General features: G+C 60.7%; 58 protein-coding genes (2 of these 58 only partly in view). 21 read left to right on the forward strand and 37 right to left on the reverse strand.

Annotated elements, in window-relative coordinates; translation table 11 throughout:
- Window positions 1–105 carry the start of a c-type cytochrome gene (locus tag ACYSTU_RS07445; RefSeq protein WP_136493263.1) on the reverse strand. 201 nt of this gene lie to the left of the window's left edge, so the window shows 105 of its 306 coding nt (coding positions 1–105); the start codon lies at window positions 103–105; the stop codon falls past the left edge of the window.
- Window positions 106–296: 191 nt separating this feature from the next.
- On the opposite strand from ACYSTU_RS07445, the gene yihA reads away from it, so the two are divergent.
- The gene (yihA, locus tag ACYSTU_RS07450; protein ID WP_039757139.1) at window positions 297–941 is read left to right on the forward strand and encodes a ribosome biogenesis GTP-binding protein YihA/YsxC; all 645 of its coding nucleotides are present in this window, start codon (window positions 297–299) and stop codon (window positions 939–941) included.
- 404 nt (window positions 942–1345) lie between these two features.
- On the opposite strand, the gene polA is transcribed toward yihA, so the two are convergent.
- Window positions 1346–4150 carry a DNA polymerase I gene (gene polA, locus ACYSTU_RS07455; protein ID WP_281891641.1) on the reverse strand — a complete coding sequence of 935 codons (2805 nt, stop codon included), beginning with the start codon at window positions 4148–4150 and terminating at the stop codon, window positions 1346–1348.
- A 74-nt stretch (window positions 4151–4224) separates the two neighbouring features.
- On the opposite strand from polA, the gene ACYSTU_RS07460 reads away from it, so the two are divergent.
- Window positions 4225–4515: a DUF2782 domain-containing protein gene (locus ACYSTU_RS07460; RefSeq protein ID WP_122603564.1), complete on the forward strand. Its 291-nt coding sequence runs from the start codon at window positions 4225–4227 to the stop codon at window positions 4513–4515.
- Between the two features lie 58 nt (window positions 4516–4573).
- A complete protein-coding gene (locus ACYSTU_RS07465; protein WP_016772344.1) occupies window positions 4574–5527 on the forward strand; it encodes a homoserine kinase in 954 nt (317 codons plus the stop codon).
- Window positions 5528–5655: 128 nt separating this feature from the next.
- Here the strand turns inward: ACYSTU_RS07465 and ACYSTU_RS07470 are convergent, their stop codons facing one another.
- The gene (locus tag ACYSTU_RS07470) at window positions 5656–6576 is read right to left on the reverse strand and encodes a zinc ABC transporter substrate-binding protein (RefSeq protein WP_498997129.1); all 921 of its coding nucleotides are present in this window, start codon (window positions 6574–6576) and stop codon (window positions 5656–5658) included.
- A 66-nt stretch (window positions 6577–6642) separates the two neighbouring features.
- Between ACYSTU_RS07470 and ACYSTU_RS07475 the strand changes: the two genes are divergently transcribed.
- From ACYSTU_RS07475 to ACYSTU_RS07490, 4 genes are read left to right on the forward strand one after another with little or no spacing between them, the layout of a single operon-like run.
- The gene (locus ACYSTU_RS07475) at window positions 6643–7125 is read left to right on the forward strand and encodes a Fur family transcriptional regulator (RefSeq protein WP_016772342.1); all 483 of its coding nucleotides are present in this window, start codon (window positions 6643–6645) and stop codon (window positions 7123–7125) included.
- Window positions 7125–7910, forward strand: a complete 786-nt coding sequence (gene znuC, locus ACYSTU_RS07480; protein ID WP_024014991.1) for a zinc ABC transporter ATP-binding protein ZnuC — start codon at window positions 7125–7127, stop codon at window positions 7908–7910. Before ACYSTU_RS07475 ends, znuC begins: the two co-directional genes overlap by 1 nt.
- Entirely contained in the window at window positions 7903–8691 is a 789-nt protein-coding gene (gene znuB / locus ACYSTU_RS07485; protein ID WP_016772340.1) for a zinc ABC transporter permease subunit ZnuB, read from the forward strand. The genes znuC and znuB overlap by 8 nt, the downstream gene beginning before the upstream one ends.
- A gap of 37 nt (window positions 8692–8728) precedes the next feature.
- On the forward strand, window positions 8729–9442 hold the full coding sequence (locus tag ACYSTU_RS07490; RefSeq protein WP_016772339.1) for a PA5502 family lipoprotein: 714 nt from the start codon (window positions 8729–8731) through the stop codon (window positions 9440–9442).
- Between the two features lie 108 nt (window positions 9443–9550).
- Here the strand turns inward: ACYSTU_RS07490 and katE are convergent, their stop codons facing one another.
- A complete protein-coding gene (katE, locus tag ACYSTU_RS07495; protein ID WP_498997136.1) occupies window positions 9551–11692 on the reverse strand; it encodes a catalase HPII in 2142 nt (713 codons plus the stop codon).
- A 262-nt stretch (window positions 11693–11954) separates the two neighbouring features.
- On the opposite strand from katE, the gene ACYSTU_RS07500 reads away from it, so the two are divergent.
- The 3 genes from ACYSTU_RS07500 (at window position 11955) to ACYSTU_RS07510 (ending at window position 14471) form a co-directional block, all read left to right on the forward strand.
- Window positions 11955–12962: a methionine ABC transporter ATP-binding protein gene (locus ACYSTU_RS07500; protein WP_016772338.1), complete on the forward strand. Its 1008-nt coding sequence runs from the start codon at window positions 11955–11957 to the stop codon at window positions 12960–12962.
- On the forward strand, window positions 12962–13636 hold the full coding sequence (locus ACYSTU_RS07505; protein WP_016772337.1) for a methionine ABC transporter permease: 675 nt from the start codon (window positions 12962–12964) through the stop codon (window positions 13634–13636). Before ACYSTU_RS07500 ends, ACYSTU_RS07505 begins: the two co-directional genes overlap by 1 nt.
- Window positions 13637–13700: 64 nt before the next feature.
- Window positions 13701–14471, forward strand: a complete 771-nt coding sequence (locus ACYSTU_RS07510) for a MetQ/NlpA family ABC transporter substrate-binding protein (RefSeq protein ID WP_016772336.1) — start codon at window positions 13701–13703, stop codon at window positions 14469–14471.
- 253 nt (window positions 14472–14724) lie between these two features.
- Here the strand turns inward: ACYSTU_RS07510 and ACYSTU_RS07515 are convergent, their stop codons facing one another.
- The 5 genes from ACYSTU_RS07515 to ACYSTU_RS07535 are packed head-to-tail and all read right to left on the reverse strand — an operon-like array spanning window position 14725 to window position 18633.
- Window positions 14725–15360 carry an SCO family protein gene (locus ACYSTU_RS07515; protein WP_498997141.1) on the reverse strand — a complete coding sequence of 212 codons (636 nt, stop codon included), beginning with the start codon at window positions 15358–15360 and terminating at the stop codon, window positions 14725–14727.
- Window positions 15357–16256 carry a heme o synthase gene (cyoE, locus tag ACYSTU_RS07520; RefSeq protein ID WP_122880227.1) on the reverse strand — a complete coding sequence of 300 codons (900 nt, stop codon included), beginning with the start codon at window positions 16254–16256 and terminating at the stop codon, window positions 15357–15359. Before cyoE ends, ACYSTU_RS07515 begins: the two co-directional genes overlap by 4 nt.
- Complete coding sequence (locus tag ACYSTU_RS07525) at window positions 16244–17323, reverse strand: COX15/CtaA family protein (RefSeq protein WP_137214556.1); 1080 nt, start codon at window positions 17321–17323, stop codon at window positions 16244–16246. Before ACYSTU_RS07525 ends, cyoE begins: the two co-directional genes overlap by 13 nt.
- Before the next feature lie 10 nt (window positions 17324–17333).
- Window positions 17334–17927: a PA_0111/PP_0108 family redox-active disulfide protein gene (locus ACYSTU_RS07530; RefSeq protein ID WP_133335408.1), complete on the reverse strand. Its 594-nt coding sequence runs from the start codon at window positions 17925–17927 to the stop codon at window positions 17334–17336.
- Window positions 17893–18633, reverse strand: coding sequence for an SURF1 family protein (locus ACYSTU_RS07535; RefSeq protein WP_136493271.1), 741 nt, complete (start codon window positions 18631–18633; stop codon window positions 17893–17895). The genes ACYSTU_RS07530 and ACYSTU_RS07535 overlap by 35 nt, the downstream gene beginning before the upstream one ends.
- A 70-nt stretch (window positions 18634–18703) precedes the next feature.
- On the opposite strand from ACYSTU_RS07535, the gene ACYSTU_RS07540 reads away from it, so the two are divergent.
- Entirely contained in the window at window positions 18704–18907 is a 204-nt protein-coding gene (locus ACYSTU_RS07540) for a twin transmembrane helix small protein (protein WP_024015001.1), read from the forward strand.
- Between the two features lie 83 nt (window positions 18908–18990).
- Here ACYSTU_RS07540 and ACYSTU_RS07545 read toward each other — a convergent pair whose 3' ends face one another.
- The 4 genes from ACYSTU_RS07545 to coxB all read right to left on the reverse strand — a co-directional run bounded on the left by ACYSTU_RS07545 (window position 18991) and on the right by coxB (window position 23410).
- The gene (locus ACYSTU_RS07545; RefSeq protein ID WP_258710785.1) at window positions 18991–19878 is read right to left on the reverse strand and encodes a cytochrome c oxidase subunit 3; all 888 of its coding nucleotides are present in this window, start codon (window positions 19876–19878) and stop codon (window positions 18991–18993) included.
- Window positions 19879–19903: 25 nt separating this feature from the next.
- Window positions 19904–20455 carry a cytochrome c oxidase assembly protein gene (locus ACYSTU_RS07550; RefSeq protein ID WP_016772328.1) on the reverse strand — a complete coding sequence of 184 codons (552 nt, stop codon included), beginning with the start codon at window positions 20453–20455 and terminating at the stop codon, window positions 19904–19906.
- 158 nt (window positions 20456–20613) lie between these two features.
- Window positions 20614–22200 (reverse strand): cytochrome c oxidase subunit I, encoded by a 1587-nt coding sequence (gene ctaD / locus ACYSTU_RS07555; protein WP_016772327.1) that lies wholly within the window; start codon window positions 22198–22200, stop codon window positions 20614–20616.
- An 82-nt stretch (window positions 22201–22282) separates the two neighbouring features.
- A complete protein-coding gene (coxB, locus tag ACYSTU_RS07560) occupies window positions 22283–23410 on the reverse strand; it encodes a cytochrome c oxidase subunit II (RefSeq protein ID WP_016772326.1) in 1128 nt (375 codons plus the stop codon).
- Between the two features lie 369 nt (window positions 23411–23779).
- Between coxB and ACYSTU_RS07565 the strand changes: the two genes are divergently transcribed.
- Window positions 23780–24430 (forward strand): hypothetical protein, encoded by a 651-nt coding sequence (locus ACYSTU_RS07565; RefSeq protein WP_016772325.1) that lies wholly within the window; start codon window positions 23780–23782, stop codon window positions 24428–24430.
- Between the two features lie 136 nt (window positions 24431–24566).
- Here ACYSTU_RS07565 and ACYSTU_RS07570 read toward each other — a convergent pair whose 3' ends face one another.
- The 6 genes from ACYSTU_RS07570 to ACYSTU_RS07595 all read right to left on the reverse strand — a co-directional run bounded on the left by ACYSTU_RS07570 (window position 24567) and on the right by ACYSTU_RS07595 (window position 32130).
- A complete protein-coding gene (locus ACYSTU_RS07570) occupies window positions 24567–26093 on the reverse strand; it encodes a SulP family inorganic anion transporter (RefSeq protein WP_498997150.1) in 1527 nt (508 codons plus the stop codon).
- Window positions 26094–26183: 90 nt separating this feature from the next.
- Entirely contained in the window at window positions 26184–26912 is a 729-nt protein-coding gene (locus ACYSTU_RS07575) for a carbonic anhydrase (protein ID WP_016772323.1), read from the reverse strand.
- Between the two features lie 237 nt (window positions 26913–27149).
- Window positions 27150–28208, reverse strand: a complete 1059-nt coding sequence (locus tag ACYSTU_RS07580) for a PA0069 family radical SAM protein (protein ID WP_498997154.1) — start codon at window positions 28206–28208, stop codon at window positions 27150–27152.
- 74 nt (window positions 28209–28282) lie between these two features.
- Complete coding sequence (locus ACYSTU_RS07585) at window positions 28283–29584, reverse strand: c-type cytochrome (protein ID WP_498997156.1); 1302 nt, start codon at window positions 29582–29584, stop codon at window positions 28283–28285.
- A gap of 12 nt (window positions 29585–29596) precedes the next feature.
- Window positions 29597–31381, reverse strand: coding sequence for a GMC family oxidoreductase (locus tag ACYSTU_RS07590; protein WP_498997159.1), 1785 nt, complete (start codon window positions 31379–31381; stop codon window positions 29597–29599).
- Window positions 31382–31383: 2 nt separating this feature from the next.
- Window positions 31384–32130 carry a gluconate 2-dehydrogenase subunit 3 family protein gene (locus tag ACYSTU_RS07595; protein ID WP_130899515.1) on the reverse strand — a complete coding sequence of 249 codons (747 nt, stop codon included), beginning with the start codon at window positions 32128–32130 and terminating at the stop codon, window positions 31384–31386.
- A 280-nt stretch (window positions 32131–32410) separates the two neighbouring features.
- Between ACYSTU_RS07595 and ACYSTU_RS07600 the strand changes: the two genes are divergently transcribed.
- On the forward strand, window positions 32411–33058 hold the full coding sequence (locus tag ACYSTU_RS07600; RefSeq protein WP_498997164.1) for a phosphatase domain-containing protein: 648 nt from the start codon (window positions 32411–32413) through the stop codon (window positions 33056–33058).
- A 5-nt stretch (window positions 33059–33063) separates the two neighbouring features.
- Here the strand turns inward: ACYSTU_RS07600 and ACYSTU_RS07605 are convergent, their stop codons facing one another.
- The 3 genes from ACYSTU_RS07605 to prlC all read right to left on the reverse strand — a co-directional run bounded on the left by ACYSTU_RS07605 (window position 33064) and on the right by prlC (window position 37540).
- The gene (locus ACYSTU_RS07605; RefSeq protein ID WP_498997167.1) at window positions 33064–35088 is read right to left on the reverse strand and encodes a M3 family metallopeptidase; all 2025 of its coding nucleotides are present in this window, start codon (window positions 35086–35088) and stop codon (window positions 33064–33066) included.
- Between the two features lie 113 nt (window positions 35089–35201).
- A complete protein-coding gene (locus tag ACYSTU_RS07610; protein ID WP_016772316.1) occupies window positions 35202–35492 on the reverse strand; it encodes a YheV family putative zinc ribbon protein in 291 nt (96 codons plus the stop codon).
- Window positions 35489–37540 carry an oligopeptidase A gene (gene prlC, locus ACYSTU_RS07615; protein WP_123441974.1) on the reverse strand — a complete coding sequence of 684 codons (2052 nt, stop codon included), beginning with the start codon at window positions 37538–37540 and terminating at the stop codon, window positions 35489–35491. The genes ACYSTU_RS07610 and prlC overlap by 4 nt, the downstream gene beginning before the upstream one ends.
- Before the next feature lie 89 nt (window positions 37541–37629).
- Here prlC and ACYSTU_RS07620 point away from each other — a divergent pair, with 89 nt between their 5' ends.
- Both ACYSTU_RS07620 and ACYSTU_RS07625 read left to right on the forward strand, forming a co-directional pair.
- Window positions 37630–38175, forward strand: a complete 546-nt coding sequence (locus ACYSTU_RS07620) for a gamma carbonic anhydrase family protein (RefSeq protein ID WP_498997170.1) — start codon at window positions 37630–37632, stop codon at window positions 38173–38175.
- 28 nt (window positions 38176–38203) lie between these two features.
- Entirely contained in the window at window positions 38204–38854 is a 651-nt protein-coding gene (locus ACYSTU_RS07625) for an HAD family hydrolase (RefSeq protein WP_024015022.1), read from the forward strand.
- A gap of 99 nt (window positions 38855–38953) precedes the next feature.
- Here the strand turns inward: ACYSTU_RS07625 and ACYSTU_RS07630 are convergent, their stop codons facing one another.
- Entirely contained in the window at window positions 38954–40045 is a 1092-nt protein-coding gene (locus tag ACYSTU_RS07630; RefSeq protein ID WP_498997175.1) for an aminopeptidase, read from the reverse strand.
- 58 nt (window positions 40046–40103) lie between these two features.
- On the opposite strand from ACYSTU_RS07630, the gene ACYSTU_RS07635 reads away from it, so the two are divergent.
- Complete coding sequence (locus tag ACYSTU_RS07635) at window positions 40104–40526, forward strand: PA0061/PA0062 family lipoprotein (protein WP_016772311.1); 423 nt, start codon at window positions 40104–40106, stop codon at window positions 40524–40526.
- A 39-nt stretch (window positions 40527–40565) separates the two neighbouring features.
- Window positions 40566–40985: a PA0061/PA0062 family lipoprotein gene (locus ACYSTU_RS07640; RefSeq protein WP_498997178.1), complete on the forward strand. Its 420-nt coding sequence runs from the start codon at window positions 40566–40568 to the stop codon at window positions 40983–40985.
- Between the two features lie 7 nt (window positions 40986–40992).
- Here the strand turns inward: ACYSTU_RS07640 and ACYSTU_RS07645 are convergent, their stop codons facing one another.
- Both ACYSTU_RS07645 and ACYSTU_RS07650 read right to left on the reverse strand, forming a co-directional pair.
- Window positions 40993–41232 carry a DUF1161 domain-containing protein gene (locus ACYSTU_RS07645; protein WP_125927293.1) on the reverse strand — a complete coding sequence of 80 codons (240 nt, stop codon included), beginning with the start codon at window positions 41230–41232 and terminating at the stop codon, window positions 40993–40995.
- 241 nt (window positions 41233–41473) lie between these two features.
- Complete coding sequence (locus ACYSTU_RS07650) at window positions 41474–41905, reverse strand: OsmC family protein (protein ID WP_016772308.1); 432 nt, start codon at window positions 41903–41905, stop codon at window positions 41474–41476.
- Between the two features lie 240 nt (window positions 41906–42145).
- On the opposite strand from ACYSTU_RS07650, the gene ACYSTU_RS07655 reads away from it, so the two are divergent.
- Complete coding sequence (locus ACYSTU_RS07655) at window positions 42146–43147, forward strand: LLM class flavin-dependent oxidoreductase (protein WP_498997180.1); 1002 nt, start codon at window positions 42146–42148, stop codon at window positions 43145–43147.
- 172 nt (window positions 43148–43319) lie between these two features.
- On the opposite strand, the gene ACYSTU_RS07660 is transcribed toward ACYSTU_RS07655, so the two are convergent.
- Together ACYSTU_RS07660 and ACYSTU_RS07665 are read right to left on the reverse strand one after the other, a co-directional pair.
- Window positions 43320–43544 carry a DUF1161 domain-containing protein gene (locus tag ACYSTU_RS07660; RefSeq protein ID WP_016772306.1) on the reverse strand — a complete coding sequence of 75 codons (225 nt, stop codon included), beginning with the start codon at window positions 43542–43544 and terminating at the stop codon, window positions 43320–43322.
- 129 nt (window positions 43545–43673) lie between these two features.
- Complete coding sequence (locus ACYSTU_RS07665; RefSeq protein WP_016772305.1) at window positions 43674–43889, reverse strand: dodecin; 216 nt, start codon at window positions 43887–43889, stop codon at window positions 43674–43676.
- A gap of 166 nt (window positions 43890–44055) precedes the next feature.
- Between ACYSTU_RS07665 and ACYSTU_RS07670 the strand changes: the two genes are divergently transcribed.
- Entirely contained in the window at window positions 44056–44382 is a 327-nt protein-coding gene (locus ACYSTU_RS07670; RefSeq protein WP_039757078.1) for an ElaB/YgaM/YqjD family protein, read from the forward strand.
- On the opposite strand, the gene ACYSTU_RS07675 is transcribed toward ACYSTU_RS07670, so the two are convergent.
- Complete coding sequence (locus ACYSTU_RS07675; RefSeq protein WP_123441955.1) at window positions 44355–45272, reverse strand: LysR family transcriptional regulator; 918 nt, start codon at window positions 45270–45272, stop codon at window positions 44355–44357. The two genes, ACYSTU_RS07670 and ACYSTU_RS07675, sit on opposite strands and share 28 nt — an antisense overlap.
- A 113-nt stretch (window positions 45273–45385) precedes the next feature.
- Here ACYSTU_RS07675 and trpB point away from each other — a divergent pair, with 113 nt between their 5' ends.
- The gene (gene trpB / locus ACYSTU_RS07680) at window positions 45386–46618 is read left to right on the forward strand and encodes a tryptophan synthase subunit beta (RefSeq protein WP_016772302.1); all 1233 of its coding nucleotides are present in this window, start codon (window positions 45386–45388) and stop codon (window positions 46616–46618) included.
- Entirely contained in the window at window positions 46618–47427 is an 810-nt protein-coding gene (trpA, locus tag ACYSTU_RS07685; protein ID WP_024015029.1) for a tryptophan synthase subunit alpha, read from the forward strand. Before trpB ends, trpA begins: the two co-directional genes overlap by 1 nt.
- Before the next feature lie 58 nt (window positions 47428–47485).
- On the opposite strand, the gene ACYSTU_RS07690 is transcribed toward trpA, so the two are convergent.
- The 9 genes from ACYSTU_RS07690 to ACYSTU_RS07730 form a co-directional block, all read right to left on the reverse strand.
- Window positions 47486–49447 (reverse strand): DUF7844 domain-containing protein, encoded by a 1962-nt coding sequence (locus ACYSTU_RS07690; RefSeq protein ID WP_136493279.1) that lies wholly within the window; start codon window positions 49445–49447, stop codon window positions 47486–47488.
- Window positions 49444–49764 (reverse strand): DUF2388 domain-containing protein, encoded by a 321-nt coding sequence (locus ACYSTU_RS07695; RefSeq protein WP_016770769.1) that lies wholly within the window; start codon window positions 49762–49764, stop codon window positions 49444–49446. Before ACYSTU_RS07695 ends, ACYSTU_RS07690 begins: the two co-directional genes overlap by 4 nt.
- Window positions 49765–49791: 27 nt before the next feature.
- The gene (locus tag ACYSTU_RS07700) at window positions 49792–50109 is read right to left on the reverse strand and encodes a DUF2388 domain-containing protein (protein ID WP_024015031.1); all 318 of its coding nucleotides are present in this window, start codon (window positions 50107–50109) and stop codon (window positions 49792–49794) included.
- A 108-nt stretch (window positions 50110–50217) separates the two neighbouring features.
- Entirely contained in the window at window positions 50218–50535 is a 318-nt protein-coding gene (locus tag ACYSTU_RS07705) for a DUF2388 domain-containing protein (protein ID WP_016772298.1), read from the reverse strand.
- A 334-nt stretch (window positions 50536–50869) separates the two neighbouring features.
- On the reverse strand, window positions 50870–51085 hold the full coding sequence (locus tag ACYSTU_RS07710) for a DUF1127 domain-containing protein (RefSeq protein WP_007911656.1): 216 nt from the start codon (window positions 51083–51085) through the stop codon (window positions 50870–50872).
- 321 nt (window positions 51086–51406) lie between these two features.
- On the reverse strand, window positions 51407–52900 hold the full coding sequence (scpC, locus tag ACYSTU_RS07715; protein WP_071173986.1) for a succinyl-CoA:acetate CoA-transferase ScpC: 1494 nt from the start codon (window positions 52898–52900) through the stop codon (window positions 51407–51409).
- A 214-nt stretch (window positions 52901–53114) separates the two neighbouring features.
- Window positions 53115–54548: an NAD(P)(+) transhydrogenase (Re/Si-specific) subunit beta gene (locus ACYSTU_RS07720; RefSeq protein WP_498997192.1), complete on the reverse strand. Its 1434-nt coding sequence runs from the start codon at window positions 54546–54548 to the stop codon at window positions 53115–53117.
- On the reverse strand, window positions 54548–54868 hold the full coding sequence (locus tag ACYSTU_RS07725; protein ID WP_003220416.1) for an NAD(P) transhydrogenase subunit alpha part 2: 321 nt from the start codon (window positions 54866–54868) through the stop codon (window positions 54548–54550). The genes ACYSTU_RS07720 and ACYSTU_RS07725 overlap by 1 nt, the downstream gene beginning before the upstream one ends.
- A gap of 15 nt (window positions 54869–54883) precedes the next feature.
- Window positions 54884–55131: the end of a Re/Si-specific NAD(P)(+) transhydrogenase subunit alpha gene (locus tag ACYSTU_RS07730; RefSeq protein WP_498997195.1), read on the reverse strand. Its footprint extends 874 nt past the window's final position; 248 of the gene's 1122 nt are visible here — the last part of the coding sequence; its start codon lies beyond the right edge, outside the window; the stop codon is at window positions 54884–54886.

The following is a 55131-nucleotide window of genomic DNA, read 5'->3' on the forward strand; positions in this document are numbered from 1 at the left end:
ATGACAGGCACCACAAACACGGTTGTACACAGCTTCCGGTTCCTGTGTAGCCTGTGCGCTGTAAAGCGGCATCAAGACTCCGGCAGCCAGCAGCCATTTCGTCATAAAACGACCTTTTCAGGGTTGAGAGCGTTCTGCGTTCTAATGCGCAATCAAAGTCTGTCGCTCTCGTGAACTTCATCCTTCGCTGGGACAAAGCACACACAAAATCTGCGGCATTATATACTGGCGTCACTGAAACGGAAGCGACACCGCGTTCCGCGCCCAATCCCGGCGCCGCCCACATCGGAAATCCCATGCAACTCAAGAATCCCATCCTCGGCCTGTGCCAACAGTCCACGTTCATGCTCAGTGCCGCCAAAGTCGATCAATGCCCAGACGACGAAGGCTTCGAAGTGGCGTTTGCCGGTCGTTCCAACGCTGGCAAATCCAGCGCGCTGAACACCCTGACTCACGCCAGCCTGGCGCGCACCTCGAAAACTCCGGGTCGCACACAGCTGTTGAACTTCTTCAAGCTAGACGATGATCGCCGTCTGGTCGACCTGCCGGGGTACGGTTATGCAAAAGTACCGATCCCGCTCAAGCAACACTGGCAGCGCCACCTCGAGGCTTACCTCGGTGGTCGGGAGAGTTTGAAAGGTCTGATCCTGATGATGGACATCCGCCATCCGATGACCGACTTCGACCTGCTGATGCTCGACTGGGCCGTCGCCGCCGGCATGCCGATGCACATCCTGCTGACCAAAGCCGACAAACTCACCTACGGCGCAGCCAAGAACACCCTGCTGAAAGTACAGTCGGAAATCCGCAAAGGCTGGGGCGACTCGATCACCATCCAGTTGTTCTCCGCACCAAAACGCATGGGCCTGGAAGAGGCCTACACTGTACTGGCCGACTGGATGGAACTGGCAGACAAAGGCGCCGAGGCGGCAGCCGAGTAAGACAATTTCAAAACTGACTGTGGTGCTGTCAGGCAAGGCGAAAGCACCGCTAAAAAGCGGAGTTTAGGGTACCTAAATGAGCATTTTTAGCGGTGCTTTTAACGCAGCATGACGGCATCACAGCCAGTTTTGGGGCAAAAAAAGCCCCGGACTTCATTGGGGAGGGAGAAGTTCCGGGGTTCAAGGTCCGAACCGCTAGGGCGGGGTTCAGATATCTGCCAACACTTAACACAACATAGGAGCATCGAAGGGCTTCACCAGCCATTCAGTACCTCTGAGTGTTCGATCGACAGATTAGTTCAGATTTTTTTCAAAAAGCTTTGGAATAGCCTCAAGCATTTATCGGTCTAAGCCCGGTTCCCGGGGCTTGCCGCGACGGCGCGTCGCGGCAACTTTGCCAATATTCAGTGCGCCTCATCCCAGTTGTTGCCCACGCCAACTTCCACCAGCAGCGGCACATCCAGTTTCGCCGCTTCGCTCATGTGCGTACGAATCTCGGCGCTGACCTGCTCGACCAGATCCTCGCGAACCTCCAGCACCAGTTCGTCGTGTACTTGCAGGATGACCCGCGCGTCCAGACCCGACGTGGTCAGCCAGTTATCCACAGCCACCATGGCTTTCTTGATGATGTCCGCTGCCGTGCCCTGCATCGGCGCGTTGATCGCCGTGCGTTCAGCGGCGGCGCGTTCCTGCGGCTTGTTCGAGTTGATCTCCGGTAGGTACAGGCGACGGCCGAAGAAAGTTTCGACGTAACCCTGATCCGCCGCCTGCGCGCGGGTGCGCTCCATGTATTCGCGCACGCCTGGATAACGAGCGAAGTAAGTGTCGATGTAAGCCTTGGCGGTCTTGGTGTCGACGCCGATGTCCTTGCCGAGCTTCTGCGCGCCCATGCCGTAGATCAGACCGAAGTTGATCGCCTTGGCGCTGCGGCGCTGGTCTGAGGTCACTTGATCAAGCTCGACCTTGAATACTTCGGCAGCGGTTGCAGTGTGCACGTCGAGATTGTTGCGGAAGGCGTTCATCAGGCCTTCGTCACGGGACAGGTGGGCCATGATCCGCAGTTCGATCTGCGAATAGTCCGCCGCCAGCAGTTTGTAGCCTTTGGGTGCGACGAACGCCTGACGAATGCGTCGGCCTTCGGCGGTGCGCACCGGAATGTTCTGCAGGTTCGGGTCACTGGAGGACAGGCGCCCGGTCGAAGCCACAGCCTGGTGATACGAGGTGTGGATGCGCCCGGTGCGCGGGTTGATCTGCTCCGGCAGGCGATCGGTGTAGGTGCTTTTCAGCTTGCTCATCGAGCGGTGCTCCATCAGCACCTTCGGCAAGCGGTGATCGTCTTCGGCGAGTTTCGCCAACACTTCTTCAGCGGTGGACGGCTGGCCTTTGGCGGTTTTCTTCAGCACCGGCAGGCCGAGCTTTTCATAAAGAATCACGCCCAGCTGCTTCGGCGAGCCGAGGTTGAATTCTTCCCCGGCGATTTCGAAGGCTTCACGCTCCAGCGCGACCATTTTGTTGCCCAGCTCGATGCTCTGAATGCCCAGCAACTCGGCATCGACGAACGCACCCTGGCGTTCGATGCGCGCCAGCACTGGCACCAGCGGGATCTCAATGTCGGTCAGCACGCTGGCCAGGCTCGGAATCGCGCTGAGCTTGTCGAACAGGGTCTGGTGCAGGCGCAGGGTGATGTCGGCGTCTTCGGCGGCGTACGGCCCGGCCTGTTCCAGGGCGATCTGGTCGAAGGTCAGTTGCTTGGCACCTTTGCCGGCGATGTCCTGGAAGCTCACCGTGGTGTGGTCAAGGTACTTCTGCGCGAGGCTGTCCATGTCGTGACGGGTCGCGGTGGAATTGAGTACGTAGGACTCGAGCATGGTGTCGAAGGCGATGCCGCGCACGCTGATGCCTTCACTCTGATCGCCGCCAATGGCGCAGTTGGCCAGAATGTTCATGTCGAACTTGGCGTGCTGGCCGACCTTGAGTTTGTTCGGGTCTTCCAGAATAGGCTTGAGTGCGCGCAGCACGGTGTCGCGATCCAGCTGCTCCGGCACGCCGATGTAGGAGTGGGTCAGCGGGATGTACGCGGCTTCGTTGGCCTGTACGGCGAACGACAGGCCAACCAGTTGCGCCTGCTGCGCGTCGATGCCGGTGGTCTCGGTGTCGAAGGCGATCAGTTTGGCGTTGCGCAGTTTTTCCAGCCAGACGTCGAAGCGGACCTGATCGAGGATGGTTTCGTATGCGGCCTCGACAGGAGCAACAGGTGCCTCGGCTTGCGGGGCGCTGAACAGATCGCCCGCCGGCGCAGGTTCGGCCGCCGCGCTCAGTTCCAGACGCTTGGCATCGCGATCCAGATCATTGAGCCAGCTCTTGAATTCCAGCAGGGTGTACAGCTCGTAGAGTTTGGCCGGATCCTCCTGGCCCATCTGCAGATCATCGAGACCGATATCCAGCGGCACATCGACCTTGATGGTCGCCAGTTGATAGGACAGGAAAGCCATCTCCCGGTGTTCTTCGAGCTTGGCCGGCAAGGTTTTTGCGCCACGGATCGGCAGGGTCGGCACGATGTCGAGGTTGGCGTACAGCTCGGTCAGACCGCCGTTGACGCCGACCAGCAGCCCGGACGCCGTCTTCGGGCCGATGCCCGGCACGCCCGGAATGTTGTCGGAGGAATCGCCCATCAGCGCCAGGTAATCGATGATCTGCTCCGGTGCGACGCCAAATTTCTCCTTAACGCCTTCCACATCCATCGAGCTACCGGACATGGTGTTGACCAAGGTAATGTGGCCGTCGACCAGTTGCGCCATGTCCTTGTCGCCGGTGGAGATGATCACCGGGCGATCGGCCGCCGCGCTGCTGCGGGCCAGGGTGCCGATCACATCGTCGGCCTCGACGCCGTCCACGCACAGCAGCGGGAAGCCGAGGGCGATCACGCTCTGGTGCAGCGGCTCGATCTGCACGCGCATGTCATCGGGCATGCTCGGCCGGTTGGCCTTGTATTCGGCGTACATCTCATCGCGAAATGTCCCGCCCTTGGCGTCGAACACTACGGCGAAGGGGCTGTCCGGGTACTGCTTGCGCAGACTCTTGAGCATGTTCAGCACGCCTTTGACCGCACCGGTCGGCAGGCCTTTGGACGTGGTCAGTGGCGGCAGTGCATGAAAGGCGCGGTACAGGTAAGACGAACCGTCCACCAGGACGAGGGGGGCTTGGCTCATGAGCAGGATCAACCTTTTCGGCGGGTCCGGGGCTAGAATAGCGGGACCGTTGACGACAAAGGGACAAGGTTATCATGCGTACGTTAAATCGCTTGCTGCTGGTCGGGTTGATCGCTGTCTCACCACTGGCCGCGATGGCGGCGGATGATGCGCCGGGCGGCGACCCCGAGGTCACCATTCACACGGAGGGGGACAAAACCATTCAGGAGTACAGCCGGAATGGCTTCGTCTATGCGATCAAGGTCACGCCCAAGAAGGGCAAACCGTATTTCCTGGTGCGCGCCGATGGTTCGGACGCCAATTACATCAGATCCGACCAGCCGGATATGCTGATTCCGTCGTGGGAAATCTTTACCTGGAAGTAAGCTTCCCGATTTTTAATCGGCGTCGCCTGACTGCGGCGCCAAAACTGAGCAGTTTTCAATGTCTGTGTTCACTCCCCTGGCTCGGCCCGAGCTGGAAACCTTTCTCGCCCCTTACGGGCTCGGCCGCCTGCTTGATTTCCAGGGGATCGCCGCCGGCAGCGAAAACACCAATTTCTTCATCAGTCTGGAGCAGGGCGAGTTTGTCCTGACCCTGGTCGAGCGCGGCCCGGTGCAGGAGATGCCGTTCTTCATCGACCTGCTCGACGTGCTGCACGAAGCCGAACTGCCGGTGCCTTACGCCCTGCGCACCACCGACGGCTTGGCCCTGCGTGAGCTCAAAGGCAAACCGGCGCTGCTGCAACCGCGCCTGTCCGGCAAGCACATCAAAGTCGCTAACGCCCAGCACTGCGCCCAGGTCGGCGAGTTGCAGGCGCATCTGCACCTGGCGACCCAAGGCGAGCGCATGATCAAGCGCAAGACCGATCGTGGTCTGGACTGGATGCTGGAGGAGGGCACTGAATTTCTCTCGCACCTGAGCGATGAGCCGCGTGCCTTGCTGCAAAAGGCGCTGGATGAGATCACCGAGCGCAAAGACAAGATCCTTGCACTGCCTCGGGCGAACATTCACGCCGACCTGTTCCGCGACAACGCCATGTTCGAAGGCACCCACCTGACCGGGCTGATCGACTTCTACAACGCCTGCTCGGGGCCGATGCTGTACGACGTGGCAATTGCCTTGAATGACTGGTGTTCTGACGAGGAGGGCGTGATCGATGGCCCGCGTGCGCGTGCGTTTCTCGGTGCCTATGCGGCGCTGCGGCCGTTCACGGCGGCGGAGGCTGAGCTCTGGCCAACGATGTTGCGTGTGGCCTGTGTGCGGTTCTGGCTGTCACGCTTGATCGCCGCCGAGCAGTTCGCCGGGCAGGATGTGTTGATTCACGATCCGCAGGAATTCGAGCAGCGCCTGGCGCAGCGGCAGAAGGTGAGCACACCGTTGCCTTTCGCCCTCTGAGTAGATTCGCCAAGCAAACATGAACCTGTGGAAGCGAGCCTGCTCGCGAAGGCGGCGGCCCGTTCAGCATTTTTGCTGACTGACCCACCGCTTTCGCGAGCAGGCTCGCTCCCACAGGGTTTGTGTTGTTACAGCGACTCCAGGCACCCGGCCAGATCATTGCCGAGTTTTTCCAGCACCTGCTCATAGCCCTGAGCCGTCGCCGGGGTGTACCCGCCCAACGCATCCAGCTCGGCCAGTTTCACTGGCAAACCGGCCACCAGCGTTTCCGCCAGGCGCGGACGCAATGGCGGTTCGCTGAACACACAGGTCTTGCCTACTTCCTGCAAGCGCTTGCGCATCGCCGCCACATGCTGGGCACCGGGCTGCACTTCAGCAGCGACGGCGAACACTCCGGCGTGCTTCAGGCCGTAAGCGTCTTCGAAATAATCAAAGGCCTCGTGAAAGACGAAGTACGGCTTGCCTTCGACATTGGCCAGGCGCTTCTTCAAACGCTGATCGAGCGCATCCAGACGTTCATCAAAGGCTTTGGCATTGCTCTGATAACGCTGGGCATTGGCCGGGTCGGCGGCGCTGAGGTCGGCGGCCATTTTGTCGGCGATCACCCGCGCATTGACCGGTGACAGCCACAAATGTGCATCCAGCGAGCCGGGGCGATGATCGTGATCATGCTCGTCGGCTTCTTCGGCATGGGAATGGTTGTCCGCGCCAAAATGCCTCAGCTTCAGGCCTGGCAGATCCTGCACCGCGACGCTCGGCAGGCTGCGACCGCCGAGTACCCGCGGCAGGAAACCTTCTATGTCCGGGCCGATCCAGTAGAGCAGATCGACCGACTGCACCTTCCGTACGTCGGACGGGCGCAGGGCGTAATTGTGCGGCGAGGCACCCGGTGGCAGCAGCACCTCGGGAATCGCCACGCCGTCCTGCACGGCAGCGGCAATCAACTGCAACGGTTTGATGCTGGTGAGCACTTTGACCTCGGCCTGAGCCGTACCGATCAGCAGAAAACTGGCAACAAAAGCCACAAAAACAGAAAAAAGTCGGGACACGATGACCACTCAAGGAAGCGAGAACGGGTAACATAATAACGTCTCCAGCAAATCTCGTCGCCGCTCATGCCTATTACCCCGATTGCCAGCCGTCCCCACGACCACTCCCATTGCGTGCACAGCGCTTTGTCCGAGGCCGATACCTTGTGCGCGCAGAAAGGTTTGCGTCTGACTGCCCTGCGCCGCCGCGTGCTGGAACTGGTCTGGCAAAGCCACAAGCCACTGGGTGCCTATGACATCCTCGCGGTGCTCAGCGAGCAGGACGGCCGCCGCGCCGCGCCGCCTACGGTGTACCGCGCACTGGATTTCCTGCTGGAAAACGGCCTGGTCCATCGCATCTCGTCGCTCAACGCCTTCGTTGGCTGCGTGCATCCTGAACACGCGCATCAGGGCCAGTTCCTGATCTGCCGCGAGTGCCACGCCGCGATCGAACTTGAACAAAAAGTAATCAGCGACGCGATCATCAGCAGCGCCAGAGACGTCGGTTTCATCGTCGAAGCGCAGACGGTCGAAGTGGTTGGTCTGTGCGCCGGTTGCCAGGGGGCCTGATGAGCAACGCGCTGATCCGTCTGGAGCAGGTCGCCGTCACGTTTGCCGGGCAGACCGTGCTGGACAACATCGAGCTGAGCGTCGAGCCGGGGCAGATCGTCACCCTGATCGGCCCCAACGGCGCCGGCAAGACCACGCTGGTACGCGCCGTGCTCGGGCTGTTGAAGCCGAACAGTGGCAGCGTCTGGCGCAAACCGAAACTGCGCGTCGGCTACATGCCGCAGAAACTGCATGTCGACCCGACCCTGCCGCTGTCAGTGCTGCGCTTCCTGCGCCTGGTGCCCGGCGTCGATCGTTCGCGTGCCCTGGCCGCGTTGAAGGAAGTCGGTGCCGAACATGTGATCGACAGCCCGGTGCAGAGCGTTTCCGGCGGCGAAATGCAGCGCGTGCTGCTGGCTCGGGCACTGCTGCGTGAGCCAGAGCTGCTGGTGCTCGATGAGCCGGTGCAGGGCGTCGACGTGGCCGGGCAGGCCGAGTTGTACAGCCTGATTACCCGGCTGCGCGACCGCCACGGTTGCGGCGTGCTGATGGTGTCCCACGATTTGCATCTGGTGATGAGCACCACCGATCAGGTGGTCTGCCTGAACCGCCACGTCTGCTGCTCCGGGCACCCCGAGCAGGTCAGCGGCGATCCGGCATTCGTCGAACTGTTCGGCAAGAACGCGCCGAGTCTGGCGATCTATCACCACCATCACGACCACGCCCACGACCTGCACGGTTCGGTGGTCAAAGGCCCGCTCGGCGGGCAACCTCATGTTCATGGAGACGGCTGCAAGCATGGCTGATTTTCTTTTGTATGCCCTGCTTGCAGGTCTGGCCCTGGCGCTGGTGGCCGGACCGCTCGGCTCGTTTGTGGTGTGGCGGCGCATGGCCTATTTCGGCGATACGCTGTCCCACGCTGCGTTGCTTGGCGTGGCGCTGGGCTTTCTGCTGGACGTCAGCCCGACGGTGGCGGTGACGGTCGGTTGCCTGCTGCTGGCGGTGCTCTTGGTGACGCTGCAACAGCGCCAGCCGCTGGCGTCCGACACGCTGTTGGGAATTCTTGCGCCAAGCACGCTCTCTCTCGGCCTGGTGGTACTAAGCTTCATGCATGAAGTGCGGATCGACCTGATGGCCTATCTGTTCGGCGACTTGCTGGCAATCAGTCCGAGCGACCTGGCGTGGATTCTCGGCGGCACTGCGGCGGTGCTGGTGTTGCTGGTGACGCTGTGGCGGCCGCTGCTGGCGGTCACCGTGCACGAAGAACTGGCGCGGGTCGAAGGCTTGCCGGTGGCGGGTTTGCGCTTGGCGCTGATGCTGTTGATCGCGGTGGTGATCGCCGTGGCGATGAAAATCGTCGGGGTGCTGCTGATCACTTCGCTGCTGATCATCCCTGCGGCTGCGGCACAGCGTCACGCCCGTTCGCCGGAGCAGATGGCCTTGGGCGCGAGCCTGCTGGGCATGCTCGCAGTGTGCGGCGGGCTGGCGTTGTCGTGGTTCAAGGACACCCCGGCGGGGCCGTCTATCGTGGTGACGGCAGCCGCGCTGTTTCTGTTGAGTTTTGTTCTGCCCCGTCGTGGGGTGTAGACTTGGCCGCTTTTTGCGCAATTAGAGAGTCGCAGGAATGAAGCCGTTCGCCTCCCGTTATCTGCTCCTTGTCGCATTTTCAGTGCTGCTGGGCGCCTGCCAAAGCACGCCGCCGGTGGCTGAAGTCCCGGATGCGCGGGCTACGGCCATCGCACAGCTGGAGCAAAGCCTGGCCAGCAGCGAACTGGCCACCGCCGAAGACCAGTTGGCCGCGTTGCAGGCCGCAACCCCCAATGATCAATCCCTTGAGCAGTACCAGCGGCAGCTGGCCGAGGCGTATTTGCGCCGCAGCCAGATCGTCCTGCAGAAAGGCGATGTCAACGCTGCCGCCACCGCGCTCAGCCGCGCCCGTGCTCTGATGCCCAAGGCGCCGGCGCTGACCGGCGGCGTCAACGGCGCGATCACCGAAGCGCGCAAGGCCGAGCTGGAAAAGGCTGAGGCCGCGCTGCTGGCTGCCGAAGCCAGGCCGAAAGCCAAGGTCATCGACCCGACCGCCGAGAGCACCACCGTTGCGTTGAACATCGGCGATATTCACAAGCTGCAACGACAACTCGATGCGATCGCCGCCGATGTGGTGAATTACGAATGCGCCGTCAGCATTCAGGCGCCGCGCACCGCGGATTACCCGTGGCTGGCGACGTTGCTGAGCAAGCGAGTCAAGAAGCTCGATCCTGATTTTGATCTGCAGATCGAGAAGCAGATCTTGCGCACAGTGCCGGCGCAGATGGTTTTAAGCCCGCGTAAACCATAAAAAGCTTCGTCGGAACGCCGCCCGGAGCAGGCTCGCTCCCACAGGTGCAACAGCGTACCTGTGGGAGCGAGCCTGCTCGCGAAAGCGTCCGCTCAGCCAATAAAGATCTTAAGCCGGAATCGCCTTGGCCTTAGGCTCCCGCGCCCAGACCCGATGCTCGCCAATCGCGGCGAAGAACGGTTTGGTCAACGCACCCACATCCGCGCCCTGCAACAGCCCCGCATCCGCGTCGAGCTTCAGCAAGTCCTGCAATTGCTTGGCCTCGCCGTGCAGCGCGATCGCCTTCAGGTGCTTGTACGCTTCCAGCAGGTAATGCAACGCCACTCCATCACCGCTCAACGCAGTAATCGACGCCGCGCCACCCGGTACGAACACCGCATCGAACGCAATTGAAGGCATGCCTTCCATCGACGCATCCACCGGCAATGCCTTGCCGTCAGCAGTCTTGACTGGCGCCGAGGTTGGGCCGACCAGTTTCGCGTGGGCGCCTTCGGCTTCCAGCGCTTTCTTCATCGCATCGATGGCCGCAGCGTCAACACCATTGGCAGCAAGGATCGCCACTTTGCGCGTTTTGATATTGCCTGGTAGCAGGTTGGCCTGGCTCAGCGCTGGCGATTGCTCCAGCGAGGTCTTGCGCACTTCGACCGTGCCTTTGGCTGGCGCCGGCAAGCCGAGGTTTTCCGCCACGCGTTTGGCCAGGGTCAGGTCGATATTGGCAAGGATCTCGTTCACTTCACGGGCACGGATGAACTCACGCTCGACCTTGCCCAGCTCGAAGCTGTAGGCAGCGATGATGTGCTCTTTCTCGTGGTCGCTCATGCTGTTGAAGAACAAGCGGGCCTGGGAGAAGTGATCGCTGAACGACTCGCTGCGTTGACGGATCTTCGCGGCGTCGATGCGCTCCGGGTAGCTCTCGAAACCACCGTCCTGTGCCGCCGGCGGGGTTTCTTTCGGCCAGCCGCCGTCGATCGAGTTTGGCTCGTACGAGGCACGACCCTTATCGATGGTGGTGCGGTGCTGTGCGTCACGCTGGCCGTTGTGGAACGGCGCCACCGGACGGTTGATCGGCAGCTCATGGAAGTTCGGCCCGCCGAGTCGGCTGATCTGCGTGTCGGTGTAGGAGAACAGTCGACCTTGCAGCAGCGGGTCATTGGAGAAGTCGATGCCTGGCACGATATGGCCCGGGCAGAAAGCGACCTGCTCGGTTTCGGCGAAGAAGTTGTCCGGGTTGCGGTTCAGGGTCATTTTGCCCAGCGGCGTGATCGGGACGATTTCTTCGGGGATGATCTTGGTCGGGTCGAGAATGTCGAAATCAAAGTCGTGTTCGTTCTCTTCTTCGACGATCTGTACGCCCAGTTCCCACTCCGGGTAGTCGCCCATTTCGATCGCTTCCCACAGGTCGCGACGGTGGTAGTCGGTGTCTTTACCGGCGAGCTTCTGCGCCTCGTCCCACACCAGCGAGCAGGTGCCGGCGGTAGGGCGCCAGTGGAATTTGACGAAGCGTGATTTGCCCTCGGCGTTGATCAGGCGGAAGGTGTGCACACCGAAGCCCTGCATGCTGCGCAGGCTTTTCGGGATGGCCCGGTCGGACATCGCCCAGATGACCATGTGCGCCGATTCCGGCACCAGCGAGACGAAGTCCCAGAACGTATCGTGAGCCGAGCCGCCGGTGGGGATTTCGTTGTGCGGCTCGGGTTTCACCGCGTGGACGAAATCCGGGAACTTGATCGCGTCCTGAATGAAGAACACCGGCATGTTGTTGCCGACCAGGTCGAAGTTGCCTTCATCGGTAAAAAATTTCACCGCAAAGCCGCGCACGTCACGCACGGTATCGCCGGAACCCCGTGGCCCCTGCACCGTGGAAAAACGCACGAACACCGGGGTTTTCTTGCCCGGATCCTGTAGGAAACCGGCCTTGGTCAGCGCTGCATGGTTCTCGTAGGTCTGAAAGAAACCGTGCGCGCCGGTGCCGCGCGCATGGACAATGCGCTCCGGAATCCGCTCATGGTCAAAGTGCGTGATTTTTTCACGCATGATGAAGTCTTCCAGCAGCGAAGGCCCGCGCGGCCCGGCTTTGAGGGTGTTCTGGTTGTCGGCGATCTTCACGCCCTGATTGGTGCGCAGTGCCTGACCGGTGGCGTCCGAACGGAATTCTTCCAGGCTGTCGAGCTTGGCGTTGGTGTTGGCGCGATCCGGGGTGTCGGTTCCGGCCATCTCGCTTTTATCGGGTGCAGGCTTTTTGATGCTCATCAGACGTAAACTCCTCGTTTGGCCCCGGATGCCTTCCGCAGACCCTTGAGTGATTCCCGGGCACGGCACCCAGGGTTTCAAGTCGCTTACTTAGTGACTGATGAGCGTTTCAGCCGTTCCGTTTATCTGACCTTTGATCGCGTTATTGCCAAATTGAAGGTTAATTGCGAAATAAATGCTAAGAACCTCTATACGGACAGGCTAAAATGCGCGCCCGGCTAACCGCTGATCCTTTTCCAACGCGCCCCACAAGGTTCGCTACGTGATCGAGTTTCAAAACGTCCACAAGACTTACCGCGTTGCCGGTAAGGATATTCCCGCGCTGCACCCGACCAGTCTCGCCATCGAGAACGGCCAGGTGTTCGGCCTGATTGGCCATTCCGGTGCGGGCAAAAGTACCCTGCTGCGGCTGATCAATCGCCTGGAAGATTCCAGTGGCGGCAAGATCATCGTCGACGGCGAAGAAGTCACCGCACTGGACGCCAACGGCCTGCGCCGTTTCCGCCAGCAGGTCGGGATGATCTTCCAGCACTTCAACCTGCTCGCCTCCAAGACTGTCGCCGATAACGTGGCCTTGCCGCTGACCTTGGCCGGTGAGCTGTCGAGCAGTGAAATCAATCAACGGGTGGCCGAGTTGCTGGCGCGGGTCGGTCTGTCCGACCACGCGAAAAAGTACCCGGCGCAATTGTCCGGCGGTCAGAAGCAACGCGTCGGCATTGCCCGTGCGCTGGCGACCAAGCCGAAGATTCTGCTGTGCGACGAGGCCACCAGTGCCCTCGACCCGCAGACCACCGCATCGGTTCTGCAACTGCTGGCGGAAATCAATCGCGAACTGAAACTGACCATCGTCCTGATCACCCACGAGATGGACGTGATCCGGCGCGTCTGCGATCAGGTCGCGGTGATGGACGCCGGCGTGATCGTCGAGCAGGGTCCGGTGGCCGATGTGTTCCTGCATCCGCAGCACCCGACCACCAAGCGTTTCGTCCAGGAAAGCGAGCAGATCGACGAGAGCGAACAGCGTGACGATTTCGCCCACGTGCCGGGGCGTATCGTGCGTCTGACCTTCCAGGGCGAAGCGACCTACGCGCCGTTGCTCGGCACCGTCGCCCGGGAAACCGGCGTCGACTACAGCATCCTCGCCGGTCGCATCGACCGCATCAAAGACATTCCGTACGGGCAACTGACCCTCGCTGTCACCGGTGGCGACATGGAGGCGGCGTTTGCCCGCTTCACCGCCGCTGACGTTCACATGGAGGTGTTGCGCTAATGGCTGACCTGATGAGTTTCTTCGCCAATATCGACTGGTACGAAATCTGGCTGGCGACTGGCGACACCATGCTGATGCTCGGCGGTTCGCTGCTGTTCACCGTGCTGCTCGGCCTGCCGCTGGGCGTGCTGCTGTTTCTCTGCAGCCCGCGTCAGTTGCTGGAAAACCGTGGCCTCTACGCCGTGCTGTCGCTGGTGGTGAACATCTTGCGTTCGCTGCCGTTCATCATTCTGCTGATCGTGATGATCCCGTTCACCGTGCTGATCACCGGCACCTCGCTGGGTGTGGCCGGGGCGATCCCGCCGCTGGTGGTGGGCGCCACGCCGTTCTTCGCGCGTCTGGTGGAAACCGCGCTGCGCGAAGTCGATCGCGGCATCATCGAAGCGACCCAGTCGATGGGCGCGACCACGCGGCAGATCATCATGAACGCCTTGCTGCCGGAAGCCCGTCCGGGCATCTTCGCAGCGATTACGGTGACAGCGATTACACTGGTGTCCTACACGGCGATGGCCGGTGTGGTCGGCGCCGGTGGTCTGGGCGACCTGGCGATCCGTTTCGGCTACCAGCGTTTCCAGACCGACGTGATGATCGTCACCGTGGTGCTGCTGTTGATTCTGGTGCAAGTGCTGCAAATGGTTGGCGACCGCCTGGTCGTGCATTTCTCGCGCAAATAAGCGGTTTTTTAATCAAGAGGCGCGGGCCATTCGCTGGCGGGCGCCCTCACAAGGAGTTAGCTGAATGAAAAAACTGATCGCTGCTTTCGCCGCTGTTGCGGCGTTTTCGGCCCACGCCGAGACCCTGACCGTTGCCGCCACCCCGGTGCCGCACGCGGAAATCCTCGAATTCGTCAAACCGGCCCTGGCCAAGGAAGGCGTGGATCTGAAGGTCAAGGTCTTCACCGACTACATTCAGCCGAACGTACAGGTCGCGGAAAAGCGTCTGGACGCCAACTTCTTCCAGCACCAGCCGTACCTCGATGAGTTCAACAAGGCCAAGGGCACCAGCCTCGTCGCCGTGACCGGCGTGCACCTGGAGCCGCTGGGTGCTTATTCGAGCAAGCTCAAGGATCTGAAGGACCTGCCCGGTGGTGCCAACGTGGTGATCCCGAACGACGCCACCAACGGCGGCCGTGCGCTGTTGCTGCTGGACAAGGCTGGCGTGATCAAGCTCAAGGATTCGAAAAACATCCTGTCGACCGTCAAAGACATCGCCGAGAATCCGAAAGACCTGAAGATCCGTGAACTGGAAGCCGCGACCATCCCGCGCGTGCTGACTCAGGTTGATCTGGCGCTGATCAACACCAACTACGCGCTGGAAGCCAAGCTTGATCCGTCCAAGGATGCGCTGGTGATCGAAGGCAACGACTCGCCATACGTGAACATCCTCGTGTCCCGCGCGGACAACAAGGACAGCGATGCGATGAAGAAACTGGCGGCGGCGCTGCACAGCCCGGAAGTGAAGCAGTTCATTACCGAGAAGTACAAAGGCGCGGTGTTGCCGGCGTTCTGATTCAGGTTGCTGCAATGAAAAAGGGGACGCCAATGGCGTCCCCTTTTTTGTGTCTGGTGCCTGGCTTGCGACCCGCCTTGAAGCTTCCCCTCACCCCAGCCCTCTCCCGAGGGAGAGGGGGCCGACCTTCACGCTTTTCGAGCCTGAGTTCGACTCACAATTGCAGGTCGGCGCACTTCGAATAAGCACCTCGGTCTGTCCCCTCTCCCTCTGGGAGAGGGTTAGGGTGAGGGGCTTTTTAGCTTTTGAACTGTCAATTGCGCTCAAGCATCGCCGGCAACTGCGCCACCAGCTTGGCATTGTTCAACGGCGCGCGGATAAACCCGCGCTGTGTGCCGTCCGGGCCGATCACGGCGAGATTGCCGCTGTGATCCACGGTGTAGTTCGGCTTGCTGGTATCGGCGGGAATGAACGGAATGCTCACGGCGTTCGCCACCTTCTGCAGGTCCTGGATAGATGAAGGCGTCAGGCCAATGAACTGCGGATCGAAGTAGCCCAAGTACTGCTTCAACTGCTTCGGTGTGTCGCGGTTGGGGTCAACGCTGACCAGCACGATCTGCAATTTATCCACAGCCTCTTTCGGCAATTCACTCTTGATCTGCCGCAGTTGCGCCAGGGTGGTCGGGCAGATGTCCGGGCAGAAGGTATAACCGAAGAACAACAGACTCCACTTGCCTTTCAACTCGTCGATGGCAACTGGTTTGCCGTCCTGATCGGTCATGGTCACGTCCGGCAGGTTGCGGCTCTGCGGCAGCAGGATGATCCCGGCGTCGATCAGCGCAGTCGGATCGCCCTGGCCTTTGCCGTTCAGCACTTTATTCACGGTAAGCCCGAGGATCAGCGCGATCACGGCGACGAGGATGAAGACGGTTTTCTGGGTTCGGGTCATAGGTTCAACAGTAAGTAGTGGTCTACGAGCAGGGCGATGAACAACAGGAACAAGTAATAAATAGAGTACTTGAAGGTGTTGATCGCCGCGTGCGGCCGAGTGCCACGGTACAGCACCACGGCCCATTGCAGAAACCTTGCGCCCAACACCAGCGCACAGACCAGATACAGCACGCCGCTCATGTGAATCACGTACGGCAGCAGACTCACCGCCAGCAGCGCGAAGGTGTAGAGCAGAATGTGCACTTTGGTGTAGTGCTCGCCATGGGTCACCGGCAGCATCGGAATGTCGGCCTTGGCGTATTCCTCCTTGCGATGAATCGCCAGTGCCCAGAAGTGCGGCGGGGTCCAGGCGAAGATGATCAGCACCAGCAACAGCGGTTCGGCGCTGACATGGCCGGTGGCGGCGGTCCAGCCCAGCAGCGGCGGCGCGGCACCGGCGAGGCCGCCGATGACTATATTCTGCGGCGTAGCGCGTTTGAGGAAACCGGTGTAGACCACCGCGTAACCGAGCAGCGAGGCGAGAGTCAGCCAAGCGGTCAGCTGATTGGTGAAGGTCAGCAGCAGCGCCTGGCCGAGCAATGCCAGCACCAAGGCGAAGGTCAGCGCCGCCGCAGGTGAAACCCGGCCTTCGGCCAGCGGCCGTTTGTGCGTGCGCGCCATTACCGCATCAATGCGCCGATCGACCACATGATTGACCGCCGCCGCACCGCCGGCGCACAAGGCAATGCCCAGATTGCCAAACACCAGCACTGTCCACGGCACGCCGGCGCGGGTAGCGAGGAACATGCCGACCAGCGAGGTGATCAGCATCAGCACCACGACTTTCGGCTTGGTCAGCTCCAGATAATCGCGCCACAGCGCTTGCGCTGCACGCTGGCCGATCAGACTCGCCATGGCGTTTCTCCTTTCAATGCGATGGGCGCGACGACAGGTTTGTGCGCACTCAAGCGCCAGCGCGCCAGCACCGGTTGGCTCACCCGCAGCAGGCTGGTGCGCGCGTGATAATTGACCAGCACCAGCGTCAGTAACAGCGCCGCACCGCCGGCGTTATGGGCGACGGCCACTGGCAGCGGTAGATGAAACAGCACGTTGCTGATGCCGAGGGTGATCTGCGCGGCAAGGGCGATCAGCAGCAACCCGGCCAGTCGGGTCATGCCTACCGCTTTCAACTGCCAGGCCAGACCGAGCAGTACGACCGTCACCAGCAAAGCGCCGATGCGGTGAGTCAGATGAATCGCCGTGCGCGCATCGCTATCGAGTTGTCCGCCGAGATAATTCGGACCGATGTGCTGGGTCAGGTGAAAGCCATTGGCGAAGTCCGCCTGCGGCAGCCATTGGCCGTGGCAGGTGGGGAAGTCGATGCAGGCCACCGCTGCGTAGTTGGAACTGACCCAGCCGCCCAAGGCGATCTGGCCGATCACCAGCAGCAGACCCGCCGTCGCCCAGTATTGCAGGCGCTTGGGTACGGTCAGCGCCGGCAGCACGCCGGACAACCTCAGCGTCAGCAGGAACAGCAGACTCAATGTGGCAAAGCCGCCGAGCAAATGCCCGGTGACCACTTGCGGCCAGAGCTTGAGCGTCACCGTCCACATACCGAACGCCGCTTGGGCGATGACCACCGCCAGCAGAAACAGCGGCAGTTTCACCGGCTGGCCCGGATGGCGCCGGTTGGCCCAGGCGCGCCCCGCCAGCACTGAAATCAGCAAGCCGAGGGTGCCGGCGAAGTAGCGGTGGATCATCTCGTTCCAGCCCTTGTGCGCCTCCACTGGCGCGTCAGGGAAATGCAGTTCGGCATGGGCCAGTTGCGCCTCGCTTTTCGGCACGCTGATAAAGCCGTAGCAGCCTGGCCAGTCCGGGCAGCCGAGGCCGGCGTGGGTCAGGCGCGTATAGGCGCCGAGCAGCACGACAATCAGTGCCAGCAGGGTGGCAAACAGCGCGAGGCGAAATCCAGGTTTGGCCATGACGATGCCCTCATCCGATGTTCGACAGTTTCAGCAGATGCCGCAGGTCGTTAAGCAGATCCTTGCCCTTCACATTCGGCTCGTAACGCAGCACCAGATTGCCGTGCGGGTCGACGATCCACAGCTGCGGCACGGCTTTGTCGCCGGTGGTCCTGACGAACACCCCGGCATCCAGCGGATAGCGCTGCAACTGCGGATATTCACGGTCGAGTTTTGCGGCGTAATCAGCGCTCAGTGGTTGCGCGGCGGCGAGGGCGTGGCTGGCGCGCCCGGCTTCGCGGCCGAGGCTGATCTGGATCTGCCGCGCCAGATAAACCAGTTGCTGGCAATCGACTGCGCAGTCCTTTGGCGCGGTGACCAAAATCTGCCAGCGCTGCTCATCGGCCTGCACGCCTAGGTCGGCGCGGGTCTGGCCGTTGCCGATCAGCTCGCCGTGGTAGCTGCGTCCTTCCGGCACCCAGAACTGCAATTTGTACATGCCGGTGGCGAGCAGCATCGGCCCGACCACGCCAAGCACAATCAGCAGCAGCTGAATGCGCCCACGCCGGCGGCTGGGAACGGGTTTGGCCTCAGACATGCTGGGTGGATTCATGGCGCTTCCCATGGCGTTTCTCCTTTGCGTTGTGCCAGCCCAAATAGAGGTAGAGCCCGAGCAACGCCGTGGCCATGGCGAACCATTGCACGGCGTAGCCGAGGTGTTTTTCCGGGCCCATCGCGACTACCGGCCAATCGGTCTGGTAGCTCGCCGGCCCGGGTTCGGCGCGTAATTCGTAGGCGAAGCCGTCGCGCTCCAGGGTTTGCCACAATTTGCCCGGCTCGACGGCGGTGATGGTCTGCGGCCAGACACTGCTGACCGGATCGGCGTGCAACTGGAACGTTGCACCGGGGGCGACATAGACCCAGGCGTCGAGCGTCAGCGCCTCGGCCGGTGTCGTGAATTGCGGCGGCACGCGCCGATCGGGCCATGGCAGCCAGCCGCGATTGACCAGCAGCCAGCGGCCGCTGCGTTGGTCCTGAAACGGTTGCAGCAATTCCACGCCGACCTTGCCGCCACGCTGGCGGTTGTCCAGCAACAGCGTGTGGGCGGGGTCGAACTGGCCGTGCAGGCGCACGCGGCGGTATGCCGGGTCGGCGTTGCCGAGCAGTTCACTGCTGGCCAGCGGTTCGGCCACGCGACGTTCGGTATAACTGGCCAACAGCGCGGTTTTCTCCGCGCCCCGGCCCAGTTGCCAGAAGCCCAGCGCAACCATCAGCGGCAGCAACAGCGCCACCACGACAGTAGGAATCACGCCCGGGCGAAAGCGCTTCATGGGCGCGCCATAAAGTCAGTGATCGCGATCGCTATACTCAATTGCATCGCCTGTCCCCCGGAGTCTTGCCATGTTCAAAGCAGCGATCGTCCTGATGCTGATTGCCACGGTCGTCAGCCTGTTCAGCGGCCTGTTTTTCCTGGTCAAGGACGACAGCAGCTCCAATCGGCTGGTCATCGCCTTGAGTGTTCGGGTGGCACTGGCCGTGGTCACCGTCGGCCTGATGGCCTGGGGTTTCTACAGCGGCCAGTTGGTGTCCCACGTGCCGTGGTAGCTGCAAGCGTTGAGCTGCAAGCTGCGAGTTAGAAGCCTTACCGCTTTTACTTGAAGCTTGCAGCTAGCAACTTGCAGCTGTTTTCAGAGCACATAAACGAAGAAGAACAAACCGATCCACACCACATCGACGAAGTGCCAGTACCAGCTCGCCGCTTCGAAACCGAACTGGTGCTCGTTGTCGAAATGGCCTTTCATGATGCGCATCAGCATCACGAACAGGATGATCGTGCCGATGGTCACGTGGGCGCCGTGGAACCCGGTAAGCATGAAGAACGTCGCGCCGTAGATGCCCGAGCCGAGGGTCAGGCCCAGCTCTTGGTAGGCGTGGATGTATTCCTCGGCCTGGAAACCGAGGAACGCGATGCCCAGCAGCACGGTGATCGCCAGCCAAAGTTTCAGCGCGCCGCGATGGCCTTTCTTCAGCGCATGGTGGGCGATGGTGATGGTTACGCTGGAGCTGACCAGCAGGATCGTGTTGAGCAGCGGCAGGCCCCAAGGGCTGATGACATCCTTGGGCGGTGGGAACAGTTTCGGGTCGGGGTTGTTCAGCAACGGCCAGACATATTCGAAGTTCGGCCAGAGCATTTCCGACAGGCCCTTGCTGCCTTCGCCGGCCAGCCCGGGCGCGGAAACGACGCGGATATAGAAGAGCGCGCCGAAGAAGGCGACGAAAAACATCACCTCGGAAAAGATGAACCAGCTCATGCCCCAGCGGAACGAACGGTCCAGCTGCGGGCTGTATAGCCCCGCGCGACTTTCCTTGACCACCGCACCGAACCAGCCGAACAGCATGTACGCCAGCAGCAGGCCGCCGACGAAAAAGATCAGCGGGCCATGGGAATCCGGGCGTGCGGCCTTCAGATCGTTGAACCAGGTGGCGAGGCCGTAGACGGTGACGAACATCCCGAGCGTGGCGATGATCGGCCATTTGCTCTGGGCCGGGACGTAATAATGCTCATGAGTTGCCATTTATTGTTCTCCTTATCGGCCACGCTCAACCGCCAGTGTTAACAGCCACCGGCGGATGTCGGGCGGTGATATCGAACAGCGTGTAGGACAGCGTCAGGTGCTTCACTTCCTTGGGCATGTCGCGGTCAACGATGAAACGCACCGGCATCTCGATCTGTTCACCGGGTTGCAGCACCTGCTGGGTAAAGCAAAAGCATTCGGTCTTGTGGAAAAACGCCGCCGCGTTGCTCGGCGCGATGCTCGGCACCGCTTGCGCGCTCATCGGTTTGTCGGTGGGATTGCGTGCGATGAAGACCATCTCGTTCACCGCGCCGGGATTGGCGGTCAGCTCGTCGTGTTTCGGGTAAAAGTCCCACGGCATGTCGGCGGTGTTGGTCGAGAGAAACTGCACGCGCACCTGGCGCGAGGTGTCGACCACTTGCTCGCCCGCGTACTGGCCGCCGGTCTTGCCGTTGATGCCGAAGGCTTTGCACATCACGTCATAGATCGGCACCAGGGCGAAACCGAAGACGAACATCGCCACTACCACCAGCAGCAGACGGGTGACGAGCTTCTTCAGCGAGATCGAGTCAGCCATGATTCATGCCTCCCCGGTAATCATTTTTGCCCGGCAATACCTGTGTGGTGAGGGGATAAATCCCCTCCCCACAAGGGATCTGTGTACATCCACAGGAGATCTGTGAGCATCCACTGGGGATCTGTGCCTCTGCACACATTGCAAAAAACAGCAGGTGTTCATTTCACTTCCGGCGGCGTGGTGAAGGTGTGGTACGGCGCTGGCGACGGCACGCTCCACTCCAGCCCTTCGGCACCGTCCCACGGTTTCGCCGGGGCCGGTGCGCCGCCACGGATGGTCTTGATGACGATGAACAGGAAGAAGATCTGCGTGGCGCCGAACATGAATGCGCCGATCGACGAGACCATGTTGAAGTCGGCGAACTGCAGGTTGTAGTCCGGAATCCGTCGCGGCATCCCCGCAAGGCCGACGAAGTGCATCGGGAAGAAGGTCAGGTTCATGCCGACGAACGACAGCCAGAAGTGCAGCTTGCCGAGGGTTTCGTCGTACATGTGCCCGGTCCACTTCGGCAGCCAGTAATAGGCCGAGGCGAAGATGCCGAAGATCGCCCCGGGCACCAGCACATAGTGGAAGTGCGCGACGACAAAGTAGGTGTCCTGATACTGGAAGTCCGCCGGGGCGATCGCCAGCATTAGCCCGGAAAAACCACCGATAGAGAACAGGATGACGAACGCCACGGCAAACAGCATCGGCGTCTCGAAGGTCATCGAGCCTTGCCACATGGTGCTCGCCCAGTTGAACACTTTCACCCCGGTTGGCACGGCGATCAGCATGGTCGCGTACATGAAGAACAATTCTCCCACCAGCGGAATGCCGACCACGAACATGTGGTGCGCCCAGACAATGAACGACAGGAACGCGATGCTCGCCGTGGCGTAGACCATCGAGGTGTAGCCGAACAGCGGCTTGCGCGCGAAGGTCGGGATGATCTGGCTGACCGCGCCGAACGCCGGCAGGATCATGATGTATACCTCGGGGTGGCCGAAGAACCAGAACACATGCTGGAACAGCACCGGGTCACCCCCGCCGGCAGCACTGAAGAAACTGGTGCCGAAGTGAATATCCATGAGCATCATCGTCACGCAGCCGGCCAGCACCGGCATCACTGCGATCAGCAGAAACGCGGTGATCAGCCAGGTCCAGACGAACAGCGGCATTTTCATCAGGGTCATGCCGGGCGCGCGCAGGTTGAGGATGGTCGCGACCACGTTGATCGCGCCCATGATCGAACTGATGCCCATCAAGTGGATGGCGAAGATGAAGAACGTCACGCTTTCCGGTGCGTAGGTCGTCGACAGCGGCGCGTAGAAGGTCCAGCCGAAATTCGGTCCGCCGCCCGGGGTGAACAGCGTCGAGACCAGCAGCAGAAACGCCGCCGGCAACAGCCAGAAACTGAAGTTGTTCATCCGTGGCAGGGCCATGTCGGGCGCCCCGACCATCAGCGGGATCATCCAGTTGGCGAGGCCGACGAAGGCCGGCATCACTGCACCGAACACCATGACCAGACCGTGCATGGTGGTCATCTGGTTGAAGAATTCCGGCTGGACGATCTGCAGGCCGGGCTGGAACAGCTCGGCGCGAATGACCATGGCGAACGAGCCGCCGAGCAGGAACATGCAGAAGGCAAACCACAGGTACAGCGTGCCGATGTCCTTGTGGTTGGTGGTCAGCACCCAGCGCATCAGGCCTTTGGCGGGGCCGTGGGCGTGGTCGGCGTGACCGTGGTCATCGATGACAGCGCTCATGGCCGGTCTCCTTCACGAAAGTGGACGGGGCAGGCCGGGGCGCGCTGCCCCGACCGGTTCACTGAATACGCAATTGACCGGCTCATTTGCTTTCCGCCTGTTTCAGCTCCAGCACTTCTTTTGGCGTGACCATGTCGCCCTTGTTGTTGCCCCAGGCGTTACGTTCGTAAGTCACGACCGCTGCGATATCGACTTCCGACAGCTGTTTGCCGAACGCCGCCATGGCGGTGCCGGGTTTGCCGTGGTAGACGATGCTCAGGTGATCCTTGATCGGCCCGGTGGCGATTTTCGAGCCCTTGAGTGCCGGGAACATCGGCGGCAGGCCCTGGCCTTCGGCCTGGTGACAGGCCACGCAAGTGGTGTGATAGACCTTGTCGCCGCGCTCCTTGAGCTCGTCGAGGGTCCATTCCTTGCTGGTCAGTTCTTTGAGCTGCGCGGCCTCGGCCTTGCGCTCGGCGAGCCATTTTTCGTAGTCGGCCTGTTCCTTGACCTCGACCACGATCGGCATGAAGCCGTGATCCTTGCCGCACAATTCGGCGCACTGGCCACGGTAGAGGCCAGGCTTGTCGATGCGTGTCCAGGCCTCATTGACGAACCCGGGAATCGCATCGCGCTTGACCGCAAACGCCGGCACCCACCATGAGTGAATGACGTCAGCCGAGGTCACCAGAAAGCGCACCTTGGCGCCGATCGGCAGCACCAGCGGCTTGTCGACTTCGAGCAGGTAGTGCTCGCCCTTGGCTTCTTTGTTGTGGATCTGCTCGGCGGGGGTGGCCAGGTTGCTGAAGAACTCGACGTCCTGGCCCAAGTATTTGTAGTGCCACTTCCACTGATAACCGGTGATCTGGATATCGATGTCCGGCTCGCTGGTGTCGTACATCTTGATCAGCGTCGCGGTGGCCGGCACGGCCATGGCCACCAGGATCAGCAGCGGCACGATGGTCCACATGATCTCGACGCCTGTGCTTTCGTGGAATTTGGCCGCGACCTGGCCAGTAGAGCGGCGGTGCACCATCATCGACCAGAACATGGCGCCGAAGACGATGATCCCGATCACCACACAGATCCAGAAAATGGTCATGTGCAGGTCGAATACTGCGTGACTGATTTCAGTCGCTCCAGGCGCCATATTCACAGTCCATGCCGCGTTGGCCGGGCTGAAAATCGACCACAACAGGAGGCCCATCCAGACATGTGGATGTCGCATCATTGCGGGTTCCCCTTATCGTTCTTGTTATCCCGCCGGCGTATCGCCTGCGGCAAGGGAGCGGCTGCATCAGACTACGAACTTGAATCGCCGGGCCTTGCTGCGGGTGCAGTCGGGCGTCATCAGCTAACTCCATTCATTGGCGAGTATAGACAGCGCCCGGGAATTGCAACCCGGCACGTAAATGAGCTGAAACACCCGGCGCTTGCGTTCAAGTGCCCGAATGGAGAAGGATGCAGACGAGTGGTGGCGAATGGATATAACGCAGCTGCATCAAGGATGAAATAATTATGACAAATGCGTCTTAGCGTTTTTCGTAAGCCAGCTAAGTTATGTCTTCCCTATTTCATTGCCTTGTTTCCTGGAGTTTTCATGAACACCGCCGCATTGCGCGAGCAGATCCAAAAAGCCCAACAGCACGAAAAAGACACCGGCCTGCTGACCCGTCAGCTGGAAAGCAAGCTGCCTCACCTGCACCCGGCCATCCAGTTACCGGAAGCCGACGCCCAGGGCGTGCTGACGCGTTTTGTCGCCGCCTACATCGATGAAGTACCGGACCTGCTGGATGCAGCCAATGAAGTCGCCAGGGAAGCGGGAATCGAATCGCAGATCAAACCGGTGCTGAAGATCGCCGAACAGTATTTCCTCCAGCCGCCGGCGATCATGGCCGGACATGTCGGCCTGGACAGCCTGCTCGACGAGGCCTATCTGGCACACCGCTTTGTCGAAGAGGTCAACGACCTGTACATCAAGCATTTCGGCCAGCCATTGATCCCCTTGGACATGACGGTCGCCAACCTGATTGCTCACCAATTGATCGGTGAGGAATTCGCCAACCAACTGGACGAAGCGGTGCATCACGCGATCGACGAGATGCTCAACGAAGAGAGTTTTGCTTTGGAGTCGGTCGAAGCCTACCGCGAAAAACTCAGCAGTCCGGACACTGGCGCGGCTTGGAAACGCTGGCCGTGCATGGGCCGCCGGTTGGGGGTGGGTCTGGAACTCGACCAGCCTGCTGCATAACCCTCATACACCCTAGATGCAATGTGGGAGCGAGCCTGCTCGCGAATGCGGTCGATCATTCAACATCTCTGTTGGCTGATACACCGCTTTCGCGAGCAGGCTCGCTCCCACAGGGTTTGCGTTTTGAGGTCGAGTTCTAACCCGCCGCACCAATCCCGGTATTGGTCCGCACGCGGCCTTCCAGCCTGCGCTTCAACCCACGCGACTCGATCAACAGCTTCGAACCCTTCGCCGCATTCGCCCGGCCCCATTCCTCAAGCAACTCCAGACACGAATGGTCGATGTAGCTGAGGTTGTTCAGCGGCACATGTACCGTCGTACCGTGGGGAATGCTGCCCAGCACTTGAGTCAGCGCCGGCACTTTGAGGAACGTCGCTGCACCAACCAGACGCAGTTCCATCTCGCCGTCCTGCGGCAAGTCGATCAGGCTGATCTTCAGGCGCGAAGCCTTGAATGCCAGCTTCAACATCGTCAGACCGAAGCCGATCAGCACACCGGTGAGCAGGTCAGTGAAGATGATCGCCAACGCTGTAGCGGCGTAGGTGAACATCGGCATCCGCCCGTACCGACCCAGACCACGGAAAGCTTTCAGGTCGACCAGTTTGAAGCCGGTATACACCAGCACCCCCGCCAGACTCGCCACCGGAATGCTTTGCAGCACGCTCGACAGCAACAGCACGAATGCCAGCAGCCACAGGCCATGGAAAATCGTCGAGTAGCGTGTGGTCGCACCAGCCTGGACGTTGGCCGAACTGCGCACGATCACCCCGGTCATCGGCAGCGCGCCGACCAGACCGCAGAGCATGTTGCCGACACCTTGCGCCGACAGTTCACGATCGAAGTCCGAACGCACGCCGCTGTGCATGCGATCCACCGCTGCCGCCGACAACAGGGTTTCGGCACTGGCGATAAACGCCACGGCGAACGCGGCTATCAGCAGCGTCGGGTCGGCCAGATTCATCAGGTCGGCTGGCTTGAGCCAATCGATCGCCTCGGCCAGGTTCGCCGGTACCTCGACGCGCTTGACCTGCAACGCCAGCATCAGGCTCGCCACCGTCGCCAGACCTACACCGAGCAATGCGCCGGGAATGAAGCGCAGCGAATGCGGGCGGAATTTTTCCCACAGCCACATCACCGTAATCGTCGACAAGCCGAGCAGACCCGCCTGCCAGCCGAACGACGGCAAGGCTTGCGCTACGGCCGCCGGAAACGCCGTGAGGTTGTCGAGCCCGGAAGGCTGCGGCTTGGCATCGAGCATCACATGGATTTGCGAAAGCACAATCAACACGCCAATGCCCGCGAGCATGCCGTAGACCACCGCTGGCGCCGTGACGCGAAACCAGCAGCCGAGCTTCAGCCGCCCGGCGACCAGTTGCAGAAAACCGGCGAGCAGCAGGATCGGCCCGAGCATCTCGACGCCATGCTGGCGCACCAGCTCGAAAACCAGCACCGCCAGACCCGCCGCCGGACCGCTGACCTGCAACGGCGAGCCCGCCAGCCAACCGACCACCAGGCCGCCGATGATGCCGGTGATCAGACCCTTGGCCGGCGGCAGCCCTGAGGCAATCGCGATGCCCATGCACAGCGGCAGGGCGACCAGAAACACAACCACGGAGGCGAGCAGCTCCCGTGGCAACACAGCTTTCAATTGAGCCGCACGCATGGCGATTCTCCCGAAGTTTTCTTCAGGCGTGGCGAGGCCGGGCCGCTGAATCAGCGGCCGGCGTCATACCACACAGATTGTTGGGAAGATTTAGAAGCGCGCTTTGGGCGTCGCCACAGGAATCGGATGGCTGCCGTCGAGAGGCAGGAAACGACCCTGGTCCGCGTCGTAAGCTTTGATTTCGCTGGTTTCGATGTTGTAGACCCAGCCATGGATGAACAGATGACCGTTCGCCATGCGCGAGGCTACCGAAGGATGGGTACGCAAGTGCTGCAGTTGGGCGATGACGTTTTCCTCGGTGAGGATCGGCATGCTGTCTTTTTCGTCGGTGCAGTTGCAGTTGTCGTGCACCATGGTTTTCGCGACTTCAGCATGGCGCAGCCAGGCTTTGACCGTCGGCATTTTTTCCAGACTGTCGGGGTTGAGTACCGCGCGCATGGCGCCGCAATCGGAGTGGCCGCAAATGATGATGTGCTGCACGCCCAGCGCCAGTACCGCGTATTCGATCGCGGTGGAGACGCCGCCGTTCATCTGACCGTAGGGCGGCACTACGTTGCCGACGTTACGGGTAACGAACAGATCGCCCGGTGAGCTCTGGGTGATCAGCTCGGGAACGATGCGCGAGTCGGCGCAGGTGATGAACATCGCCTTGGGCGCCTGAGCGGTGGCGAGCTTCTTGAACAGTTCTTCCTGCTGCGGAAAAACGTCATGGTGAAAGCGTAAAAAGCCATCAACGATCTGTCGCAGTGCTGCATCGGCGGATTGTGCTTCAGGGCTTTGCGCCGAGGCAGCCAACGACTGTTTATCCTTGTCACTCATGATTCATCCTCTTGTGCGGATTCAGGGAGTCTTCCCCGGTATTCCGGTATGAAGCCAGTGGCTGTTTAAACCATCCGGGTCATCCCGACCCGTCAGTCACTCGATGAACAAGGTAGCCGCCGAAACTTAACTGAAACTGAATCAAACGCTCTAGAACGTGTGTTCCAGGTCACAAAAAACGTGACCGGCGTGTTTCGGCGGAAGGATTCCAACCCGTCAACCCAAAGCCAATTGTCGCTAAATCAACGACATCTGGCGACCCGGCGGACAGAAGGCCGAGCAGTCGAGGTTATAGCCCTCGCGTTTGTTCAGGCCAAGCTTTTTGATGGCCTTGGCAAATCTTTGTGCGAGCAGGTCGGCAAACGGCCCTTCACCATGCATCCGCGCGCCGAAACGGCTGTCGTAGAGTTCACCGCCGCGACTCTGGCGGATCAGGCTCAGCACATGGGCGGCACGTTGCGGATAGTGCGCCTGCAACCACTCCTCGAACAGCGGCGCGACTTCCAGCGGCAGGCGCAGCATCATGTAGGCAGCGCTTTGCGCACCGGCAGCGTGGGCCTCGGTGAGCAGGCTTTCGATTTCGCTGTCATTGATCATCGGAATCATCGGCGAACACAGCACGCCGACCGGAATGCCTGCTTCACGCATGACCCGGATCGCGCGCAGGCGTGCCTTGGGCGCAGCGGCGCGCGGTTCGAGGATGCGTTTGAGTTCATCATCCAGCGTGGTCAGGCTGATCATCACCGTTACCAGCCGTTGCTGCGCCAGCTCCGTGAGCAAATCGAGATCGCGTAGAATCAGCGAACCTTTGGTGACGATGGTCACCGGGTGGCGATAGCGCAGCAGCACTTCCAGGGTCTGACGGGTGATTTTGTATTCGCGCTCGATGGGCTGATACGGGTCGGTATTGGAGCCGAGATTGATCGGCGCACATTGATAGCCGGGTTTGCTCAGTTGTTCCTCGAGGACCTGGGCGGCATTGGTCTTGGCAATCAGCCGGGTTTCGAAATCCAGGCCCGGCGACATGTCCCAGTAGGCGTGGCTGGGCCGTGCGTAGCAATAGATGCAGCCGTGTTCGCAGCCGCGATAAGGATTGAGCGAACGGTCGAAGGGCAGATCCGGCGAGGTGTTGCGGCTGATGATCGATTTGGCCTTCTCGATGATCACTTCGGTGTTTTGCGTCTCTGGCACTTCCTGATACCAGCCATCGTCCTCGACCACCGAACGACTCGGCGCAAAGCGGTTGTGCGGGTTGGTTGCGGTGCCGCGACCGCGAGGTGGCAATGGAGTAGACATGAAAACGCCCCGATACTGTATATGCGCACAGTATCGGGGCGATCCTCATCTGGCTAGTGCCGTCGGGCGAGTGGTCAGTTGTGTTGCGTCACTTGGCCCAGATCGTCACCGGAGGTCTGCTTCATATCCTCCGTACGTAACTCGGCAACATCGGCAGCTTTCACCGGCGCACCCTTGTTGCCCCAGCTGCCACGAATGAAGCTCACCACATCCGCGACTTCCTGATCCGACAGGCGCCAGGCGAAACCGGGCATGGTGAAGGTCGATGGCGCGGTGTGCGTTGCCGGTAAAGTCCCGCCCTTGAGCACGATATGAATCAGCGAGGTCGGGTCATCCGTCTGCAGCACCGGATTGCCCGCCAGCGCCGGGAACACCCGGGTGTAGCCATGGCCATCGGTACGGTGGCAGGCTGCGCAGTTGTCGATGTACACCGACGCGCCGCGTTGGCTGTCGTCGCCGTTCCACAGCGCTTTGGCCACTTTCTCGTCGTACTGATGCGGCTGATCCGCCGGATCATTGGCCGGTAGCGATTTGAGATAGCGGGCAATCGCGGTGAGGTCGGCATCGCTCATGTATTGCATGCTGTGGGTGACCACATCGCTCATGCCGCCGAACACTGCGCTGCGATCACTGCGCCCGGTCTTGAGAAACTGCACCAGTTGTTCTTCGCTCCAGCTGCCGAGGCCATCCTTGTGATCGCCGCGCAGGCTCTTGGCGATCCAGCCTTCCAGCGGTGCACTGCCGGCGAGGAATTCGCTGCCGTCCGCCGCGCTCAGGGATTTCTCCTGCATGGTCAGCGCGCGCGGGGTGTGACAGGCGCCGCAGTGGCCGAGGCCTTCGACCAGGTACGCGCCACGATCAATCACCGCATCGGCCGACGTGGCCTGGTAATCCTCGACTTTCGGCGCAAACAGCCAGCGCCAGCCCATCAGCGGCCAGCGCATGCTCAACGGCCAGGGAATGTCGCTGGCCTTGTTCTCCTGCGCCACCGGTTCGACGCCGTGCATGAAATACGCATACAGCGCTTGCATGTCCGCCTGGTTGACCCGCGCGTAGGACGGATAAGGCATCGCCGGGTACAACGTGCTGCCGTTTCTGGCCACGCCGTGGCGCACGGCCTGATCGAAGTCCTCGAAACTGTAATCGCCCAAGCCGGTTTTATCCGGGGTGATGTTGGTCGAGTAGATCGTGCCTATCGGTGTTTCCATCGGCAGGCCGCCGGCGAACGGCTTGCCGCCCTTGGCGGTGTGACAGGCCACGCAGTCACCGGCGCGGGCGAGGTATTCACCTTGCTTGATCAGATTTTGATCAACATCGGCCGCATAAATTGCAGTGCTGCCGAGCAGGGCGAGGGTGGCGATAACGAAAGTTTTCATGGTCATCGCTCCTTAAGCCTGCACCAGCGGGCCGGGGTTTTTCAGGTACTGCTCGCGGATTGCTTTTGCCGACCAGTAGGTCAGCGCCGCCACCAGCCCGGTCGGGTTGTAGCCCAGGCCCTGCGGGAACGCCGAGGCGCCCGGGACGAACACGTTGTGCACGTCCCAGCTCTGCAAATAGCGGTTCAGCGCGCTGGTCTTCGGATCGGTGCCCATGATCGCGCCACCGTTGAGGTGGGTGGTCTGGTACGAGGCGGTGTTGAAGTGGTCGCCGACCTGCTTGCCGATCACCGCAATGGCTTTCGGGCCCATGGCTTGGGCGATCTTGCCCATTTTCTCGACCATGAAGCGGTTCATCTTGATGTCGTTTTCCTGCCAGTCGAAGGTCATGCGCAGCAGCGGCAGGCCGTAGGCATCGCGGTACACCGGATCGAGATCGAGGTAGTTGCCACGGTAGGATTGATGCGCGCCGTGGGCGTCCATCGACACCTGGTGGGTGTAGTAATCGGCAGTGGCGCGTTTCCACGCGCTGCCCCAAGCCGGCGTGCCCGGCGGGTTGGAAGTACCGGCAATCGGTCGACTGCCAGCCTGGTTGACCCACATCGGCGAGCCACCGACAAAGCCGTGCGGGCCGTGATCGAAGTTATCGGCGTTGAAATCGTCCACCGCCACGCCGTTGCCGCCAGCGCCGATGAAGTTGTTGGTGTGGGTGTCCTTGTCGAAGAAGGCCTTGATGGTCGCCATATTCTGGTAGGCGAAGTTACGCCCGACCACGCCTTCGCCGCTGATCGCGTCGTAGGGTTTGCCGATCCCGGAGAGCAGCATCAGACGCACGTTGTGCAGCTGGAACGCGCCGAGGATCACCAGGTCCGCCGGCTGCTCGATCTCGCGGCCCTGGCCGTCAATGTAGGTGACGCCGGTGGCTTTCGACTTACTGCTGTCGAGATTGACCCGCAGCACATGGGAGTTGGGCCGCAGTTCGAAATTCGGCAGGGGCTTGAGCGCCGGCAGAATGTTCACGTTCGGCGAGGCCTTGGAATACATGTAGCAGACGTAGCCGCTGCAGAATCCGCAAAAGTTGCACGGCCCCATTTGTGCGCCGTAGGGATTGGTGTACGGCCCAGAGGTATTTGCCGAAGGCAGGTTGTAGGGTTTGTAACCGACTTCTGTAGCCGCTTTGCCGAACAGCTGAGCGGATACGGTGTTCTTCTGCGCTTCAAGCGGGAACGGGTTGGAACGGTCCGGCGCGTAGGGGTTGCCGCCCTTGCCCTGACCGACCAATTGGCCTTTCACGGTCCAGGCCTGGCCGGAGGTGCCGAAGACTTTTTCCGCGAAGTCGAAAAACGGTTCCAGCTCTTCATAGCTGACGCCGAAATCCTGAATGGTCATGTCTTTGGGGATGAAGCTTTTGCCGTAGCGTTCTTCGTAGTGGCTGCGCATGCGCAACTCGATCGGGTCGACACGAAAGTGCACGCCCGACCAATGCAGTCCGGCGCCACCGACGCCATTCCCCGGCAGGAACGCGCCCAACTGGCGGTTGGGCAGGGCGATGTCGTTGACGCTGTGGCGAATGGTCACCGTCTCTTTGGAGATGTCCTGAAAGAGCTTTTTCCGCACGCTGTAGGTGAGTTCGTCGATCACCTGCGGATAGTTGCCGTCGGGGTAGGTGTCCTGCATCGGCCCGCGCTCCAGCGCCAGCACGTTGAGACCCGCCTCGGTGAGTTCCTTGGCCATGATGGCCCCGGTCCAGCCGAAACCGACGATGACTGCATCAACCTTCTTCATTACCGTTGCCATGCTTACGCCCTCTCGCCGCGAATCGACACTGCCGGGAAGGGGTATTGCTCATTGCGTTCCACCCAATCCATGAAATCGGCGCGGGCGCCGGGGAAACCGATCATGGTCCAGCCGACCATGCCTTTATTGCCACCGTGGATCGGGTCGCAGAAGAAACCTTCCTTGGTGTTTTGCAGCAGCAGATTGAAGAAAATCTTCGCCGGCACCGCATCGAACTGCGGCTTGCCGGCTTCGAGTTGCTTGAGCAAATCGTCTCGGGTAGCGCTGTCTTGCTCGGCAAATGTTTTACCGCTGAGACCTTTTACCCACTGATCCGTGGCGGCGATGCCGAGGCGATAGATGTCTTTGGGTACCAGTTTGCTCTGCCAGCCCATCTCCGGCGCAGCGTCGGCATTGAATGGGCCTTGCATGTACCACAGGGCACCGGCGGCGTACGGCGTGTTCATCTGGCGGTCGATGTATTCCGGCACGCCGGCTTCAAGCGCGCCCGGGCCCTGCGCATCGTTGGGGATCAACTGGGCGACGGCAGCGTTGATGAACGCCCATTCTTCGGCGGTGAAAAAGCTCGGCTGATACTCACCGGCGCCAGCCGCGGCCGGTTTTGCTGCGGCAGGCGCCGGTGTGCTTTCAGGTGCGGCTTGCAGCACGCTGCTGCCCAGGCCGGTACCGGCAAGTGTGACCACCGGAATCAGGGTCAGGGATTTGCGCAAGAACTCACGCCGCGGGTTGTCTCGATCTTGATCAGACATGGGGGGCACCTCATCAGGCATAGAAGTCAGCCGCTTCTGCGAGCAGCTCGAGGAATTTTGCGTCGCGATGACGAGGGTCTGTCCCGAAAAAGGGCGCCACGTCTGCAACATCATGTGACAAATGGTAGCAGGCTAAGCATCAAGAAAAACCGTTTGCACGGAAAAAAGCCCGGCGAAGCGACGATTCACGTTTCTTTGACGACCGGCTCACGGCGCGTTGACCGCTCAAAAGCGAAGCTGCAATTCCTTCAATGAAGATTGCCGAAACGGTCAGCCCAGCATGTCTCGAGTGCGCTTTTTCCCCGCGTTATGTTTTTCGCTTGTTGCTCTGTTGCATGGCATTGCCGCCCGGGCGGCCGACGCCACGCCATCTCGCCCGGCCGAGTGGGCACAGCCGGTTGAGGCGCAGTTCAACCTGTTCCGCATGTCACCGACGCTGTATCGCAGCGCCTTGCCCAGCCTCAGCGCGGTGCCGCTATTGAACGATCTGCATGTCGTCACCGTAATCAATTTCCTGCCTGATGCTGATAGCGACTGGCTCTCCGCGCCGGGCATCAAGCAAGTGCAACTGCCGTATCGCACCAATCACGTCGACGACAGCGATGTGCTCAAGGCTCTGCGCGCGATTCAGTCCGCCGAAGCCGACGGCCCGGTGCTCATGCACTGCAAGCACGGTTCTGACCGCACCGGACTGATGGCGGCGATGTACCGCGTGGTGGTGCAGGGCTGGAGCAAAGAGCAGGCGCTCAAGGAAATGACCGAGGGCGGTTTTGGTGACAGTCAGCATTTCCACGACAGCGTGCGTTACGTGATGCAGGCCGATGTCGATCGGTTGCACGAAGCCTTGATCAATGGCGAATGCAGCACCAGTGCATTCGCCATGTGTTCGATGAAGAGCTGGTTCGACTCGGCGCACGTCCAGCGTTGATCAGCTCAATCGGCTGGTGCAGGAAACAGCGCGCTGTCGATCGGTTTACCCAAGAACGCTTGCAGCGCGGCGGGGAGTGACTGTCTGTCTCCCGACAGCAGGTGCTTGCGCAGATCCCGGCCCGTCTGTTCATTGAACAGACCTTCACGTTCGAAGCGTTTGAATGCCTCGCTCGCCAGCACACCCGACCATTTGTAGGCGTAAAGCGAAGCCTCGTAACCGGTGACCAGATAATCGCAGCTGTTGGCGAAGCGGCAGTAGGCTGGAATATGCAGGCCCGGGAATGCGCTTTGCACATCCGCCATCACTTGTTGAACAGTGCGACCGTCGCCGTGACTGCAATGCAGTTCGAAGTCGAACAGCGCGCTCAGCAGCAGCATCGCCGTCTCTCGGCTGCGCTGGATGTCGGTGGTGGAAAACGCGGCGTCGGCCTGCGTTTGCGACAGGCGCTCACCGCTCTGATGATGCGTACCCAGCCAGCGCAGGAATTGCCCGGATAGCGCCCATTTCTCGAACAGCTGCCCGACAAACTCGGCAGCGTCGCGGCTCAGATGCGAAATGCCGGACAGGTTGTAGTGCGGCGAACGTGTCAGCACGTGATGCAGGCAATGGCCGAATTCGTGTAGCAGCACGCGCAGATCCTGATGTGCCAGCAGATTCAGCCCGTCGGCGGCGGCCGTGTAATTGCATTGAAGCGAGGCTATCGGCAGTGATGGCCGGCCTTCCGCATTGATCCGTCGGTTGCGCAGTACACCTGTCCAGGCGTAGTCGGCGCCAGCGGCGCGGTGGAACGGGTCGATGTAGATGAAGCCGACCGCTTGCTCATGCTCGCTGACTTCGAACAGGCGCACGTTTTCGTTGAAAGTCTCCAGGCGAATATTTTCGCTGATCCTGATGCCGAACATGTGCTCACTGAAGCGGCACAGGCTCTGCAGTATGGCGTCCAGCGGAAAAAACAGGCGCAGGTCCTGCTCCTCGCCGCCCAACTGCTTCAAGCGCAATTGCTCGGCGAGGAAGTCGTGATCCCACGCTTCTATCTGATCAATACCATACTGGCGTGCAGAGGCTTGCAGGTCATCGGTTTCGCGCGCAAGCGCCGCTGCATTGAGAGCGATCTGCTGCTGCAGAAAACGGCGGACCTGGTCAGTATCCACGGCCATGCGATCGAGCAGTCGCAGCTGAGCGAAGTTGTCGAAACCCAACAGCCGGGCTTTGGCATGACGCGCCGCCAGCAGCTTGTGCAGCACCGGTCCGTTGTCGAAGCGGCCGGCGTATGGCCCCTGATCCGAAGCGCGGGTGCACCAGGCTTTGAAACACTCTTCACGTAAACCGCGGTGCCGCGCCCGCTTCATGACCTGATCGTAAGTGTTCTGATCGAGTGTCAGCCGCCACCCGGGCAGGCCGGCCTTGTTGGCATTGGCGGCCAGATGCGCCTGCGTTTCGGCCGGCAGTCCTGCCAACAGCGCTGCATCGTCGATGTCCTTGCTCCATGCAGCGTTGACCGACCTGAGATTGCTCATGAAGCGCTTTTCCAGCAGATCGATTTCGCCGTTCAATCGCGTCAGATCCTTGCGCTGCGCACTCGACAATTCGCTGCCGGCCAGGTGAAACCTGCGCAGGATTTTCGCCAGCGAGGCTTTGCGTGCATCACTGAAGCTGGCGGCTATGGAGCTCTGTGCCAATCGTTGATAAACCTGGAGCAACTGTCGATTGCCGGCCTTCGCAGCCTTGTAATGCTGCGCAGCGTGGGTGCTGAGCGCTTCCTGCGCCAACCACTCGGGATCATCGGCATGCCTGACCGAGAGGAATTCGATAATCGCCATGGTTTCATTCAGGCGTGCATCGGCTTCATCAATGGCAATGACCACGTCGTCCCAGTTGGGATGATCAACCTGAGTGGCGATGACGTTTTCGATGATCAGCAGGTTGTCGGCAACGATGCGCTCGACTGCCGGCAGCAGATGTTCGGCGCGTATCGCCGACCAGGGCGGCAACTGCCATTGTTGCAGGAGGGGGTTGGTGTCAGGCATGGCGTCTTCCGTGAGAGAGGGCTGGATTGACCAGCCTAATCACGAAGCGCGGGGGCGAGGTGGTAGATAGTTACCGCCACCTGACGACGATCATCGGCAGGTGGCGGTAGTTGTCACTGTTGCTCGTCGGGCTTTTTCTTCAACTTGGGGTTGGGGAAGAACTGCACGGCCTGGACCTTTTTGTCGGCGGCAGGCTTCAGCGCACTGGTATTGACCCGCGTGCCCAGTTCTTTGGGCACCGACAGGCCCTGCTCGTTGAGGGTGTCGGAGTAGCCGCAAGCCACGCATTCGCGGTGCGGCACGCCGTCTTCGTTCCACATCATCAACTTGTCCGGCTCGCTGCACGCCGGGCAGACCGCCCCGGCGATAAAGCGCTTCTTGGTGATCACAGGGCCGTCGCTCATGCTGCCGCGTCCTCACTCAGGCCGCTGTGGCGCAGCAGCGCATCGATCGACGGCTCACGGCCACGGAAGTCGACGAACAGCACCATCGGTGCCTGCGAGCCGCCGCGCGCCAGAATCGCCTCGCGGAATGCACGACCGGTTTCAGCGTTAAGCACGCCGTCTTCCTCGAATTTCGAAAAGGCATCGGCGGAGAGCACTTCAGCCCACTTGTAGCTGTAGTAACCCGCCGCGTAACCACCAGCGAAGATGTGCGCAAAGCTGTTGGGGAAGCGGTTGTAAGCCGGTGGACGCATCACCGACACTTCGTCACGCACGCCCTCGAGCACTTGCGCCACGCTGCGGCCATCGCCATGGGTGGCATGCAGTTCGAAGTCGAACAGCGAAAACTCCAGCTGACGCACCATCATCAGCCCGGACTGGAAGTTCTTCGCCGCGAGCATTTTTTCCAGCAGGTCCTGCGGCAGTGGCTCGCCAGTCTCGTAGTGGCCGGAAATCAGCGCCAGGCCTTCCGGCTCCCAGCACCAGTTTTCCATGAACTGGCTCGGCAGCTCGACCGCGTCCCAGGCCACGCCGTTGATGCCGGATACGCCAGCGTGTTCGACGCGGGTCAGCAGGTGATGCAGGCCGTGGCCGAACTCGTGGAACAGGGTGGTCACTTCATCGTGGGTCAGCAGCGCAGGCTTGCCGCTGTCGGCCGGGGTGAAGTTGCACACCAGATTGGCCACCGGGCTTTGCAGCACTCCGTCGACGGTGCGACGACGGTCGCGGGCGCCATCCATCCACGCGCCGCCACGCTTGTTGGCGCGGGCATACAGGTCGAAGAAGAAGCGGCCGACGTGCTGGCCGTTTTCCTTGATCTCGAACAGGCGGACGTCCGGATGCCAGGTGTCGAAGCCTTTCTGCTCGGCGATCTCGATGCCGTACAAACGCTGGACGATGGCGAACAGGCCGCTCAGGACTTTGTCGATCGGGAAGTAGGCTCGCAGGGTTTCCTGGGCGACGCTGTAACGCTGCTCGCGAAGTTTTTCACCGTAGAAACCGCTGTCCCAGCTTTGCAGATCGGCGCAGCCCTGTTCGGCAGCGTAAGCGCGCAGCTGTTGCAGATCCTGCGCGGCGAACGGCTTGCTGCGTTGGGCCAGATCGCGCAGGAAGCTCAGCACCTGATCGCTGGATTCGGCCATTTTCGTCGCCAGACTCAGTTCGGCGAAACTGGCGAAACCCAGCAGTCGGGCCAGTTCCTGACGCAGGGCGAGGATCTCTTCCATCACCGGACCGTTGTCGTTCTGGCCAGCATTCGGGCCTTGATCCGAGGCACGGGTGCAGTAGGCGGCGTAGACTTCTTCGCGCAGCGCACGGTCTTGCGCGTAGGTCATCACCGCGTAATAGCTGGGGAATTCCAGGGTGATCAGCCAGCCGTCGAGGCCTTTGGCCTGGGCTGCGGCAGCCATCTGCGCCTTGGCCGAATCGGTCAGGCCGGCAAGGGCGGCTTCGTCGGTAATGTGCTTGGTCCACGCCTGCGTGGCATCGAGCAACTGGTTGGAGAAGCGGCTTCCGAGCTCGGACAGTTTGCTCTGCACTTCGGCGTAACGTTTCTGCTCGGCTTCCGGCAGATCGATACCCGACAGACGGAAATCGCGCAGGGCGTGTTCCAGAATGGTTTTTTGCGCGACGTCGAAACTGGCAGCTTCCGGACTGTTGGCCAACGCTTCATACGCCTGGAACAGTTCGCGGTTCTGGCCCATTTCGGTGGAGTAGGCGCTCAGGGCCGGCAGGCACGACTCGTAGGCTTCGCGCAATTCGGCGCTGTTGCACACGGCGTTAAGATGGCTGACCGGGCTCCACGCCGCACCGAGACGATCATTGAGTTCGTCCATCGCCAGCACCAGACCGGCCCAGGTCGGGTTCTTGCCCTGGGTCTTGAGGATTTCGGCGATGGCGGCGCGGTTGTCCGCGAGGATGGTTTCGATGGCGGGCAGGACGTGTTCGGCACGGATCGTGGAGAACGGCGGCAGGTCGTAGGACTGCAAAAGAGGGTTGTTCACGCTCACGGTTGGCACCTTGGCTGGAAGAAACATGCGCCCATCTTAATTACAATCGACACTCACCGCAGCTATCGGCGACAGAGAGAGAACTAATCGTGTCCCTTCGCAAATACCAGAATCACACCCCCCGCCTGAGCAACGGCGCATTCGTCGACGGTTCGGCGGTGGTGATCGGCGACGTCGAAATTGGCGCAGACAGCTCGGTCTGGCCGCTGACGGTGATCCGTGGCGACATGCACCGCATCCGCATCGGTGCGCGCACCAGCGTGCAGGATGGCTGCGTGCTGCACATCACCCACGCCGGCCCGTTCAACCCGGACGGTTTTCCATTGCTGATCGGCGATGACGTGACCATCGCCCACAAGGTCATGCTGCACGGCTGCACCGTTGGCAGCCGCGTGTTGATCGGCATGGGCAGCATCGTCATGGACGGTGCCGTGGTCGAGGACGACGTGATCATCGGCGCCGGCAGCCTGGTGCCGCCGGGCAAGCGCCTGCAGAGCGGCTTCCTGTATGTCGGCAGCCCGGTCAAGCAAGTGCGCCCGCTGACCAATAAGGAAAACGCCTTCTTTACGTACAGCGCGGCGAACTACGTCAAGCTCAAGGACCTGCATCTGGCCGAAGGCTACGACCAGCTCTGAATCGCCTTACACCTGCTCGGGAATTTCCATGCATTACCAGACTGTACTGTTCGACCTCGATGGCACCCTGACCGACCCGCGTGAGGGCATCACCCGCTCAATTCAATTTGCCTTGGCCAATCTCGGCATCGACGAACCGGATCTGAGCAAACTGGAACACTTCATCGGCCCGCCGCTGCTGCAAGCGTTCATGCAGTTCTACGACTTCGACGAGGCCAAGGCCTGGGAAGCGGTGAATTTCTATCGCGAGCGCTTCAAGGTCACCGGGCTCTACGAGAATCGGGTGTTCGACGGGGTCACGCCGTTGCTGGAAACCTTGAGCGGGCAGGGGCGGCAGTTGTACATCGCCACCTCCAAACCGTGGGTGTTCGCCCGCGAGATCGCCCGGCACTTCGACTTCGCCCGCCACTTCAAAGTGATCTACGGCAGCGAACTGGATGGCACGCGGACCAACAAGGTTGAGCTGATTGCGCACTTGCTTGAGGAAGAACGCCTGGACCCCGCGCAGACCCTGATGATCGGCGATCGCAAGCACGACCTGATCGGCGCGCGCAGCAATGGCCTGGATGCGGCGGCGGTGGGCTATGGGTTCGGCAGTTTTGAAGAACTGAATGCCGAGGCGCCGGCTTATCACTTTGAAACCTTGGACGAGTTGCATCAGGCGTTTTTGCAGCGCTGAGCAGATGGTTATCGCCGGCAAGCCAGCTCCCACAGGATAGCGATTCTTCAGGCTCACCGCTGTCCCTGTGGGAGCTGGCTTGCCAGCGATGAGGCCCGTTCAGCCGCTGGAGGACTCAGGAACTGCCAAGGCCCTCAAAGCCGCCTTACGCTCATCAACCGGCAACCGTCCCAACCGCTCGACCTCGGCATAAAACCTCAACCAATCCTCACCCACCTGCCTGAACACCGCCGCAAACGCCGGCACCCACTGGTCATACAGCCCGAACGGCAACAACCGCGCGTTGTTCAGTGGCGCATTGACCCAGGCGTCATAGCGCTTGTCCCCAGCCCACTGACTGTCGCGCATGACCCGATACTCCCGGCGCAAGCGCTCGAATTCAGCTGCTTTGCGCTCACGCATCTGCTCAACCGACAGCGGCTGCGCATACAGCGTCTCCAGCCGTGAGCGCGTGTCGAGTACCAGACCGATGAACTGGTCACGCTGCTTGAGCCTCGCATCCGACTCCGCCGGCAGCCCGCGGAACGCGCGCCATTGCCGCGTGCCTTCCTGCTCGACGAAGGTGGCGAAAGACTCGTTGAATTCAGTGTCGTCCTTCACATAGAACTTCTGGTGCGCCAGTTCATGAAAGATCAACGTGGCCAGCCGTTCGTCGCCCCAGCCCATCATCGAATTGAGAATCGGGTCATTGAACCAGCCGAGCGTCGAGTACGCCTCGACCCCGCCGATCGACACGTCCATGCCCTGCAAGCGCTGAAGCGCCGCGTCGCCACGGGCGGCGCTCTGGCTGTAGTAGCCGCGATAGGCCACGCAGCCGGCAATCGGGAAGCAGTGATTCTGCGGCGTCAGGGAAAACTCTGCGGTGGCGAACACATTCCACACCACGAACGGGCGACCGATGTCGGCGTACAGACGATAGCTCTGGTTGTCCGGCAAGTGCAGATGCTCGCTGGCGAACGTGCGGGCCTTTTGTGATTGAGCCAGATGCGCGCGCAATCTGGCATCGCGGCTGGGGTCGGCAATGACTTTTTCGACCGGCTCCCGTGCGCGCAGTAATTGCAGTTGGCCGCTGGCCAACTGGCTGTAATAGCTGACGCTGGTGCAACCGTTGAGCAACAAAAACAACACACCCGGAAACAAAATCGGAAAAACGCGATCAAGTAACCCAAGGCTGGAAAACGGCCTGATCAAAATAAGAAATTCCCCGGAAAGTCTGCCCCAAGACTATCCCGCCTCAAGGAGCACCGCTATGCGCATGTTGATGCTGACAGGAGGCCTGCTGACGCTGGCCGGTTGTGCCGGATTCGGAATGCCCGACCCCGACCCTTCGCAAGCCTGGATCGATCTTGACGCTCGCCAACACGACACGGCGCTGCAAGCCGTACAAGTCGATGCCACACAGGCTGTCGACAAACGTTATTTCGAAGTGCAGCCCGGCAGCCATGAGCTGAAGGTGCGCTACCAATTCCCGGTCGAAGCCACCAACATCGGCCCGACCGCCGAACCGCTGTGGCGCGATTGCCAGTTGAGCGTGAAATTCAAGGACTTTAACGCCGGCCAGCGCTATCAGCTGCAGGCGGGCAGCATCGGCTTCCGGCCTTGGGCCAAGCTTTATGACGAACAGCGCAAGGTTGTCGGCCAGGGCACACCGGCGGGCTGTCAGAGCAGTTGATCGGCGCTATGCTGCAAATCCCGTCAAAGGATATCGATCATGCGCAAGTTGACGACATTGCTGGCCGCCAGTGTGCTTGCCGGTTGTCAGAGCCCGTTGCCGGCGGCCGATCCAGACAAAGCCTGGGTCGACTTCGCCATGCCTACCCCCGGCGGCAAAGTGCTGATGGCCGAGCGCCTGGATAAACAGCGCTTGCGCGACGGACGCTTTTTTCAGGTGACGTCCGGTAGTCATGAGCTCACCGTGCGCTTTGACTTCGAAGTATTCGGGGGTGGTCAGGGCATGGATACCGATCCGCAAGAGCGGCTGTGTTACATGACCGTGCCCTATGAACACTTCGAGGCCGGGCAGCGTTACCGCCTTGAGGCCCGATCGCTGGCCTTCACGCCAAGTGCACGCTTGATCAATCGTCAGGGGCAGATCGTTGCCAACGAGCGGCAGATCAATTGCGTGCCGTAAAAGGCAATCAGCTATCGTTTCTCTGATAGATGATCCGCTTGGTGCCATTCTCGCAAGTACCGACGATCATGGCCGAGTCGTGCTGCTTCGCCTCTTCTGCCGTGATGATTTCAAGGGTGTACGTTGGGATCGCCTTCGCCTGGATCTTGATCTCGATCTCCTTTCTAAGCTCCTCACATTTTTTGGGGGCTGCGATAGCGGACGTGGCCAGTGCACTGCAAAGGATCGCCAAGCCAATACGTTTCATCGATGAAGCTCCTTGAGGCAGCGCGCACGGGTGTGCGCTGAAGCTGCTGTCGATTATTCGACCACAATTCTGCAGAGCGGGTTCTGACTTTGCTCACACCTTGTATTAATTGCCGGCTGCTGAGCAGGTTTCGAGACTGCCTTCGCGAGCAAGCTCGCTCCCACACTGGATCTGCGACGTGCACAAATCCCCTATGGGAGCGAGCCCTGCTCGCGAAGGCGTCAGCCCGGCAAACGCCGAATCAGCTGACCAGCGAAGCCTCAAGCGTGATCTTCGCATTCAGCACCTTGGAAACCGGGCACCCTTCCTTGGCCTTGTTGCTCAGCTCTTCAAACTGCTGCTGAGTTGCGCCCGGGATTTTCGCCTTGAGAATCAGCTTCACCGCAGTGATCGCGAAGCCGCCGTCAACCTGATCGAGGGTGACCTCGGCGTTGGTGTCGATGCTGTCTGCCTTCAGGCCGGCATCGCCGAGAATCATCGAAAACGCCATGGAGAAGCACCCGGCGTGGGCCGCGCCGATCAATTCTTCCGGGTTGGTGCCTTTGCCGCCTTCAAAGCGCGCCTTGAAGCCGTACGGCGCTTCGCGCAGTACGCCGGTTTCGGTGGAGATCGAGCCGAGACCGGTTTTCAGATCGCCTTCCCAATGCGCCGATGCCTTTTTCACGATAGCCATGTCTGCCTCCTCAAATATGGCGCGGAACGCCGCGCCGTCGCGGTTTTTACTAGCAAGGCTTCTGAGGATAGACGGCGGAACAAAGTTCAGCCTGGCTGAATCGTTGACTTTTTTAGTAGGAAATTTTGTCGCTGCTATTGAATCTCGGGTATATGCCCTCATTCCATAAAACACGCTTATGGATTTGGCAGGTTTTCGTTCGCAAGAAAAACCTGCCTCCCCACCCGGAGATGCAGGTTCATGAAAAAACTGTCCGATGTTAAATTTTCCACCCTCGATCTGGTGCCGGTGCGCGAAAACGGCAGCGCGGGGCAATCGCTGCGCAACTCGCTGGACCTGGCGCAGCATGCCGAGAAATTCGGCTACACGCGCTTCTGGGTCGCCGAACACCACAACATGGACGGCATCGCCAGTTCGGCCACTTCGGTGTTGCTCGGCTATCTGGCCGGAGGCACGTCGACGATCCGCGTCGGTTCCGGCGGGGTGATGCTGCCCAACCATGCGCCGCTGGTGATTGCCGAGCAGTTCGGCACCCTCGAGAGCCTGTACCCGGGACGCATCGACTTGGGTCTGGGCCGCGCGCCCGGCTCTGACCAGATGACCGCCCGCGCCTTGCGCCGTGAGCGCTCGGGCAGCGCTGACGACTTCCCTGAAGACGTTGCCGAACTGATGCGCTACCTCGGCCCGCGCACCCCGGAGCAACGCGTGATCGCCATGCCCGGCACCGGCACCAACGTGCCGATCTGGCTGCTCGGCTCAAGTCTGTTCAGTGCGCAATTGGCGGGTGAGCGCGGCTTGCCTTACGCCTTCGCCTCGCACTTCGCGCCGCGCTTCATGCACGAGGCGATCCGCATCTACCGCAATCACTTCAAACCGTCGGCGGTGCTCGACAAGCCGTACGTGATGCTCGGCGTGCCGCAGGTGGCAGCGGATACCGATGAGCAAGCCGATTACCTGGCGACGTCGGTGTACCAGCGCATTCTTGCGTTGATGCGTGGCCAGAGCCTGGTGCAGCGTCCGCCGGTGAAAACCATGGACGGTCTGTGGCTGCCCCATGAACGTGAGGCGGTGGGCGATTTCCTCGGCCTCGCCATGGTCGGCGGCCCGCAGAAGATCCGCGCCAAGCTTGAGGTGTTGATCGAGCAGACCCAGGCGGACGAGCTGATTTTCACCTCGGACCTGTACGAGCATGCCGATCGCGTGCATTCCTACGAGCTGCTGGCGCAGGTGATGAAGGGCTAAGATTCACCACACATACCTTGTGGGAGCGAGCTTGCTCGCGAAGACGGAGTGTCAGGCACTCGATATGTCGACTGACCCACCGGTTTCGCGAGCAAGCTCGCTCCCACATCGGGCACATGGAGCCCACAAAAAAGCCGACGCATCCACGTCGGCTTTTGTATTTCAGGCGCAATCAACCGCGTTTGTAGACGATTTCCTTGCTGCCGCCTTCGCAACTGCCGACGACGTCGCCATCAGCCGCAGCACCTTTGTCGACAACCTCCAGCGAATAACCGGAAACGCCTTTGGCGTCGAGCTTCGCGGCGATTTCGCTTTTCAGCTCTTCACATGGCTTGCCGGCTGCAAACGCACCACCCGCAAGGCTCAACAAACCTACTGCCAACATGAACTTCTTCATCGGTCGCACTCCCTGGTCGGATTGAAAGAGGCGGGCATCGAGTCATCCACCCGATGCGCTCACCTTGTAGCGCTTTGCCATTCCCTATGGCACTCGGCCAGCGCGCAAGTTCAGAAGACTAGCTCAAACTCAGCTGGCGGCAATCTTGAAGCCGACTTTCAGCGTGACCTGAAAGTGCGCTACCTGGCCGTTTTCGATGTGGCCACGGGTTTCGGTCACTTCAAACCATTCCAGATTGCGCAGGGTCTTGTTCGCCTCGGCCAATGCATTGTTGATGGCGTCTTCGATGCTGGTAGTGGACGAGCCGACCAGCTCGACTTTCTTGTAGGTGTGATGGTCACTCATGGCGTTCTCCTTGGGTTGGAATGGCGTGTGAAATTGAGCCTAGCAGGCAATTGCACTGATGATTTCGGCGCCGCTGCGCTGCCGAAGTTCAGAATTTCTGCACTTTCTCGACATGCTGAAGTCCCAACCAACACACGCCACTCATCACCAATGCAGGAGAGCCACCATGGCCAACACCTCTTTACGTAAAGCCTCGTTGCAAAGCATGGAAGCCGAGATCGAGAGTCTGCTCAAATCGTTGGAAAGCTTGAAAGACGATGCTTCGGACGAGTCGCGCAAGACCCTCAAGGCGCTGAAAAGCAACGCCGAAAGTGCGCTGAAACATTCCCGTCATCTGCTCAGCGACGCGTACGAAGAAGTCAAAGTGAAAACCCGCGAGACCGGCATTGCCACTCGTGACTACGCGCAGGAACACCCATGGACCACAGCCGGCGTGGCTGTCGGTGCAATCGGTCTGCTCGCCGCCTACTTTTTGTTCAAGCGCGGTGAGTGATCAGTCTGGCGCAGCTCGTTTTTGAGCCATTGCGCCAGTTGCCGGGCGCGTCCGTCTGCGGCGCGCTTGGGTAGCCACAACGCCAGTTGCGCCGGGGTTTCGCAAAAGCCCCACGGCGCAACCAGGCGACCCGCCTTCAGATCTTCGGTTACCAGCGGCTCCGGCGCGATTGCCACGCCGAGACCTGCAACAGCCGCCTCCAGCAAATAATACAAATGCTCAAAACCTTGCCCGAGCTTCAACGCCTTGGGATTGAGGTGGTTTTGCTGCGCCCAGCTGGGCCAGGCTTGTGGGCGAGAGGTGGTGTGCAGCAAGGGCTCATCAAAAAGATCTGCGGCCACAGCGGTGTGCAGCTTCTGATAACCGCTATACAACGGGCTCATTACGGGGCCGATGCGTTCCGCCGCCAGTTCATAGACCTGCATATCGGCCGGCCACGGTGGTTCGGCGAACAGCAACAACGCATCAAGGCCCGGGCGCCGGGGATCGAGATCGCCTTCACCGGCCGACAGGTGCAAGCGCAGATCAGGCAAATCGGCATTCAGCCGCCCCAGACGCGGAATAAACCAGCGCGCCAGCAGGCTCCCGGAACAACCCAGCACGAACGGCGCATCCGCTGTGCTTTGCGTAAGTTCGGCGCAAACACTGCGCAACCGATCAAACGCCTCAGCGCTGGCATCGCGCAGACGCGCTCCGGCATCTGTGAGTTTCAAGCCGCGTCCGTCCTTGACGAACAGGCTCACCCCTAGATGTTCTTCAAGCACCTTGAGCTGGCGGCTGACCGCACCGTGGGTGACGTGCAGCTGTTCGGCAGCCTGACTCACACTGTTCAGACGGGCGGTGGCCTCGAAGGCGCGCAAGGCATTCAGCGGGGGAAGGTCATGGCTCATGGTATCTGTGAGTTTTCCTGACAGGTTGTGGCGATCTTATCGGTTTTCAGCCTGGAAAGTCAGGGGTAGAGTGATCGTCATTGTCTTCTGACCGAATTCACCTGGAGCGACCCATGACCCAGACTTCGAACACCTCTGATCTGCGTAACGGCCCTGACGCCAACGGCCTGTTCGGTGCGTTCGGTGGCCGTTATGTAGCGGAAACCCTGATGCCATTGATCCTCGACCTGGCCCGCGAATACGAAGCGGCCAAGGAAGATCCGGCATTCAAGGAAGAGTTGGCCTACTTCCAGCGTGATTACGTCGGACGTCCGAGCCCGCTGTATTTCGCCGAACGCCTGACCGAGTTCTGCGGCGGCGCGAAGATCTACCTCAAGCGCGAAGAGCTGAACCACACCGGCGCGCACAAGATCAACAACTGCATCGGCCAGATCCTGCTGGCGCGGCGCATGGGCAAGAAGCGCATCATCGCCGAGACCGGCGCCGGCATGCACGGCGTGGCCACGGCCACCGTTGCTGCGCGGTTCGGTCTGGACTGCGTGATCTACATGGGCACCACCGACATCGAACGTCAGCAGGCCAACGTCTTCCGCATGAAGCTGCTCGGCGCTGAAGTCATTCCGGTCGTGGCTGGCACCGGCACCCTCAAAGACGCGATGAACGAAGCCCTGCGTGACTGGGTGACCAACGTCGACAACACCTTTTACCTGATCGGCACCGTGGCCGGCCCGCACCCTTATCCAGCAATGGTTCGCGACTTCCAGGCCGTCATCGGCAAGGAAACCCGCGATCAACTGCAAGCTCAGGAAGGTCGTCTGCCGGACAGCCTGGTGGCGTGCATCGGTGGCGGTTCCAACGCCATGGGCCTGTTCCACCCGTTCCTCGATGACAAGAGCGTGGAGATCATCGGCGTCGAAGCCGCCGGTTACGGCATCGAAACCGGCAAGCACGCGGCCAGCCTGAACGGCGGGGTGCCGGGCGTGCTGCACGGTAACCGCACCTTCCTGTTGCAGGACGACGATGGCCAGATCATCGACGCCCACTCGATTTCCGCTGGCCTCGATTACCCAGGCATCGGCCCTGAACACGCCTGGTTGCACGACATCGGCCGCGTCCAGTACACCTCGGTAACCGACGACGAAGCCCTTGAAGCGTTCCACAAATGCTGCCGTCTGGAAGGGATCATTCCTGCCCTGGAAAGCGCCCACGCCCTGGCCGAAGTGTTCAAACGCGCACCGAAGCTGCCGAAGGATCACCTGATGGTGGTCAACCTCTCGGGCCGTGGCGACAAGGACATGCAAACCGTGATGCACCATATGCAACAGTCGCAGCAGGAGAAACACTGATGAGCCGCCTGCAAACCCGCTTTGCCGACCTCAAGCAACAGAACCGCGCGGCGCTGGTGACCTTTGTCACTGCCGGTGATCCTGACTACGACACTTCGCTGGCGATCCTCAAAGGCCTGCCTGCCGCAGGTGCCGATGTGATCGAGCTGGGCATGCCGTTCACCGATCCGATGGCCGATGGCCCGGCAATCCAGTTGGCCAACATTCGCGCCCTGGGCGCCAAACAGAATCTGGCGAAAACCCTGCAAATGGTTCGCGAATTCCGTGAAGGCAACAGCGACACGCCGCTGGTGTTGATGGGTTACTTCAATCCGATCCACAAATTCGGCGTCGAGCGTTTCATCGCCGAAGCCAAAGAGGCTGGCGTTGACGGCCTGATCGTGGTCGACATGCCACCAGAGCACAACGAAGAGCTGTGCGACCCGGCGCAGGCTGCTGGCCTGGACTTCATCCGCCTGACCACGCCGACCACCGACGACGCACGTCTGCCGCGTGTGCTCAACGGCAGTTCCGGTTTTGTCTACTACGTGTCGGTCGCGGGTGTCACCGGCGCAGGTGCAGCGACTCTGGAACATGTGGAAGAGGCGGTTGCACGTCTGCGTCGGCATACCGACCTGCCGATCAGCATCGGTTTCGGTATCCGTACACCGGAGCAGGCCGCGGCCATCGCGCGTCTGGCTGACGGTGTGGTGGTGGGCTCGGCGTTGATCGATCACATCGCCAGTGCCGATACGCCTGAACAGGCCATCGATGGCGTGTTGAGCCTGTGTTCGGCGCTGTCCCAAGGCGTGCGCAAGGCTCGCGTCTAAGACCGCAGGGGAAAACAAAAAGGCTTCAGAACAGGCGTTCTGAAGCCTTTTTTTGTGCTCAGGGTAATTGCAGTCCGCCCGAAGCTTTGTGCAGTTTGCGCAAATGCTCGCCAATCTGCTTGACGTTGGCCTCGCTGGCGGCAATCTCGGCGGCGCGCTTGGGTTCGAGCAGCTTGCGCACTTCAGTATCGAGGTCGCCGGATAGCGCCAGCAGCTTCTTCTGCCGCTGGCTGCTTTCCGCTTCCAGTCGGCCGAACTCGCTCGGCTGGGGCAGTCCGTAACCCTTGGAGTCGAGCAGTTCCGCCGGGCGGCTGAGGAAGCCACTGTTGGCGAGGATCTGCTGTAAGGTCGCGTTGGCCTTGTCCATGCCGCCGTTTTCCAGCTCGCGGGCGCCGAGGTAGCGTTGCTTGACCTCATCCTGCGCCAGTAACAACTGCCGGCGGAAACTGGCTTGCTCGAGCAGCAACAGCGCCGCGCTGGTGCGCAGGTCGGCGCGGTCGAACCATTCGCGGCGTTGTTCAGCGCTGAGTGACAGCCAGTCTTCGACAGTGGTCTGCTTGATCGGCAGCTGCTTCTTCAATACATCGAACATCGCTTGATAGCGATCGCGGAACGAGTCGAAGCGGTAACCCAGACGCAGCGCTTCTTTCGGATTGTCGAGCACACTGGTGTCGGCCAGACCACGGCCCTTGAGCACTTCCAGCAAACCATTGGGCATGATGCTGTCGAGTCCGACCAGTTGGCTGTTATTGCTGCCGCTGCGCAACAGTTTCAAGCCTTCCACCGCGCAGTTGTTGGACAGGAAGAAGTAGTTGCCGTCGTAACTCCAGTGCATCTCGGCAGCATGTTCGACCACGCCTTCGATTTCCTCGCGAGACAGGTTCAGCGGCACTGAAGCGAGGCTGCGCAGCTCGGTCTTGGTGTATTCGTCGATCACCTGTGCCAGCGGCAACACGAACAGCCGCGACGGGTATTTGCCGACCAGTCCGTCCCAGCTCGACAGCTGCACATCGCCAACGAAAGCGCGATAGGACAGCACCAAGTGCTGATCGAGGTCGAGGCGGCAATCCGGGCCACGCGGGCGACCGGGGGCGCAGATCACCAGGCGCAGCATGCTGTGACCCCAGCGGCTGACCCAGTTCTGATTGGCCTCGGCCAGCAGGTAATCGACCGCGTAGACCCGTTCCGGATCGACTTGCCCCAGAGGCTGCTTGGCGAAGTCATTGCCCGCATTGAGAAAGGCGAAGCTCTTGCTGCAGGTGTCCTGCGCTGGCGGCGCCCAGCCGAAATGTTCCTTGTAATAGCGATACAGCGCCGGGCGGCGGCAGGCGTAGCTCGGGTCGAGGAGGAAGTACTCCATGTTGACCGCGACGAATTCCTTGGGACTGGAGATCTCGTAAAGATCCGGACTGCGGGCGATCTGGCGGTTGTGTTGTTCACGCTCGCCACGGCGGCCGACGTACTGCTGCCACCCGGCCAGGTCAAGCAGGCGCGGGTCGTCGCTGATGGTGAAGCGGCGACCGTTCTGCCCGCGACACTCATCGGGAATGCCGATCAGCCCGGCGCTGTTGAAGCGTCGGGTGCAGCGTTGGATCAACGTGCGCTCGGCGCTCGGCCATAAACGCGCGCGATCATAAATGTGGGTAATTTCGTGCAGCACCGTGGCCAGCAGTTCCTCGCGCACAGTGCCGTGGGGGCGATTGGTTTTCTCTTTCGCCGCGCTGCCATCGGTGAGGCTGGCGAGCAGCTTGCGGTTCAGATCGAGCTCGGAAACCAGCGTCGCCTGCCCGTAAGCGTTGGCAGGCATGTCGTCGGTCCAGCCGACGTCGATGCGCCGATCCAGCCGCTCAATGAAGCTCGGCGGCAGTTTCGCCATCGCCTCATCGATCAGCGCCTGACTGGCCTGTTGTTGAGCCGGGCTCAGACCCTCGGTCTTGAGCCGCAATTGCAGGCCGGCGTGGGCGCTGTTGCCAAGCAGCAACAACGCCCCGGCCAGCAGCCAGGCGCCAACGGACTTCACAGTGCGAGAATGGCTTCGGCGAGTACCTGATCACTGGCGTCGCGCGCTTCCGGCACGCGATTGCGCAAGGTGTTGAGGGCGGCTTCGAGGTGCGCGCCACGGATGTCGCCGTTGCTGGCGACGAAACTGGCGGCGTCGTCGTGGGCTTCGCGGATGATTTTCGAATCGCGAATCGATGTGGTGGTATCGGAAGTGAAATCGATGCTGCGCTGGGAGGCACGAACGATGATGTTACTGGTGGCTACCAGGGTGTGCGCCTGGGCCACATCGGCCAACACAAACAGGCCAAGGGCGGCAGCAATCAGCGGGCTACGCATGGAACGACTCCGGAAGGACAAGGATAACTATTGGACGAGAATTGCCTCTGCCAGTTCAAGGTCGCTGGCATGAAGTTTCGGCCGGGTTTTGCGCAGGTAATGCAGCGCGGATTCCAGCCGTGCGCCTCGCCATTCACCGTCACTGGCAACAAAGGCGGCCGCATCATCATGGGCGGCGAGCAGCAGTTTACGGTCGAACGGCGCAGAAGACACCATGCTGGTCGCGTAACCGCTGACCACCGTGCCTTGGGTCGACGCATTGAAAGCATCGAAGGCATTGGCAGACATCGCCCAGCAGGCGCTGAACAAGGCAGAAGAGATGAGCAGGTTTGGAAGAAAGCGCATGGGACTCGACAACTGTTAACGAGCCTGAAGGCTAGCGCAAATGCCCGGGCCAGAGCCAGCGTTGAAACATCGGGACACGGCTGGCGTGTCCCGCAATACCGCAAACGATCAGAGGGTCAGAATGGCCTGAGCCAATTGGGCATCGGTGGCATTGAGTTGTGGCGCCTGATGGCGGATGTGATCGAGCGCGCTTTCCAGCTTCACTCCACGGATATCGCCTTCGCTGGCCACGAAGCTGGCGGCATCGTCGCGGGCGGCGAGGACGATCTTGTCGTCACGGAACGAGGAGGTCACATCGGAAGTGGCGTCGGAAGTGGCTTTCAGCGCGCCGACGATCGAGTCGGTGGTCACGATGAAACTGGTAGCACTGGCGTTGGCAGCCACGGCCAGCAGGGCGGCGGCACTGAGCAGGCGAAGACGGGTCATGATGGAACTCCTTTGGATAAACCGTAGTGAGAGGTGGCTCGGTATCTGAGGAGTCAGACGCCTGTTGCGCAACGTTCGCCACGTTCTGCATGGATATTAGGCTGCCAGATGCGGTTCGCCCAGTGGTGGCCAGTGATACTTCAAAGGTTCTGGATAACTGTACCGGTATTATTTGAGTATTCCGCAAATTGTACCTGTGTTCGTTTATATATGCGTTTTAGAGCATTCAAGGCCCCTGAAACGACAAAACCCGTCGTGGTTTCCCACGACGGGTTCTGCTTGTGCAATTCGGGTTGCTGGCGGTGGGTCTGACGACCAGAGCCAGCGACGCTGCTTAGCGCCAGAACGGCTTGCTCAGCTCTTCGTAGCGTTGTGCTTCGCTGATACCGGCATCGGCCAGCAGACGCGAATCCAGACGGGCCAATTGGTGGCGGCTGGAGATGCGGCGCTGCCACAACATCAGGTTGGCGATAACGCGCAAAGGCAGGGAAGCCTGGGTGTTTACAGCTTTGTCTTCGAAGAACAGTTCGGAACTGAGTGTACGTTCCATGGTTGACATCCTTCCGCTTGTGGCGGGATCAGGTAGTGGTTTGACTGGTGCCCATGATCCTCTCGTTTGGATAGTCTCTGTAGATACAGTTCATTTGTATTGTGAGTGAGCAGTTAACTGTTTATGGATGGTGTACGGGTCGAAATTGGGCAAACTGTACCTGTCCGCACTTGATTGGTGCATTTTCGCTGGAATTAAGCGATTGAGTAGGACTTTGCTGTAGGAAAGCACCGGTACAGCAGTACAGTTTTCGACGATTCTGTTACTGGCGGAGGTCCATCGACGCAAAACTGTGTTTGCGTCGATGGATATCTGTGAGAATCACACCGCCAGCATGCGCCCGGTTTCTTCCAGGTTCATATGCCAGCTCAGCGCTTCGCGCAGAATATGCGGGGTGTGACCGCCGATTGCACAGGCAGCGCTGAAGTAATCATTCAGTGCCTGGCGAAAGTCCGGATGCACGCAGTTGTCGATGATCACTCGTGCACGCTCCCGTGGCGCCAGGCCACGCAGGTCGGCGAGGCCGACTTCGGTCACCAGGATGTCGACGTCATGCTCGGTATGGTCGACATGGCTGACCATCGGCACCACGCTGGAAATCGCGCCACCCTTGGCGATCGACTTGGTCACGAATACCGCCAGATGCGCATTGCGCGCGAAGTCGCCGGAGCCGCCGATGCCGTTCATCATCCGCGTGCCGCAGACATGGGTGGAGTTGACGTTGCCGTAGATATCGAACTCCAGCGCGGTGTTGATGCCGATGATGCCCAGACGGCGCACCACTTCCGGGTGATTGGAGATCTCCTGCGGCCGCAGAATCAGTTTGTCCTTGTACTTCTCCAGGTTGCCGAACACGTCGCTGTTGCGCCGCTCGGACAGGGTGATCGAACTGCCCGAGGCGAAGCTCAGCTTGCCGGCATCGATCAGGTCGAAAGTCGAATCCTGGAGCACTTCCGAGTACATGGTGAGGTCTTCGAACGGCGAGTCGATCAAGCCGCACATCACCGCGTTGGCGATGTTGCCAATTCCGGCTTGCAGCGGGCCGAGCTTGTTGGTCATGCGGCCGGCCGCAACTTCCTGCTTGAAGAACGTGATCAGGTGTTCGGCGATAGCGTTGGTATCAACGTCCGGTACCGACACTGTGGACGGCGAGTCCGACTGCTGAGTGATGACAATCGCGACGATCTTCTCCGGCGGAATCGGAATTGCCGTGCTGCCGATGCGATCGTCGACTTTCACCAGCGGGATTGGCGTGCGCGTCGGGCGGTACGTCGGGATATAGATGTCGTGCAGGCCTTCGAGGTTGGCGTTGTGGGCCAGGTTGATCTCGACGATCACTTGTTTGGCGAAGATCGCGAAGCTGGCCGAGTTGCCCACCGAAGTGGTCGGCACGATATGGCCTTGTTCGGTGATGGCGACTGCCTCGATGACGGCAATGTCCGGCAGCTTCAACTGTTGGTTGCGCAGTTGCTCTACGGTTTCCGAGAGATGCTGGTCGATGAACATCACTTCGCCGGCGTTGATTGCCTTGCGCAACGTGCTGTCGACCTGAAACGGCATGCGCCGCGACAGCACGCCGGCCTCGGTCAGTTGCTTGTCGAGGTCGTTACCCAGACTGGCGCCGGTCATCAGGCTGATCTTCAGCGGCGTGACCTTGGCGCGCTCGGCCAGTGCGTGGGGAACGGCCTTGGCTTCGCCGGCGCGGGTGAAACCGCTCATGCCGACGGTCATGCCGTCCTCAATCAGAGCAGCGGCGTCGGCAGCGCTCATCACTTTGTCCAACAACGAAGGCAGGCGAATACGGTCACGGTACATGGATTATTATCTCGGGCAACGAGTAGCAGGATGCGCAGTCTAGTGAATTTGGCCGGCGCCTGTCCCGCTACCAAGGTCGCAAACGAGGCCTCTATTTCGCGGGTTTGCAGTAAAACACCGTTACCGGATCTGCAACAACGCGGCAAATTGTCCAGCGTCTGGCGCAAACAAAAACGCCCCGACAAGTCGGGGCGTTGGCTATTGCAGCGGTGAATTACTCGACCGCTTTGACCATGTCTTCGATGACTTTCTTCGCGTCGCCGAAAACCATCATGGTCTTGTCCAGATAGAACAGTTCGTTGTCCAGACCGGCGTAGCCGCTGGCCATCGAGCGCTTGTTGACGATGATGGTCTTGGCCTTGAACGCTTCGAGAATCGGCATACCGGCAATCGGTGACTTCGGATCGTTCTTCGCGGCCGGGTTGACCACGTCGTTTGCGCCGAGCACCAGCACCACGTCGGCCTGACCGAACTCGGAGTTGATGTCTTCCATCTCGAACACCTGGTCGTAAGGCACTTCGGCCTCGGCGAGCAGGACGTTCATGTGCCCAGGCATGCGACCGGCCACCGGGTGAATCGCGTACTTCACGGTCACGCCGCGATGGGTCAGCTTCTCGGTCAGTTCCTTCAGTGCGTGTTGTGCACGGGCCACTGCCAGACCGTAGCCCGGTACGATGATCACGGTGTCGGCGTTGGTCAGCAGGAAGGTTGCGTCATCAGCCGAACCGGATTTCACCGGACGGGCTTCCTGCGCACCGGCAGTGCCTGCATCTGCCGTATTGCCGAAACCGCCGAGCAGTACATTAAAGAAGGAGCGATTCATCGCCTTGCACATGATGTACGAGAGAATCGCACCGCTCGAACCCACCAGCGAGCCGGCAATGATCAGCATCGAGTTGTTCAGCGAGAAACCGATGCCCGCCGCCGCCCAGCCGGAATAGCTGTTGAGCATAGACACCACTACCGGCATGTCGGCGCCGCCGATCGGGATGATGATCAGCACGCCCATCACGAACGCCAGTGCCAGCATCAGCGCGAACGCCATGAGGTTGCCGGTGAACATGAAGGTCAGGCCGAGAACCAGCGTAGCCAGACCCAGAACCGCATTGAGCTTGTGCTGACCGGCGAACTGTACCGGTGCGCCCTGGAACAGACGGAACTTGTATTTGCCTGAGAGCTTGCCGAAGGCGATCACCGAACCGGAGAAGGTGATCGCACCAATCGCCGCACCGAGGAACAGCTCCAGACGGTTGCCCGCCGGAATCGCATCGCCCAGTTGTTTAACGATACCCAGCGATTGCGGCTCGACCACCGCCGCAATGGCAATGAACACCGCCGCGAGGCCGATCATGCTGTGCATGAACGCTACCAGTTCCGGCATCTTGGTCATTTCAACGCGCTTGGCCATGATCGAGCCGGCGGTACCGCCGACCAGCAAGCCAACGATCACATAACCAATGCCAGCCGTGGCCAGTTCAGCGCCCAACTTATAGATGAGGCCGACCGTGGTGATGATTGCCAGCGCCATGCCGAGCATGCCGAACAGGTTGCCGCGCCGCGAAGTGGTCGGGTGCGACAGGCCTTTGAGGGCCTGGATAAAGCAGATCGACGCGATCAGGTAGAGCGTCGTGACGAGATTCATGCTCATTACTTCGGCGCCTCTTCTTTTGCTTTCGGGGCTTTCTTCTTGAACATCTCAAGCATGCGGCGGGTGACCAGGAAGCCACCAAACACATTGACCGCCGCCAGTGCCACTGCCAGCGTGCCCATGGTCTTGCCCAGCGGCGTGACGGTCAGCGCAGCGGCGAGCATGGCACCGACGATCACGATCGCGGAAATGGCATTGGTCACCGCCATCAACGGCGTGTGCAGCGCAGGCGTAACGTTCCAGACCACGTGGTAACCGACATAAATCGCCAGCACGAAGATGATCAGGTTGTAGATACCGGGGGAGATAAGCTCTTCCATCGTCTGAATCCCTGCTTAGGCGTTTTTGCGGATGACTTGGCCGTCGCGGCACATCAGGCACGCGGCGACGATGTCGTCTTCGAGGTTGACGTCGAACTGGCCTTCCTTGGTGAACACCAGCTTGAGGAAGTCCAGCAGGTTGCGTGCGTACAGCGCCGAAGCATCGGCAGCGACTTCACCGGCGAGGTTGGTCGGGCCGACGATGGTCACACCGTTTTCCACAACGACCTGATCGGCGACGGTCAGTGGGCAGTTGCCACCCT

It is taken from the genome of Pseudomonas glycinis (assembly GCF_054871425.1).

Excerpts from the sequence above, each read along its gene's own strand:
- ACYSTU_RS07475 (WP_016772342.1), top strand. The coding sequence starts at position 6,643 with ATGCCTATTACCCCGATTGCCAGCCGTCCCCACGACCACTCCCATTGC.
- ACYSTU_RS07570 (WP_498997150.1), bottom strand. The coding sequence starts at position 26,093 with ATGCGTGCGGCTCAATTGAAAGCTGTGTTGCCACGGGAGCTGCTCGCC.
- trpB (WP_016772302.1), top strand. The coding sequence starts at position 45,386 with ATGACCCAGACTTCGAACACCTCTGATCTGCGTAACGGCCCTGACGCC.
- yihA (WP_039757139.1), top strand. The coding sequence starts at position 297 with ATGCAACTCAAGAATCCCATCCTCGGCCTGTGCCAACAGTCCACGTTC.
- ACYSTU_RS07540 (WP_024015001.1), top strand. The coding sequence starts at position 18,704 with ATGTTCAAAGCAGCGATCGTCCTGATGCTGATTGCCACGGTCGTCAGC.
- ACYSTU_RS07625 (WP_024015022.1), top strand. The coding sequence starts at position 38,204 with ATGCATTACCAGACTGTACTGTTCGACCTCGATGGCACCCTGACCGAC.
- ACYSTU_RS07595 (WP_130899515.1), bottom strand. The coding sequence starts at position 32,130 with ATGTCTGATCAAGATCGAGACAACCCGCGGCGTGAGTTCTTGCGCAAA.
- trpA (WP_024015029.1), top strand. The coding sequence starts at position 46,618 with ATGAGCCGCCTGCAAACCCGCTTTGCCGACCTCAAGCAACAGAACCGC.
- katE (WP_498997136.1), bottom strand. The coding sequence starts at position 11,692 with ATGAGCATCAAAAAGCCTGCACCCGATAAAAGCGAGATGGCCGGAACC.
- ACYSTU_RS07705 (WP_016772298.1), bottom strand. The coding sequence starts at position 50,535 with ATGACCCGTCTTCGCCTGCTCAGTGCCGCCGCCCTGCTGGCCGTGGCT.
- ACYSTU_RS07670 (WP_039757078.1), top strand. The coding sequence starts at position 44,056 with ATGGCCAACACCTCTTTACGTAAAGCCTCGTTGCAAAGCATGGAAGCC.
- scpC (WP_071173986.1), bottom strand. The coding sequence starts at position 52,900 with ATGTACCGTGACCGTATTCGCCTGCCTTCGTTGTTGGACAAAGTGATG.
- ACYSTU_RS07490 (WP_016772339.1), top strand. The coding sequence starts at position 8,729 with ATGAAGCCGTTCGCCTCCCGTTATCTGCTCCTTGTCGCATTTTCAGTG.
- ACYSTU_RS07700 (WP_024015031.1), bottom strand. The coding sequence starts at position 50,109 with ATGCGCTTTCTTCCAAACCTGCTCATCTCTTCTGCCTTGTTCAGCGCC.
- ACYSTU_RS07720 (WP_498997192.1), bottom strand. The coding sequence starts at position 54,548 with ATGAGCATGAATCTCGTCACGACGCTCTACCTGATCGCGTCGATCTGC.
- cyoE (WP_122880227.1), bottom strand. The coding sequence starts at position 16,256 with ATGGCGAGTCTGATCGGCCAGCGTGCAGCGCAAGCGCTGTGGCGCGAT.
- ACYSTU_RS07550 (WP_016772328.1), bottom strand. The coding sequence starts at position 20,455 with ATGGCTGACTCGATCTCGCTGAAGAAGCTCGTCACCCGTCTGCTGCTG.
- ACYSTU_RS07530 (WP_133335408.1), bottom strand. The coding sequence starts at position 17,927 with ATGGGAAGCGCCATGAATCCACCCAGCATGTCTGAGGCCAAACCCGTT.
- ACYSTU_RS07545 (WP_258710785.1), bottom strand. The coding sequence starts at position 19,878 with ATGGCAACTCATGAGCATTATTACGTCCCGGCCCAGAGCAAATGGCCG.
- ACYSTU_RS07710 (WP_007911656.1), bottom strand. The coding sequence starts at position 51,085 with ATGGAACGTACACTCAGTTCCGAACTGTTCTTCGAAGACAAAGCTGTA.
- ACYSTU_RS07605 (WP_498997167.1), bottom strand. The coding sequence starts at position 35,088 with ATGCCTGACACCAACCCCCTCCTGCAACAATGGCAGTTGCCGCCCTGG.
- ACYSTU_RS07585 (WP_498997156.1), bottom strand. The coding sequence starts at position 29,584 with ATGAAAACTTTCGTTATCGCCACCCTCGCCCTGCTCGGCAGCACTGCA.
- ACYSTU_RS07505 (WP_016772337.1), top strand. The coding sequence starts at position 12,962 with ATGGCTGACCTGATGAGTTTCTTCGCCAATATCGACTGGTACGAAATC.
- ACYSTU_RS07535 (WP_136493271.1), bottom strand. The coding sequence starts at position 18,633 with ATGAAGCGCTTTCGCCCGGGCGTGATTCCTACTGTCGTGGTGGCGCTG.
- ACYSTU_RS07510 (WP_016772336.1), top strand. The coding sequence starts at position 13,701 with ATGAAAAAACTGATCGCTGCTTTCGCCGCTGTTGCGGCGTTTTCGGCC.
- ACYSTU_RS07565 (WP_016772325.1), top strand. The coding sequence starts at position 23,780 with ATGAACACCGCCGCATTGCGCGAGCAGATCCAAAAAGCCCAACAGCAC.
- ACYSTU_RS07665 (WP_016772305.1), bottom strand. The coding sequence starts at position 43,889 with ATGAGTGACCATCACACCTACAAGAAAGTCGAGCTGGTCGGCTCGTCC.
- ACYSTU_RS07640 (WP_498997178.1), top strand. The coding sequence starts at position 40,566 with ATGCGCAAGTTGACGACATTGCTGGCCGCCAGTGTGCTTGCCGGTTGT.
- ACYSTU_RS07575 (WP_016772323.1), bottom strand. The coding sequence starts at position 26,912 with ATGAGTGACAAGGATAAACAGTCGTTGGCTGCCTCGGCGCAAAGCCCT.
- ACYSTU_RS07655 (WP_498997180.1), top strand. The coding sequence starts at position 42,146 with ATGAAAAAACTGTCCGATGTTAAATTTTCCACCCTCGATCTGGTGCCG.
- znuC (WP_024014991.1), top strand. The coding sequence starts at position 7,125 with ATGAGCAACGCGCTGATCCGTCTGGAGCAGGTCGCCGTCACGTTTGCC.
- ACYSTU_RS07645 (WP_125927293.1), bottom strand. The coding sequence starts at position 41,232 with ATGAAACGTATTGGCTTGGCGATCCTTTGCAGTGCACTGGCCACGTCC.
- ACYSTU_RS07600 (WP_498997164.1), top strand. The coding sequence starts at position 32,411 with ATGTCTCGAGTGCGCTTTTTCCCCGCGTTATGTTTTTCGCTTGTTGCT.
- ACYSTU_RS07465 (WP_016772344.1), top strand. The coding sequence starts at position 4,574 with ATGTCTGTGTTCACTCCCCTGGCTCGGCCCGAGCTGGAAACCTTTCTC.
- coxB (WP_016772326.1), bottom strand. The coding sequence starts at position 23,410 with ATGATGCGACATCCACATGTCTGGATGGGCCTCCTGTTGTGGTCGATT.
- znuB (WP_016772340.1), top strand. The coding sequence starts at position 7,903 with ATGGCTGATTTTCTTTTGTATGCCCTGCTTGCAGGTCTGGCCCTGGCG.
- ACYSTU_RS07635 (WP_016772311.1), top strand. The coding sequence starts at position 40,104 with ATGCGCATGTTGATGCTGACAGGAGGCCTGCTGACGCTGGCCGGTTGT.
- ACYSTU_RS07515 (WP_498997141.1), bottom strand. The coding sequence starts at position 15,360 with ATGACCCGAACCCAGAAAACCGTCTTCATCCTCGTCGCCGTGATCGCG.
- ACYSTU_RS07525 (WP_137214556.1), bottom strand. The coding sequence starts at position 17,323 with ATGGCCAAACCTGGATTTCGCCTCGCGCTGTTTGCCACCCTGCTGGCA.
- ACYSTU_RS07695 (WP_016770769.1), bottom strand. The coding sequence starts at position 49,764 with ATGCGTAGCCCGCTGATTGCTGCCGCCCTTGGCCTGTTTGTGTTGGCC.
- ACYSTU_RS07590 (WP_498997159.1), bottom strand. The coding sequence starts at position 31,381 with ATGGCAACGGTAATGAAGAAGGTTGATGCAGTCATCGTCGGTTTCGGC.
- ACYSTU_RS07675 (WP_123441955.1), bottom strand. The coding sequence starts at position 45,272 with ATGAGCCATGACCTTCCCCCGCTGAATGCCTTGCGCGCCTTCGAGGCC.
- ctaD (WP_016772327.1), bottom strand. The coding sequence starts at position 22,200 with ATGAGCGCTGTCATCGATGACCACGGTCACGCCGACCACGCCCACGGC.
- ACYSTU_RS07460 (WP_122603564.1), top strand. The coding sequence starts at position 4,225 with ATGCGTACGTTAAATCGCTTGCTGCTGGTCGGGTTGATCGCTGTCTCA.
- ACYSTU_RS07660 (WP_016772306.1), bottom strand. The coding sequence starts at position 43,544 with ATGAAGAAGTTCATGTTGGCAGTAGGTTTGTTGAGCCTTGCGGGTGGT.
- ACYSTU_RS07650 (WP_016772308.1), bottom strand. The coding sequence starts at position 41,905 with ATGGCTATCGTGAAAAAGGCATCGGCGCATTGGGAAGGCGATCTGAAA.
- ACYSTU_RS07610 (WP_016772316.1), bottom strand. The coding sequence starts at position 35,492 with ATGAGCGACGGCCCTGTGATCACCAAGAAGCGCTTTATCGCCGGGGCG.
- ACYSTU_RS07580 (WP_498997154.1), bottom strand. The coding sequence starts at position 28,208 with ATGTCTACTCCATTGCCACCTCGCGGTCGCGGCACCGCAACCAACCCG.
- polA (WP_281891641.1), bottom strand. The coding sequence starts at position 4,150 with ATGAGCCAAGCCCCCCTCGTCCTGGTGGACGGTTCGTCTTACCTGTAC.
- ACYSTU_RS07725 (WP_003220416.1), bottom strand. The coding sequence starts at position 54,868 with ATGGAAGAGCTTATCTCCCCCGGTATCTACAACCTGATCATCTTCGTG.